At 49.0% G+C, this 47,595-nt stretch carries 45 protein-coding genes and 1 tRNA gene; 20 read left to right on the top strand and 26 right to left on the bottom strand.

Features of this window, described 5'->3' with window-relative positions; genetic code table 11:
• Nucleotides 1-21: 21 nt before the first annotated feature.
• The 5 genes from ACSHWX_RS13865 to ACSHWX_RS13845 form a co-directional block, all read right to left on the bottom strand.
• The gene (locus ACSHWX_RS13865) at nucleotides 22-972 is read right to left on the bottom strand and encodes an oxidoreductase (protein WP_435668822.1); all 951 of its coding nucleotides are present in this window, start codon (nucleotides 970-972) and stop codon (nucleotides 22-24) included.
• Nucleotides 973-1,041: 69 nt separating this feature from the next.
• Nucleotides 1,042-1,656, bottom strand: coding sequence for a TetR/AcrR family transcriptional regulator (locus ACSHWX_RS13860; protein ID WP_435668821.1), 615 nt, complete (start codon nucleotides 1,654-1,656; stop codon nucleotides 1,042-1,044).
• A 334-nt stretch (nucleotides 1,657-1,990) separates the two neighbouring features.
• Complete coding sequence (locus ACSHWX_RS13855; protein ID WP_435668820.1) at nucleotides 1,991-2,182, bottom strand: DUF2783 domain-containing protein; 192 nt, start codon at nucleotides 2,180-2,182, stop codon at nucleotides 1,991-1,993.
• An 8-nt stretch (nucleotides 2,183-2,190) separates the two neighbouring features.
• Nucleotides 2,191-3,816, bottom strand: coding sequence for an FAD-dependent oxidoreductase (locus ACSHWX_RS13850; RefSeq protein WP_435668819.1), 1,626 nt, complete (start codon nucleotides 3,814-3,816; stop codon nucleotides 2,191-2,193).
• A gap of 50 nt (nucleotides 3,817-3,866) precedes the next feature.
• Nucleotides 3,867-4,817 (bottom strand): MBL fold metallo-hydrolase, encoded by a 951-nt coding sequence (locus ACSHWX_RS13845; protein WP_435668818.1) that lies wholly within the window; start codon nucleotides 4,815-4,817, stop codon nucleotides 3,867-3,869.
• 448 nt (nucleotides 4,818-5,265) lie between these two features.
• Between ACSHWX_RS13845 and ACSHWX_RS13840 the strand changes: the two genes are divergently transcribed.
• Nucleotides 5,266-7,278 (top strand): putative bifunctional diguanylate cyclase/phosphodiesterase, encoded by a 2,013-nt coding sequence (locus tag ACSHWX_RS13840; RefSeq protein ID WP_435668817.1) that lies wholly within the window; start codon nucleotides 5,266-5,268, stop codon nucleotides 7,276-7,278.
• Nucleotides 7,279-7,323: 45 nt separating this feature from the next.
• On the opposite strand, the gene ACSHWX_RS13835 is transcribed toward ACSHWX_RS13840, so the two are convergent.
• From ACSHWX_RS13835 to ACSHWX_RS13810, 6 genes are all read right to left on the bottom strand, one after another.
• On the bottom strand, nucleotides 7,324-8,253 hold the full coding sequence (locus ACSHWX_RS13835) for a carbohydrate kinase family protein (RefSeq protein ID WP_435668816.1): 930 nt from the start codon (nucleotides 8,251-8,253) through the stop codon (nucleotides 7,324-7,326).
• Nucleotides 8,253-9,308: an ABC transporter ATP-binding protein gene (locus ACSHWX_RS13830; protein ID WP_435668815.1), complete on the bottom strand. Its 1,056-nt coding sequence runs from the start codon at nucleotides 9,306-9,308 to the stop codon at nucleotides 8,253-8,255. Before ACSHWX_RS13830 ends, ACSHWX_RS13835 begins: the two co-directional genes overlap by 1 nt.
• A 1-nt stretch (nucleotide 9,309) precedes the next feature.
• Nucleotides 9,310-10,806 carry an argininosuccinate lyase gene (argH, locus tag ACSHWX_RS13825; RefSeq protein ID WP_435668814.1) on the bottom strand — a complete coding sequence of 499 codons (1,497 nt, stop codon included), beginning with the start codon at nucleotides 10,804-10,806 and terminating at the stop codon, nucleotides 9,310-9,312.
• Nucleotides 10,803-11,597 carry a carbohydrate ABC transporter permease gene (locus ACSHWX_RS13820; protein ID WP_435668823.1) on the bottom strand — a complete coding sequence of 265 codons (795 nt, stop codon included), beginning with the start codon at nucleotides 11,595-11,597 and terminating at the stop codon, nucleotides 10,803-10,805. Before ACSHWX_RS13820 ends, argH begins: the two co-directional genes overlap by 4 nt.
• Before the next feature lie 91 nt (nucleotides 11,598-11,688).
• Nucleotides 11,689-12,582, bottom strand: a complete 894-nt coding sequence (locus tag ACSHWX_RS13815) for a carbohydrate ABC transporter permease (RefSeq protein WP_435668813.1) — start codon at nucleotides 12,580-12,582, stop codon at nucleotides 11,689-11,691.
• Between the two features lie 70 nt (nucleotides 12,583-12,652).
• Nucleotides 12,653-13,906, bottom strand: coding sequence for an extracellular solute-binding protein (locus ACSHWX_RS13810; RefSeq protein WP_435668812.1), 1,254 nt, complete (start codon nucleotides 13,904-13,906; stop codon nucleotides 12,653-12,655).
• Nucleotides 13,907-14,097: 191 nt separating this feature from the next.
• Here ACSHWX_RS13810 and ACSHWX_RS13805 point away from each other — a divergent pair, with 191 nt between their 5' ends.
• Nucleotides 14,098-15,285, top strand: a complete 1,188-nt coding sequence (locus tag ACSHWX_RS13805) for an ROK family protein (RefSeq protein ID WP_435668811.1) — start codon at nucleotides 14,098-14,100, stop codon at nucleotides 15,283-15,285.
• 15 nt (nucleotides 15,286-15,300) lie between these two features.
• The gene (locus tag ACSHWX_RS13800) at nucleotides 15,301-17,685 is read left to right on the top strand and encodes a PIG-L family deacetylase (RefSeq protein ID WP_435668810.1); all 2,385 of its coding nucleotides are present in this window, start codon (nucleotides 15,301-15,303) and stop codon (nucleotides 17,683-17,685) included.
• Nucleotides 17,686-17,745: 60 nt separating this feature from the next.
• Here ACSHWX_RS13800 and hpaI read toward each other — a convergent pair whose 3' ends face one another.
• The 7 genes from hpaI to ACSHWX_RS13765 all read right to left on the bottom strand — a co-directional run bounded on the left by hpaI (nucleotide 17,746) and on the right by ACSHWX_RS13765 (nucleotide 24,470).
• On the bottom strand, nucleotides 17,746-18,522 hold the full coding sequence (gene hpaI / locus ACSHWX_RS13795; protein ID WP_435668809.1) for a 4-hydroxy-2-oxoheptanedioate aldolase: 777 nt from the start codon (nucleotides 18,520-18,522) through the stop codon (nucleotides 17,746-17,748).
• Between the two features lie 5 nt (nucleotides 18,523-18,527).
• A complete protein-coding gene (gene hpaH, locus ACSHWX_RS13790; protein ID WP_435668808.1) occupies nucleotides 18,528-19,328 on the bottom strand; it encodes a 2-oxo-hept-4-ene-1,7-dioate hydratase in 801 nt (266 codons plus the stop codon).
• Nucleotides 19,325-20,182 (bottom strand): fumarylacetoacetate hydrolase family protein, encoded by an 858-nt coding sequence (locus ACSHWX_RS13785; protein WP_435668807.1) that lies wholly within the window; start codon nucleotides 20,180-20,182, stop codon nucleotides 19,325-19,327. Before ACSHWX_RS13785 ends, hpaH begins: the two co-directional genes overlap by 4 nt.
• Nucleotides 20,179-21,576, bottom strand: coding sequence for a pyridoxal phosphate-dependent decarboxylase family protein (locus tag ACSHWX_RS13780; protein WP_435668806.1), 1,398 nt, complete (start codon nucleotides 21,574-21,576; stop codon nucleotides 20,179-20,181). The genes ACSHWX_RS13785 and ACSHWX_RS13780 overlap by 4 nt, the downstream gene beginning before the upstream one ends.
• 99 nt (nucleotides 21,577-21,675) lie before the next feature.
• Nucleotides 21,676-22,518: a 3,4-dihydroxyphenylacetate 2,3-dioxygenase gene (gene hpaD, locus ACSHWX_RS13775; RefSeq protein WP_435668805.1), complete on the bottom strand. Its 843-nt coding sequence runs from the start codon at nucleotides 22,516-22,518 to the stop codon at nucleotides 21,676-21,678.
• Nucleotides 22,519-22,572: 54 nt separating this feature from the next.
• Nucleotides 22,573-24,081, bottom strand: a complete 1,509-nt coding sequence (hpaE, locus tag ACSHWX_RS13770; RefSeq protein WP_435668804.1) for a 5-carboxymethyl-2-hydroxymuconate semialdehyde dehydrogenase — start codon at nucleotides 24,079-24,081, stop codon at nucleotides 22,573-22,575.
• Nucleotides 24,081-24,470 (bottom strand): 5-carboxymethyl-2-hydroxymuconate Delta-isomerase, encoded by a 390-nt coding sequence (locus ACSHWX_RS13765; protein WP_435668803.1) that lies wholly within the window; start codon nucleotides 24,468-24,470, stop codon nucleotides 24,081-24,083. The genes hpaE and ACSHWX_RS13765 overlap by 1 nt, the downstream gene beginning before the upstream one ends.
• A gap of 91 nt (nucleotides 24,471-24,561) precedes the next feature.
• Here ACSHWX_RS13765 and hpaR point away from each other — a divergent pair, with 91 nt between their 5' ends.
• Entirely contained in the window at nucleotides 24,562-25,014 is a 453-nt protein-coding gene (gene hpaR, locus ACSHWX_RS13760; protein WP_435668802.1) for a homoprotocatechuate degradation operon regulator HpaR, read from the top strand.
• A gap of 299 nt (nucleotides 25,015-25,313) precedes the next feature.
• Here the strand turns inward: hpaR and ACSHWX_RS13755 are convergent, their stop codons facing one another.
• Both ACSHWX_RS13755 and ACSHWX_RS13750 read right to left on the bottom strand, forming a co-directional pair.
• On the bottom strand, nucleotides 25,314-26,666 hold the full coding sequence (locus ACSHWX_RS13755; protein ID WP_435668801.1) for an aminotransferase class III-fold pyridoxal phosphate-dependent enzyme: 1,353 nt from the start codon (nucleotides 26,664-26,666) through the stop codon (nucleotides 25,314-25,316).
• On the bottom strand, nucleotides 26,666-27,493 hold the full coding sequence (locus tag ACSHWX_RS13750; protein ID WP_435668800.1) for an IclR family transcriptional regulator: 828 nt from the start codon (nucleotides 27,491-27,493) through the stop codon (nucleotides 26,666-26,668). Before ACSHWX_RS13750 ends, ACSHWX_RS13755 begins: the two co-directional genes overlap by 1 nt.
• 107 nt (nucleotides 27,494-27,600) lie before the next feature.
• Between ACSHWX_RS13750 and ACSHWX_RS13745 the strand changes: the two genes are divergently transcribed.
• From ACSHWX_RS13745 to ACSHWX_RS13725, 5 genes are read left to right on the top strand one after another with little or no spacing between them, the layout of a single operon-like run.
• Nucleotides 27,601-28,533, top strand: coding sequence for a tripartite tricarboxylate transporter substrate-binding protein (locus ACSHWX_RS13745; RefSeq protein WP_435668799.1), 933 nt, complete (start codon nucleotides 27,601-27,603; stop codon nucleotides 28,531-28,533).
• Nucleotides 28,534-28,591: 58 nt separating this feature from the next.
• Nucleotides 28,592-29,128 (top strand): tripartite tricarboxylate transporter TctB family protein, encoded by a 537-nt coding sequence (locus ACSHWX_RS13740; RefSeq protein ID WP_435668798.1) that lies wholly within the window; start codon nucleotides 28,592-28,594, stop codon nucleotides 29,126-29,128.
• 10 nt (nucleotides 29,129-29,138) lie between these two features.
• Nucleotides 29,139-30,671 (top strand): tripartite tricarboxylate transporter permease, encoded by a 1,533-nt coding sequence (locus tag ACSHWX_RS13735; RefSeq protein WP_435668797.1) that lies wholly within the window; start codon nucleotides 29,139-29,141, stop codon nucleotides 30,669-30,671.
• Between the two features lie 4 nt (nucleotides 30,672-30,675).
• Nucleotides 30,676-32,160 (top strand): aldehyde dehydrogenase, encoded by a 1,485-nt coding sequence (locus ACSHWX_RS13730; protein ID WP_435668796.1) that lies wholly within the window; start codon nucleotides 30,676-30,678, stop codon nucleotides 32,158-32,160.
• Nucleotides 32,157-33,422 carry a Tm-1-like ATP-binding domain-containing protein gene (locus tag ACSHWX_RS13725; protein ID WP_435668795.1) on the top strand — a complete coding sequence of 422 codons (1,266 nt, stop codon included), beginning with the start codon at nucleotides 32,157-32,159 and terminating at the stop codon, nucleotides 33,420-33,422. Before ACSHWX_RS13730 ends, ACSHWX_RS13725 begins: the two co-directional genes overlap by 4 nt.
• 128 nt (nucleotides 33,423-33,550) lie before the next feature.
• Here the strand turns inward: ACSHWX_RS13725 and ACSHWX_RS13720 are convergent.
• Nucleotides 33,551-33,627, bottom strand: a tRNA-Met gene (locus ACSHWX_RS13720).
• Between the two features lie 225 nt (nucleotides 33,628-33,852).
• Between ACSHWX_RS13720 and ACSHWX_RS13715 the strand changes: the two genes are divergently transcribed.
• Nucleotides 33,853-34,893 (top strand): aldo/keto reductase, encoded by a 1,041-nt coding sequence (locus ACSHWX_RS13715; protein WP_435668794.1) that lies wholly within the window; start codon nucleotides 33,853-33,855, stop codon nucleotides 34,891-34,893.
• Nucleotides 34,894-34,896: 3 nt separating this feature from the next.
• Here the strand turns inward: ACSHWX_RS13715 and ACSHWX_RS13710 are convergent, their stop codons facing one another.
• Nucleotides 34,897-35,937 carry an alpha/beta hydrolase family protein gene (locus ACSHWX_RS13710; RefSeq protein ID WP_435668793.1) on the bottom strand — a complete coding sequence of 347 codons (1,041 nt, stop codon included), beginning with the start codon at nucleotides 35,935-35,937 and terminating at the stop codon, nucleotides 34,897-34,899.
• 101 nt (nucleotides 35,938-36,038) lie between these two features.
• Here ACSHWX_RS13710 and ACSHWX_RS13705 point away from each other — a divergent pair, with 101 nt between their 5' ends.
• From ACSHWX_RS13705 to ACSHWX_RS13670, 8 genes are all read left to right on the top strand, one after another.
• Complete coding sequence (locus ACSHWX_RS13705) at nucleotides 36,039-36,632, top strand: TetR/AcrR family transcriptional regulator (protein WP_435668792.1); 594 nt, start codon at nucleotides 36,039-36,041, stop codon at nucleotides 36,630-36,632.
• 295 nt (nucleotides 36,633-36,927) lie between these two features.
• The gene (locus ACSHWX_RS13700; protein WP_435668791.1) at nucleotides 36,928-37,539 is read left to right on the top strand and encodes a TetR/AcrR family transcriptional regulator; all 612 of its coding nucleotides are present in this window, start codon (nucleotides 36,928-36,930) and stop codon (nucleotides 37,537-37,539) included.
• A gap of 2 nt (nucleotides 37,540-37,541) precedes the next feature.
• Complete coding sequence (locus ACSHWX_RS13695; protein WP_435668790.1) at nucleotides 37,542-38,387, top strand: ATP-binding cassette domain-containing protein; 846 nt, start codon at nucleotides 37,542-37,544, stop codon at nucleotides 38,385-38,387.
• Nucleotides 38,384-39,085, top strand: coding sequence for a fluoroquinolone export ABC transporter permease subunit (locus tag ACSHWX_RS13690; RefSeq protein WP_435668789.1), 702 nt, complete (start codon nucleotides 38,384-38,386; stop codon nucleotides 39,083-39,085). Before ACSHWX_RS13695 ends, ACSHWX_RS13690 begins: the two co-directional genes overlap by 4 nt.
• Nucleotides 39,082-39,825, top strand: a complete 744-nt coding sequence (locus ACSHWX_RS13685; protein WP_435668788.1) for a hypothetical protein — start codon at nucleotides 39,082-39,084, stop codon at nucleotides 39,823-39,825. Before ACSHWX_RS13690 ends, ACSHWX_RS13685 begins: the two co-directional genes overlap by 4 nt.
• A 70-nt stretch (nucleotides 39,826-39,895) precedes the next feature.
• Nucleotides 39,896-40,564 (top strand): DUF599 domain-containing protein, encoded by a 669-nt coding sequence (locus ACSHWX_RS13680; protein ID WP_435668787.1) that lies wholly within the window; start codon nucleotides 39,896-39,898, stop codon nucleotides 40,562-40,564.
• Nucleotides 40,565-40,575: 11 nt separating this feature from the next.
• Nucleotides 40,576-41,073 (top strand): lysozyme inhibitor LprI family protein, encoded by a 498-nt coding sequence (locus ACSHWX_RS13675; protein ID WP_435668786.1) that lies wholly within the window; start codon nucleotides 40,576-40,578, stop codon nucleotides 41,071-41,073.
• Nucleotides 41,074-41,077: 4 nt separating this feature from the next.
• Nucleotides 41,078-42,205 (top strand): DNA alkylation repair protein, encoded by a 1,128-nt coding sequence (locus ACSHWX_RS13670; RefSeq protein ID WP_435668785.1) that lies wholly within the window; start codon nucleotides 41,078-41,080, stop codon nucleotides 42,203-42,205.
• Here the strand turns inward: ACSHWX_RS13670 and ACSHWX_RS13665 are convergent.
• The 3 genes from ACSHWX_RS13665 to ACSHWX_RS13655 form a co-directional block, all read right to left on the bottom strand.
• On the bottom strand, nucleotides 42,173-42,817 hold the full coding sequence (locus ACSHWX_RS13665; RefSeq protein WP_435668784.1) for a nucleotidyltransferase family protein: 645 nt from the start codon (nucleotides 42,815-42,817) through the stop codon (nucleotides 42,173-42,175). The two genes, ACSHWX_RS13670 and ACSHWX_RS13665, sit on opposite strands and share 33 nt — an antisense overlap.
• A gap of 165 nt (nucleotides 42,818-42,982) precedes the next feature.
• Nucleotides 42,983-43,909 carry a pirin family protein gene (locus tag ACSHWX_RS13660; protein WP_435668783.1) on the bottom strand — a complete coding sequence of 309 codons (927 nt, stop codon included), beginning with the start codon at nucleotides 43,907-43,909 and terminating at the stop codon, nucleotides 42,983-42,985.
• Nucleotides 43,910-44,051: 142 nt separating this feature from the next.
• Entirely contained in the window at nucleotides 44,052-44,456 is a 405-nt protein-coding gene (locus ACSHWX_RS13655; RefSeq protein WP_435668782.1) for a DUF427 domain-containing protein, read from the bottom strand.
• A 281-nt stretch (nucleotides 44,457-44,737) separates the two neighbouring features.
• Here ACSHWX_RS13655 and ACSHWX_RS13650 point away from each other — a divergent pair, with 281 nt between their 5' ends.
• Nucleotides 44,738-45,892: an MFS transporter gene (locus ACSHWX_RS13650; protein ID WP_435668781.1), complete on the top strand. Its 1,155-nt coding sequence runs from the start codon at nucleotides 44,738-44,740 to the stop codon at nucleotides 45,890-45,892.
• A gap of 4 nt (nucleotides 45,893-45,896) precedes the next feature.
• On the opposite strand, the gene ACSHWX_RS13645 is transcribed toward ACSHWX_RS13650, so the two are convergent.
• Nucleotides 45,897-46,712 carry a hypothetical protein gene (locus ACSHWX_RS13645; RefSeq protein WP_435668780.1) on the bottom strand — a complete coding sequence of 272 codons (816 nt, stop codon included), beginning with the start codon at nucleotides 46,710-46,712 and terminating at the stop codon, nucleotides 45,897-45,899.
• Nucleotides 46,713-47,036: 324 nt separating this feature from the next.
• Between ACSHWX_RS13645 and ACSHWX_RS13640 the strand changes: the two genes are divergently transcribed.
• Complete coding sequence (locus ACSHWX_RS13640; RefSeq protein WP_435668779.1) at nucleotides 47,037-47,537, top strand: DinB family protein; 501 nt, start codon at nucleotides 47,037-47,039, stop codon at nucleotides 47,535-47,537.
• Nucleotides 47,538-47,595 lie beyond the last annotated feature (58 nt).

Genomic DNA, 47,595 nt, shown 5'->3' with positions numbered 1-47,595 from the left:
CATCAACGCCGCGCGGCTTCACTAGACTGACCATTTAACGTTGGTCAATTCCTCTGAGATATCCCACAATTTTTCAGCCGCTTGCATGTCCTTGCCCTGCGGTGCGACAGGCGAAATTCCAACTGGACCGCCAAGTCCACCACGCTTTACCGGACCATAAAATGTCGCAGGTTTGGCTTCAGGATCAGTGGAGGCCAGCACCAAGGACTTGGCGCCATGAACGGGTGGATGCGAGAAGAAACGTCCAAAAACGACCATCATCCATTTTTCAATGCCGCCCGGGCCCGTGCGCTGCAAATTCGTATCCGCATAGCCAGGATGCACAACATAGGCATTTACTTTGCTGTTGGCGGCTTTCAATCGGCGTTGAAGCTCCTGAATGAACAACATGTTGGCCAATTTACTTTGCCCATAACTGTTCGTTGATGAGTAATCTTCATCAAAATTCAAATCGTCAAACTTGATCCGTTTCAACCCCCAATTGTGGGCAATTGAAGATACTGCAATAATGCGTCCAGCTGCTTTTTCAACTAATGGAAACAGCATTTGAGCAAAGACAAAATGGCCGAGATGGTTCACGCCGAATTGAGTTTCAAACCCATCTTTGGTCAAGGTGCGCGTGGGGATCATCATCAATCCCGCATTATTGAGCAAAATATCCAGCTTTTCATGTCGGGCCATATAGTGCTCAGCCGCTGCCCGCACACTCGCTAAATCAGAAAGATCCATCAATATATAGTCGACTTTGCCCTCAGGCCCTGCCTCTTTTGCAATGTCCGCAACTGCTGCTTTCGCTTTTTCTTCATTGCGGCAAAAGATGGTGACGTGCGCATTTTTAGACACAAACTTTTTCGCGGATTCAAAGCCGATACCCGAGTTTCCACCCGTCACAATGGCTGTTTTGCCGGTCAAGTCCGGCATCCGGTTATAATCCCAACCACTTGAGCCGAAAGGTAATTCATAATCTGGCATATTTATCTCCAATTGATTGATTAGTCAGTCAGCATCAAAGCCCAAAAGGATCAATTGATGCTTCAATTTTCATTCTGTTGCTAAACTGATGCCACGCCAGAAAACCATAAACCCTGTTTCAAGATGTGCATCGATTTCCACGTCACTTAGTAGATTATTTGACAGCAGGTACTCGACGATCGCCTGCCCCTGCCTAGTCATCATTTCTGCGATCAATTCCGGCGCGATAGGCTGCAATTGGCCGCTATCCACCCCAGCTTTCAACAAAGCCATCATTTCAGCGTAGGTATTTCCAGCGGCTTCAGGGTCGTGTTTTGAAATACGTTCTGAAACCTTAATTTGCTCCATAAGATGGAACCGTTCGCAATGGATCAGCACCCAACGCCACCCATTGTGCCAAAACGATCTCAACTGCTCACGAAGCTCAGCTTGTGGATCAAACCCAACCGACGCAGCGCTAAGCATTTCGCGTTTTAGATAAAACATGATCTGTGAAATCAAGTCTTCTTTCGATTTGAAATGATTGAACAATGTCCCAGTGGCAACACCTGCATGTTTAGCAACCGACGCCGTCGACGTATTCCAAAAACCCTGCCGTCCAAAAAGATCAATCGCCGCCTCAATCAACAGATCGCGCTTTGTTGGCTCTACTTTTTCTACATCGGTCGTTTGCTTATTCGTCACAGCTATTTCCAACATCCGAAGATTACAGCCTAAGCTCAGGCATCTTCGCACCCCTGCAGATTACCTTCCAAGTTTGGCATTACAACCCTCACATAGGACCAAATGACTGATCAGTCAATCAAAAACAATATACATCATCCAAATCGGGTTTACCCAATGGGTGCATGGAATGATAAACGGACCTATGTCCAATTCGATTGCACAGATCTTACTTAAAAAAGAACAAGCGCTGCTAGTGCCAGAAAATCGCGCCCCAAGAACGTCAATTTGGCAGTTCGGGAATGAAGATTGGATGATGAGATTTCATCAAGGTACGATTGAAGCCAGCTAAAGCCTATTTACTCGGATCGCTTGCTATCGCTATTGCTTCACGCAGAATTTCTCTATCGCCAATGTGGTTGGCGAGCAGCAAGATCAACCGCGCGTTGATGTCGGCGCTTTGTTCTGTGGTTTTACCATCATGCAGTGCCAACAATTCAGCGTAGAAATCATCTGCGCCAGAAATGTTCGGTTTTGTGTTGAGCATTTGTTTTCTCACCCTCGCCCGATTGTGTTCAGCAATGCGGCTTTAACTTTTCCTTCGTCAAAATCCGTCCAACGCGCGGCGACATGTTGATCTGGCCGCATCAGATAAATCGCCGACTTAGCATCGCCCAAATACCGATCCTTAAATGCGTCACTTGCCAGTTTTGAAGTGTCGATTGAAAGTATTTCAACCTCAACCCCCTCGACCAATTCCAAGGGTGCTACATCGATATTGATCGCCAAAAGCTGGAACTTGTTGCCCAACTTGTCGCCAAGCCATTCATCGCCAATCGGCGCATCAATGAACGGGGCGCCAGGGCGGGTCCGAATTGGCAAACCGGCATCATCCGCGCCATTCAATGGAGAACCGTCATAGACAGCAGGCACCGACAAGCGACCCGAATTCACCAATGGACGTGCAAATTCGAAATGCTCAGCTAAATCTAAAACCGCGTTACGGAAGGCGCGGCTAGCATCAGATTTTGGGGTGATGAAGTCAGTCGAGCGCGTGGAATTTAAAATATTCTCTTCCGCCCCTAGAACACGTTCCCAATCATAACTATCCAGCAAACTGTCTGGTGCGACACCATCAATAACAAGTTTGAGTTTCCAACATAGATTGTCAGTATCTTGCAATCCTGAGTTCGCCCCACGCGCGCCAAACGGCGAAACTTGGTGTGCAGCATCGCCAGCAAATATCACATGGCCATGCCGGAATTTTTCCATCCGCCGACATTGAAATGTATAGATAGACACCCACTCGAGTTCGAACTTTGCGTCTTCGCCCAACATCGCTTTGAGCCGGGGAATAACGTTTTCAGGTTTCTTTTCTACTTCCTTGTCGATATCCCAACCGAGCTGTAAATCAATGCGCCAAACATTGTCTGGCTGCGAATGCAACAATGCCGACTGCCCACGATTAAACGGGGGATCAAACCAGAACCAACGCTCTACGGGAAAGTCTGCTTCCATAATCACATCAGCGATTAGAAAATTATCTTCAAAGATCCGCCCATCAAAATCAAGATTAAGCATTTGGCGAACGGGTGAACTGGCCCCGTCACAAACAATCAACCAGTCTGTATCGAGCTGATAAGGACCATCCGGCGTTTTTATTGAAACCCTTGCGCCGTCGTTTTTTTGATCGACATCAGTGACCTTATTCATGCCACGTATTTCAATCGGTTTGCCTTGGCGTTGCAGTTCAAATGCACGTTCAACCAGATATTGCTCGAAATAGTATTGCTGCAAATTGATAAAGGCCGGCCGCTTGTGTCCATCCTCAGGCAACAAATCGAAATCATAAACTTGGCGCTCATCAAAAAAGACTTTGCCCAAATTCCAAATGACGCCCTTGTCGACGAACTCGTCGCCACACCCCAAGCGATCCAAGATTTCTAAGGGCCGCTTGGCGTAACACACCGCACGCGACCCCCAACTCACTTTGTCATTATCGTCAATCACAACAACCGGCACATCTTGCATCGCAAGATCAATCGCAGCACCCAACCCAATAGGACCAGCGCCAATCACAATCACTGGATGCCGAACAATTTGCTCAGCATCCTGATCCGGTGATCGTTTATACGGATAAAGTGGTGTTTCAAAAATCTTGGTTTGAAGAACCTTGGTCATTCTTACTCCTCAAAGAATGATTGCGTTTCAGCAAATGAAAGTGTTTTGGCCTAGCCTTGCAGCTGGTTCCACATATCTATGTCGCGCTCTGCGGTCCAAATACGTGGCGTATCCATGCCCAGCGCTTCGTCATATGCACGCGCAACGTTGAACGGCAGACAATGTTCGTAAATTGCATATTCGCCAAACTTTGGATCACATTCTGCCCGAACAGCGTCCCATGCTTCTTTCAACGTGCCACCGCGTGCGGCAACCGCAGCAGCTGGGCGGTAAGTTGACAAAACAAAGTCCCGTGTGTTCTCAATCGCAGCGTTCACCATTTCAGCTCCCACCAACGCGTCCCCACGACCCGGCGCAATGGATGTGGGTTGATATGCTTTGATGCGATCTAGTGTTGCAGACCAGTCATTAAAGTGACCATCACCGCAATAACATGCTGAGTGATATTCAACGATATCTCCGGTAAACATCACCTCTTCATCACCCACCCAAGCAACAATGTCGCCAGCCGTGTGAGCGCGACCCAGATGCATTAAGTCCACCCGGCGTTTGCCAAGATAAACAGTCATCTTGTCTTTAAAGGTCATTGTTGGCCACGTCAGACCGGGGATAGATTCATGACCTTGAAACAGCCGAGGGAAACGTCCGAACTCGCTATCCCAATCTTCTTGTCCGCGCTCTGCAACCATTGAACGACATTTTTCGGAGCCGATAATCTGTTCAGCGCCGTAGGCTTGAGCACCGAGCACGCGAACAGCATGATAATGCGTCAACACCACATATTTGATGGGTTTATCGGTGACCGTACGCACTTTTTCCACCACCATATCCGCCAACCGAGGTGTGGCCTGCGCGTCAACAATCATCACACTATCATCACCGATAATAACGCCCGTATTTGGATCGCCTTCGGCGGTAAAAGCGTAAAGATCTTTACCCACTTCGGTAAAAGAAATCTTTTTGTCTGCCATATCACCAGTGGACGCAAATGCCTTTGCCATGGGTGGCCATCCTTTTCGTATAATTGAGCAAAACAGCTTCAAAGCTGCGCACCTTTTCGGCACGTCAAATTTGCAACCGTCAAGCAATCAAGTGTTGTTTGTTCGTTCCGTTTCCCTTTTTTGCAGATTAGTTTCATATGCAACTATGTCAAGCGCAACTTATTCAAATGTGTTAATGGCCAAGGGGAATTTAACGCGCTGCAACCAGTTTCAAGCCTAACGAACAAGATTTTTCAAACTTATTCAAAAACATAGGTAATAAACAATTAATTTGTGATACATCAATAGGTTAGGTGAAATATTTGATTAATTCATAAGTCTATATATGGGAGAATCTCGAGCTTACTTTCAAAATTACGCAAACGTCACCAGAATAAATAAAATTACAAATATTGAGCTTTATCATCCAGTTAAAGAATGATGGTTTTCTACAATAATTGGGGATGTTATGTTCAAGAAGTCAGGTCTGTTCGCTGTTGCTATATTGACGCTGTCAGTCTTGATGTGGAGTACAAATGCACTAATTGGAGCAGCCGTAAACAATTATGTGTCAACTGACGCCAAACGCAAAGCCGAAATATGGGCAGACTTTTTCGCCGTAAACATGGTGGGGCTTCCACAACTGATCACAGATGGGCGCCCAACTGAAAAGCAATTGGAACATATCCAAATAGCGGCGAGCGTTGGTGGAGTTTTTCGTTTCAAACTTTTTAATGAGCAGGGCAATCTTGTTTTGATCTCAGACGAATTGGCACCCAACCTCGCACCCGGTTCAACCTATAACGATTACATTGCGGCAACTTATGAAAAAAACATCGACGCCGCTGACGTTATTCGTACAAAAACCGCCAACATTTCCCTAAATGACGGGACATTAAAAGATGATCGCCCCGACCTATATGTTGAAGCATATGTGCCGGTATTAAACCAAAACAACGAGATAATTGGCGTTGTAGAGGTGTATCTGGATCAATCTTTCGCCGCTACTGCCCTTCATGGTGCTTTTAATCTGGTGTTAGCAGCACTCGCAGCGGTCTTTGCGCTCGCATTCGGCGGGCCTTACGTCGCGTTCATCTTTAAATCAGGGCAAGCCAGTCTAGCCAATAAACGTGCCGACTATTTGTCAAAATACGACACCACCACTGGTTTGATGACCCGGACAAGTCTGCTGAAAAGCTTAGAAGACAGAATAGCAAATGATGATATCGAATTGGGTCAATTGGGCGTTGCGTTCATCGATATCGATAATTTCAAGCTGATCAATGATTCATTTGGGCACAAGGCAGGAGATGCCTACCTAAAGCATGTCGGCAAGGCCATCGAAGCTGAAATCGGCCAGCATGGCATGGTCGGGCGCATTGGCGGCGACGAGTTTGTGGCGATCGCGGAAAGAATAGGTAGCTCGGCGATGAGCGATATTGCGGAGAAAATGAGACTGCAAACAAGCACGCCAATCGTCATTGATGGAGCCACGATAAAGGGCAGCATCTCAATCGGCATACATCATGATGTTACCCATCCTAAACTCAGCTTTGAAGAGCGGATGCAAAAAGCCGATATTGCGCTTTACCAATCCAAATTGGATGGCCGCGATACCTGCACATTTTACGAAAAATCACTCGAAAACCACATTAAACGCCGGCGCAAGATCGAAGTCGCCATCACCAACGCGATTGATGAGGGCCGGATGCAGGTTCACTTCCAGCCTCTCTTGCGCCGTGATGACGAGAAGATCGCAGGATTTGAAGCCCTGTTGCGCCTAAAAGACCATGAAGGCGACAATATTCCGCCGCTAGATTTCATTCCGGTGGCAGAAAAAATGGGGGCCATCAAAAACATCGGAAAATGGGTTATTGAGCAGGCGGCACTTGCAGCCAGCCAATGGCCAGAGGGTCTCTTTGTTGCTGTAAATCTCTCAGCTCGTCAATTTGATGATGGTACGCTGGTTGATCAAATCAAAGACATTCTTAACCGCACCGGTGTGGATCCATCTCGCCTAGAGCTGGAAATTACCGAAGGCTTGTTGATCGAAAATACCGAGTCTGTTTCCAAGCAACTCGCACAAATCGGCCAAATGGGCATTTCGCTCGCGATGGATGATTTCGGCACTGGATATTCCAGCCTTGCCTATCTTTGGCAGTTCGGGTTCAACAAAATCAAAATCGATAAATCCTTTATCGCAGGTCTGGATGCAGACCCCAAAAAGGTTCATGAAATACTTGATACGATTATTATGCTTGGCCACAAGCTCGATATGACAGTCACCGCTGAAGGCATTGAGACAACAGCCCAAGCAACCGCCTTGGCGAACTTAAAATGCGACCATTTCCAGGGCTATTTATATGGGCGACCAATGCCAGTCGATGAGCTTGCATCATTCGTGATGAAAAACTTCGCGCAACAAATTACTGTCGCCTCCAATGATCAAAGTAAAAATACAACAAAGGTGCAAAACGGCTAATACGAACTAGTATGCCATGCTTGATATTCCAATGAATGGCTGGCTTTAGTTTGCTTGAGCTTTAAGATCAAAATGATCGTTTGATTGCGCGATATTGAGTGCGCCACCAACTTGAGAGATGGCCATAAGTGCCTGAGCGTGCCCGGCTCGCAGACAAAGTTCGGCGTCGTCATTTCTTAGCCAAGCGGCAAGATACCCCGCATTAAATGCATCACCAGCGCCGGTTGCGTCCACTACTGTGGCGGGCGTGGATGGCACATTAAGCCTATCGCCATTGCTGAATTGGATGGCCCCGTCCGCTCCACATTTCACGACGACCGAGCATGCGCCAAATTTTTGTGAAATAATGTCTGGTTCGCCCTCATACTTGCCCTTCATCACAAATTGAAACTCAGCAAGGTTCGGCAAAAATACATCGCACTGCGCGATCAAACCGAGCGCATCGCGATGGTTCATTGCGTCAACATCCCATGAACAATCCAACGATATGCTCATGTTCGCGGCGCGCGCCCAACCGATAAGCTGCGGGCATTCTAACAAGGTCGCCAATTCTGCAATATGCAAATGTTGATATTGGCCTGACCGAATAATTGCCTCACAATTGTGGGGGACGGCATCCCCGCCCCGCTTCGTTAAAAAAGCACGATCATCATCATGGGCCATCGCTACGGTCAGCTGATGCCCCCAACTTTCGTCGGCTTTAACGCTGGGCGAAAGATCAACCCCAGAATTTGCGAACGGGTCATTTAACAACTCACCAAACGCACCGGACGGCAAAACAGCGCACAAGGCTGCGTTCATGCCGATAAAGCGAAAATGCGATGCTGTAATGAACGCACCGCCGCCGGCATGGGCGCTGAAATCTTGCGCATAGACCTCTTCTCCCAAAACCGGCATTTTGGGGATTTGCGCGAATACGAGGTCACAATATACGCGGCCTACTGAAAGCACATTGCAGCCAGGTTCAAGCGTCACTAAATGGCCTCTTCAGTCGCTGTATCAAACAGATGAATTTCATCTGTTGAAGCCGTCAGTTTCACTTTATCTCCCGGGCTTGCCTCGTGACGTCCCGACGCGCTCGCAATAACTTCGTGGTCACCGACTTGCACATAAAGCAATGTCTCTGTGCCAAGTGGCTCGACGATCGTGACAGCGCCTTCCATGAGGACTGCTTGTCCGTCTTGGGCTAAGTGCAGATCACTTGGGCGAATGCCAACCGTGATTTTTGCCGCCTCATTTTGCGCCACCACCGGCAGCAGTGGCCCGCCATCAATTTGAACGCCGCCTTTAACCTGTGTTCCGGGCAGCATGTTCATAGAAGGCGCACCGATAAACTGCGCGACGAACATATTTTTAGGGCGTTGGAACACTTCTGAAGGGGTGCCCACCTGTTGAATATGCCCATCTTTCATAATCACGATCCGGTCGGCCAAGGTCATGGCTTCAACCTGGTCATGGGTCACAAAAATGATGGTGGTGCCAACACGCTGGTGAAGCTTTTTGATTTCCAGACGCATTTGCGTACGCAATTGCGCATCCAAATTTGAAAGCGGTTCATCAAACAAAAACACCGCTGGATTGCGAACCATCGCGCGACCGATGGCCACCCGTTGGCGTTGACCACCAGACAGTTGAGACGGTTTACGATCAAGAAGTTCTGTCATGCTCAAAATCTGAGCCACTTCTTCTATCCGTTTTTCTTTATCTGGTTTGGAAAGCCCTGATGTGTGCAGCCCAAACCCAATATTTTTGCGCACCGTCATGTGCGGGTAAATCGCGTAGTTTTGGAAGACCATTGCGATGTCACGGTCTTTTGGTTCCAAATTATTGACGTACTTATCGCCAATCAACACGTCTCCGTCCGTCACTTCTTCCAAGCCAGCGAGCATGCGCAAGGTGGTTGATTTACCGCAACCCGATGGGCCTACAAAAACAACAAACTCGCCGTCTTCAACATCGAGATTGATGCCGTGCAAAACTTCGACCTTGCCATAAACCTTTGTCAGGTTTTTGAGTGAGACAGTTGCCACCTCAATTCTCCCTATGTTTTGTAAGCTGAGCGAATGCCGAATTCCGGCTCTTCGTCGCATTTGATGTTCGTTCAATATTTTGATTATGGGGAACCAATATTTGGTCCAATTGTTCTTGATAGCCAGAAAGTGCCGCGTTGAGCGCACGGGGTGCAGGACCACCAAAGCGGTCTCGAACTGCAACGAACTGCTCTGGTGAAACAGCTTTCAGATAAGCTTTCTTGTCAAGCTTTGAAGCATGGCCAACATCGCCTTCAAATGCAGCCTGAAACGCATCATACCCACTAGCAAGACCTGCCCCTTGGGCGATAACAGCTTTTGCTGTTAGGGCCGCAACTTCATGGGCTTGGCGAAATGACAATCCATCTTCACGCACCAGCGTATCTGCCAACTCGGTAATTGTAATGCAAGATGCATCCGTGTTTTGGCGAACGCGGTCTGAATTGATTTTCAACGCTGGAATAAATGCACCAAGCAGCTCTAATACCCGCGATCCGCTCTGAAAAGCCGCGTAACCAGCCTGCTGTACTTCGCCTTCACTGTCATTCATGTCCGTGAAGGGCGTGTTGTGCATATTATTGACCATCATGTCACAGCGACCCACCGTAAGCGACGATAGAAGCCGCAAATGCTCAATAGGAACTGGATTGCGCTTTTGTGGCATGATGGAACTGATTTGGACAAAGCTGTTGGGCACATATAGCTGGCCAACCTCGAAGGCGCTCCAAAACTGAAAGTCTTGGACCAATCGGCCTAAATGCAAAAATGTCAGTTTGATCGCCGAATAGAGACCCGTGACATAATCAACCGACGCGATGCACCCGTAGCTATTTTCAAGCGGCGCTTCAAAACCCAAAGATTTTGCAACAGCGTGCCGATCGATTTCAAACCCACTTGTCGTAATCGCTGCGGCACCCATCGGGCATTTATTCAGCGCCGTCCGGGCACGGGTTAAACGGTCAAGATCGCGCAGCAACACTTCAATGGCGGCCGCTAAATAGTGCCCAAAAGTGCTGGGTTGAGCTGGCTGGCCATGGGTATAGGCGACAATCAGCGTGTCACTCTCACGCTTAGCCGTTTCAATCATCGCGGAACACAAGTTTGTGCCAAGCTTGATCAAATCATTGCATCGCTGCTGCAAAACCAACTTGAACACTGTGTGGTCCATGTCGTTACGACTGCGCGCCGTGTGCAAAGCACCCGCGACATCCGGCCCAACGCGCTTTTTAAGTTCTGCTTCGACCAAAAAGAAATAGTCTTCGTATTCGCCAGTATAGGTGAGTGCATTCACATCGACGTTTTTATCAATATCGACAAGCGCATTGGCAATGTCAGATGCAACATCCTGATCCAAAATGCCTGTCTCAACCAGCATCAGCAAATGCGCCTGATTGATCGCCCGAATGGGTTCCACAAAATGTGCTTTGGCCCCTTCAAACAACGGCGCAAGCACCGTTGTCTTATAATGCGGGTCCGGAAAAACCGTATTGTCCGTCATCCTTTTAGGCCCGCCATAACCACACCACGAATGATATAACGTTGGAACACCAGGAACACGACCAAAGTTGGGATGGTCGCCAACGCGGCCCCAGTCATGATCAATTCCCACTCCACGGATTGTTCAACACTGAATGTCGTAAGGCCAACGGGCAGCGTGTAAAGCTCAGGGCTGTTCGTCACAATCAATGGCCAGATAAAGGCAGTCCAATTGCCCAAGAAGACAAAGATCGCAAGCGCGGCGAGCGCCGGGGTAACCATGGGCATGGCCACGCGCCACCAGATCTCTAGTTCATTGAGCCCGTCAATACGTGCAGCTTCCAAGAAATCATCAGGTACACTCTCAAAAAACTGTTTCATCAAGAACGTGCCGAATGCAGTCATCATACCGGGGAACATGATGCCCCAATAACTGTCCAGCCAGCCAAAGTTTTTGGCCATCAAATACCAAGGAATGATCAACATTTCGGTCGGGATCATCAATGTCGATAAGATCGCCACAAACACAATCATGCGGCCGCGAAACTCAAACTTGCACAACACATATCCAACCAGCGCATCGAACAAAACGGCCGAAACCGTGGTGGCTACAGCGATGACCAGCGAGTTGAGGAACCAAGTATAAAACCGCCCGTCCTCCAAAACATAGATGTAATTTTCAAGGGTCGGCTCATCCGGAATAATCGACAGGTTGTAGATTTCATGCGGCCATTTTAGGGACGTCGAAAGCATGTAGATGATGGGCAACACCATCAACACGCCACCAGCCATCAGCAATATCCATCGGGCCATTTGCCCAACATCACCGCTTTTGCGTCGGTGGGATGTTCTAGCAGCGTCAAGGGAACTTGAAGTGGCTTTAATCTCAGCGGTATCGGCCATATTATTTGTCCCTCATAATGTAAAGTTGAGTTAGGCTGACAACCAGCAATACAGCGAACAACACCACCGTTTGAGCCGCCGCGTAGCCCATATCAAACGCGTTAAATGCTGTTTCATAAATCATCAACACGAGGGGTTTGGTTGAATTGAGCGGACCGCCCGGATTGTTCGAGGTCATGTTAAAGACCTGATCAAAAATTCTTAAAAATCCGATTGAAGAAAGCACAACCAAAAAGACGATAGTCGGCTTCAATAGCGGCAATGTAATCCGCCACAAAGTGGTCCATGCACCAACACCATCAATGCGCGCTGCTTCATAGTAGGTTTGCGGGATGGCCCTTAGTCCGGCCATAAAGATAATGATTTGAAACCCTAGACCGGCCCAAACAGCTGGTGCCAAAATCGACGGCAGCGCCCAAGTGGTTGATCCTAAAAACGGGAATTGGGGAATACCAATGCTCGCAAGCGCGTTGTTAAACAAGCCAATGGGAACAGGTTGATAGAACCAGCGCCAAAGCCATGCCATCGCTACAGTTGAGGTCATAAAGGGCAAGAAATACAGCGCTCTGATCGTGCCATGCATAAAGCGGACTTTGTCCAAATTGTACGCAATGATGAACGAAATGAGCAAGCTAATCGGCGTGCCAAGCAGCAGGTAAACGAAGGTGTTTTTAAACACTTTCCAAAATACCGGGTCCGCAAACAGCTTATAATAATTGTCTAAACCCGCCCAGTTTCGCGAGCCTAAAAGGTTCCACTCTTGAAACGACAAGGTGATCGCGTTGAGCGTGGGGTAAAACCGTATGACTGAATAAAATACGACGGGGAGGGAAAGAAATGCCCAAGCCCAAACCACTTGCTTTTGCTTAATTGTGAGGGACTGATACCAACCCATTTGCAACTCCCCTTTGCGTCATTTGGCGCAAAAAAAGCGGCCCCACAATAGGGGCCGCTCCGTTCAAATTTTAGTTGTAGTACTCATCAAGGATCTTCTGCTCTTCTTCAGCAGCAACACCAATCGCTTCTTCAGCTGATTGATTTTCCAAGAACACCCGCTGAGTTGCATCCATCAATACCTGGCGCTGACCAGACTCATTGGCAAAGATTGTTGTCTTCGCGTAGGCTAGACCACTAATGAATGGTCCAAACACTGGATCAGCTTTGTTGGCATCAGTTAACGCAGCAGATGGTTTCGCAGGCAATTCGCCCACTGTATCCAACCATATTTGCATGGCTTCGTCAGACGTGATGTAGGCGAGGAACTTTTTGGAAGCCTCGGCTTTTTCACCCGTCGCTTTCGAAGTAACCGCATTTACCCAATAGCTTGAATAGTTAGACTTCGTGCCATCAGGACCGGCAGGCAATTCAGCAACGCCCCATTTAAGGCCGCGTGTTTTTTCCAAAGCACCAATACGGAACGATCCATCAATGTGCATACCAGCGCGACCCGCTTTAAATGCAGCTTGTGGCTCATCCATAAATCCGGCTTGGGTAACTTCATGCACATTTTGCAAATCAGTGTACCACTTCAACGCCGCAGCGCCTGAACCGTCAGTATAAGTCACGTTCTTATATTCAGCATCATATGGGCTGCCACCGAATTGACGAGACAACACTTCGCGCCACCAATGGTGATCCTGCGCGTTCATGCCAGTTGTAATACCAACTTGAGTGATGTTGCCTGAAGCATCTTTCTTGGTGAGCTTTTTAGCGACTTCAATGAACTCGTCCAAAGTTGCTGGTGGGTTTTCAATACCAGCTTCATCAAACAAACGCGTGTTGTAGAACAATGCGAGTGAGCGCACTGCAGTTGGCAACGCCATATATTGGCCGTCGCGCTTCATGGCTTGAACCATTGGGAAAAATTCAGCTTCGATTTTTTCCGGTGGGAACATATCAGTTGGCAGCGGCGTAATAAGCTCCGCATCAACATAATCGTTCAACCAACCATAAAACAGCTGCACAACATCCGGACCCTCGCCCGCTGGAATAGCCGCAGCTACCTTGGTGCGATAATCAGCATAAGGGAACGTAGTTTGCTTAACAGTAATACCAGGATTTGCCGCTTCAAACTTTTCAATCAGCGTATCAATTGCATTTACCCGTGCTTCAAAAAAGTACTGCCAGTACTCGATTTCCACAGCCCAAGATGCACTGCTGGACAGCGCAAATACCGCGCCGGCAGTGAAGCTTAGTAACTTTTTCTTCCATGACATCATTTCAGTTTCCTCCTCATTATATCATTTTCATCTATAAAAAGATGTTTGTTTTTAATTGGTTAGCACAAATAACCAATTAGAATTCTGGATAATTCAAATTCGATAATGACAAAGTGTTGACCATTTCGAAAAACAAATCAATACTTAACTCAAGTTAATTGAGTAAAGTATTTCAGTTTGGAACGCACCCCATGCCCATTGGCGCAATTGGTGGCAATGCAGAACGCAATCGAGATCACAATCAAAAGGTTGTGCTTGAATATGTGCGTGCAAACGAGCCCGCTGGTCGCGCCGAAATTGCTAAAAGCTGCAGCCTGAGCATTCAAGCCGTTTCCAACATCACTGCAGTATTAGAAGAACAGGGTCTGCTCAAACCAGATGGCCACCGCACCGGTGTGCGGGGTAAACCGGCATTGCAATATCGGTTTAATCCCGATGGCGCATGCGCTGTCGGCGTTGAACTACGTCCAGATGCGATTGTTGCAACATTGATGAACCTTTCCGGTGAAGTCGCATTTTCAAAACACCAATTTATCGATAGCGCACATCCAGAAATCGCGGTGCCATTGATCGTTGATTTGGTTGAAGAAGCCATCGCGGTGACCAAACGCCCGAAGTCTACCTTATTGGGCGTCGGCATTGTGATGCCTGGCCCGTTCGGGGAAACCGCCCTCACCAGCGCCGGTGAAGCCGTGCTGCCCGGTTGGTCAGAAATCAACACGCAACAGGTTTTTCAAGACGCGCTTGGCTACCCTGTGCTCATCGAAAATGACGCGACAGCCGCAGCGGTTTCAGAACGTGTTGCAGGCATCGCAAAAGGCCTAAACAATTTTTGTTTCATCTATTTTGGAACAGGGATTGGACTGGGCGTTGTATCCAAGGGCCACGCTCAACGCGGTGCCTTCGGCAACGCAGGTGAAATCGGCCATATCATCACCCAAGCCGGGGGCAATTTATGCGCTTGTGGCAACAAAGGGTGCCTTGAAACCTATGCCAGCCGGTTCGCTGCGAAACAGCATATGAAACAGTTCGGCATAAATTTGGAAACCGGTCGCGACTTTGCACAAGTCTTAAAAGACCAAGATCCCAATATGCTAAACTGGATGCAGAACGCTAGCGCACATCTTTCCCAAGTAATCGGTATTGTGGAAAATCTATATGATCCGCAAACCGTAATTTTGGGCGGCGCTTTGCCCGATATTCTGATCGACTCGTTGATTGAACATTTGGAATTGCCCGTCGGTTCGGTTTCAAACCGAGACGACCGAGAAATCGCTCGCGTCATCCGGGGGTTCTCGGGTCGCGAAACCGCTGCGATTGGCGCCGCCGCAATGATTATTCATCAAACCATCACGCCTTCTAACCTCACCCTTGCCTAAGGGACGGAGCATCTCATGATCACAACACAAATCGCTCGCCTACTTGAACGCCAATCTAAACCCCACGCGACCGAACTTTGGAAGGCACTTTTACCGCTTAAGTCGGTCACTTCCTTTATGAACACAGGCGCGCACCCAGACGACGAGACGTCAGAAATGATTGCCGCCATTGGTTTTCGCGATGGGGTAAAACTTTCCCATGCTTGCTCGACCCGAGGCGAAGGCGGGCAAAACGCCATCGGCACCCAAACCGGCGTCGAGTTGGGCGTTATCCGCACAAGGGAAATGGAACGTTCAGCACAAGTGTTGGATATGAAGCAATATTGGTTATGCCAATATCCCGGCGATCCGCTAGCCGATTTCGGCTTTTCCAAAAGCGGCGAAGAGACATTGGAAAATTGGGGTAAAACCCGCACGCTTGAGCGCTTTGTATCCGTTATCCGCACGGAACGCCCAGATATGATCGCACCGACATTTTTGGATGTGCCCGGTCAACATGGCCATCACCGCGCTATGACACAAAGTGCATTTGAAGTGGTTAAGCTGGCCGCTGATCCAAAAGCCTTCCCGGAACAAAATCTGGCCCCGTGGCAAGTCAAAAAAGTCTATCTTCCCGCATGGTCGGGCGCAGGCGATGCTTATGACGATGATTTGCCACCGCCCCCTGCAACTGTGCACATAAAAGGAAGTGGCGCGGACCCAGTTTTGGGCCTTGATTACACCCAGTGGGGACAGGTCTCGCGCAGTTTCCATAAAACACAAGGCATGGGCCATTGGGTTGAGCCTGGAAAAACCGCGAATTGGCCGCTCAATTTAGCATGGGCTGCAAAGGGCTTTGAGGGTGACGAAAATTCAATTTTTGACCGGCTGCCCAAAACCCTTGCAGACTTAGCGTCTTTCGCTAACGCGCCAGACCTTGAGGCTTTACTAGGTTACGCCCAATCTGAAATAGATGCGACGATCAATGCGTGGCCGAACAGTGAGCTTGTTCTTAAACATAGCGCAGCGGCGCTAAACCTCGTCCGACAGGCCATTAATACCTGTCCAACCGCTAGCGCTGATGAGGTATTGCATCGCCTAGTTGCAAAACAAGATCAATTGCAACGCGCCGTTTTCATCGCGAGCAAAATCTATGCACGTTTTGAACTGTCCGACGATGAAGCACGACCCGGCCAAGTGATTGAAGCGAACATTTTCACGTCCAGCGACTTACCGCTCAAAACCACAATATGCACGCCAAATAGCTGGGAAGTTCAGTCGCCAAACGCGAAAACCACATCTATTCAAATACCGTTAGACGCAGAACCAAGCGACCCCCTGCCCGATATTTGGTCACCATACGAAGCCAATTCAGACATTTTCGCTAAACTTGAATTCAGCATTCACGGCGAAAACATCAAGGTTGAAATCGCGCCCGAACAACGTTTCAACATTGCCCCAAGCGCCGAAATCGAGCTTGATCGGCAGGCGCTTATTTTCAACTTGACCGCACCTGCCACTCAAGAAATTGAAATCGCGCATACGTACCCCAACGGCGCGAAGGTGGATATTGCTTGCCCAAGCGAGTTTACCGCCGACATAAATGCCAAGGCGGTTGCGTTTTCCCTATCAGCGCAAACCCAGCCCGGTCGGTATTCCGCATCAATCAACTTAAACGACATTTCAGCATCGACCGTGCAACGTATGGACTTCCCACATACCGGCAAGATGCTTTTTGCGTCGCCCGCAGACATTGATCTGCTTGCACTTGAGGTGAATTTGCCAACTGGCAAAATCGGCTATATTGGCGGGGGAAGCGACAAAAGTGACTTTTGGCTTCGTCAAGTTGGCATAGATATCCATGCCATATCCGACGATCAAATCGCAAAGTCCGCATTCGACAGTTATGACAGCATCCTTGTTGGCGTATTTGCCCTCCGCACCCGTCCCGAACTCGCTGCCAACCTTAAAGCCCTTCATCAATGGGTTCAAAACGGCGGCAATCTAGTGACGCTCTATCACCGGCCTTGGGACAATTGGGACGAGAAAGGCACAGCGCTTGCACCCATCACGATCGGAAAACCATCTTTACGATGGCGCGTGACCAATCAAAATGCGCCCGTCACCGTTTTGCAGCCAGAACACACGCTGATCGACGGGTTGAACAAAATCAGCGAAGCCGACTGGTCAAACTGGCATAAAGAACGCGGCCTATATTTCGCTTCGTCTTGGGACGACGCCTACACCCCAATATTGTCAATGTCAGATGAAGGCGAATATCCGTTATTGGGCTCATTGCTCAGCGGCAACTTTGGTAAAGGCCGCCATACCCACACCAGCCTCATCCTGCACCATCAGCTCGACAAATTGGTTCCCGGCGCCTACCGCCTAATGGCCAACTTGTTACAGCCTGTTCGCTAACATCAATTGTCGGCGTGGCACAATCCACGCCGATAACTTCATTAGAATACGCGAAATAAACTAGCGACGCTTTGCCTTGCTAGCTTTCGCCAATTGTCTCATGCCATTGGCAAAAAGCGTGACATCAATACCTGTGGCTAAAAAGGTCACGCCAATGTCTAAGCAGCGTTCTTGCATCTTCTCGTCCAATGTCAGAATACCGGCTGCTTTTCCGGACGCCACGATTTTTGTCAGCGCTTCTGTTACAGCCTCCACAACATCGGGATGCCCCGCATCACCGATATGACCCAAATCAGCGGCCAAATCAGCCGGACCGATAAACACGCCGTCTACATCGTCCAAAGCAAGAATGTCGTCCAGCGCCGCAAGCCCGGCGCGGTTTTCGACCTGTAGCAATAAACAAATCTGGTCATCTGCAGTTTTTAGGTAATCTGAAATCCCTGCAAACTTTGAAGCACGCGCCAAAGACGATCCGACCCCACGCATCCCGCGAGGTGGGTATTGAACCGCACGAACCAGTTCTTGCGCTTGGGCTGCACTTTCAACCATCGGGATAAGAATAGATTGCGCACCAGCGTCCAAGACTTGTTTGATCATCCATGTTTCACCAATTGGCAGGCGTACAACCGGATGAGAAGCAGAGGCTTCAACAACCTGAAGCTGCGCAAGGGTTGACCGTAAATCATTCGGCGCGTGTTCGCCATCGATCAAAAGCCAGTCGAACCCTGCGGTGCCAGAAATCTCTGCGGCATAGGGGTCAGCTAGGCCAAGCCAACATCCAATTTGGGGTCGGCCATCTTTAAGGGCTTGTTTGAAGGTGTTTATTGGTGCGGGCATATTTACTACTCAAAGTTGACAGATACGGAGCCAAATGGGCCGAAATCTGCTTGAATTTCACTTCCGGATGGACATTCGACAGGGCGGATAAAACTGCCCGACAAAATGATCTGACCTGGCTCAATACTTTGACCATATTGTGCCATACGTTTAGCCAGCCAAACAACACTTTCGACCGGGTCATTTAAAACCCCAGCGCCAAGCCCTGTTTCTTCAATTTCACCATTGCGAAATGTCATCGCCCCAACCCAGCGTAAATCAAACGCATCAATGCCATGACGCTGTTTGCCAAGCACAAGACCAGCATTGGCCGCATTATCGCTTATCGTATCAAAGATAGTCCGGGCTTTGCCTGTGTCAGGATCGACCCGTTGAACACGGGTGTCCAGAATTTCAATGGATGGAGCAACATAATCCGTTGCTGTGACAATATCTTCGCGAGTTACATTTTCACCACCGATTGCCGACTTCATCACAAATGCGATTTCGGCCTCGATGCGCGGTTGAATGAATCGCCCTTTTGGGACCGTGGCGCCATCCTCAAACAGCATATCGTCGAACAGAATACCGCTATCCGGGATATCGATATTCAAAGCATATTGCATGGCTTTGGACGTCAAACCGATTTTCCAGCCTATAACATTGCGTCCAGTTGTCAGTTTCTGACGATAAATAGCTTTTTGAATTTCATACGCATCATCCATCCCCATTTCGGGATGGCGCAAAGATAGTAAACCAATCTGGGTTCGCGCGCGTTCAGCGTTCAATAAATCCGTAGCGGCAATGGCGTGATCTTCAGGCGTCATTTAACCACCTCATCTGCAACACCATTTCGCAATGTGCCGATGCCCTCAACTTCGATTTCAACCACGTCGCCGGGCTTTAAATATCTTGGCGGATCAAATCGCGCACCTGCCCCGGTCGGTGTGCCAGTGATGATGATATCGCCGGGCTGCAGCGTCATGAAGGTCGAAATGTATTCAATCTCACGACGAATGGGAAACATCATGCGTCTAAGAACGTCGTCTTGGCGCACTTCACCATTTACACGGGTAATGATGCGAGCGTCGTCAAGCTGGGCAGCGTCGACAAAGGGCACGAGCCAAGGTCCAATTGAACCGGAATTGTCCCAATTTTTGCCTTGGGTTACGTTGAACTTTGCGTGGCGCACCCAATCGCGGATGGTGCCTTCATTGCACAAAGTCAGCGCCGCGATATGATCATAAGCATCGTCCTGGCTAATCCGGCGACCTGTTTTGCCAATGACAATTGCAACCTCGCCTTCATAATCGAGCGTATGGTTTTCCGGTGGGCGCACAAGATTGCGCTCATGCCCCGTGAACCCGCTCGCAAAGCGTGGAAACAGCGACATGTATTTTGGCTGCTCGCTGCCGTCTTTATATTCAGCGTTACGGTCCGGGAAATTGACGCCAACGCAAAGGATGCGCGGGGCATTAGGGAGGACCATTTCAAATTGAAAATCACGATGGGTCACAGATTTACCAGCCCCAGCATCGCTGAGCGAAGAAAGCCCTCCAGCGCGAACAACATCTAACAAAGTTGGCCATTGCGGGAAATCAGGACTTAGAGCAATCATGCCCTTGTCAGTGGCCGCGCCATAAAAATGTTCATCGCCAACGGCGTATGTTGAAAACTTCATCGTGTTTTCTCCCAAACATCTTTGATGACATCTGCCGCCAACAACACCTGTTCTTGTGTTGTGTCGAATTGACCAACTTGAAGCCGAATTACTTTTTGCCCCTGATGCAAGGTAAGCGTTAGATAAATGCGTCCGTCCTCATTTATGGCATCGGTTAGTTTTTGCTGAGCATCATCATCACCCGGACAACGAAATGAGAAAAGACTGAGGATTGGATCAGTAGTGATTTCAAACCCATCGATTTCTCGGATTTTTTCGCAAGCCTCTTTGGCCCAAAGGACGTGGTTGCGAATACGTGTCCGCAGACCATCAAGTCCATAAGAGCGAATTAAAAACCAAATCTTTAATGCCCGAAAACGTCGACCGAGCGGTATCGTCCATTCCGAATAATTGGTCACAGCCTCACCAGAAGTTTTTAAATATTCTGGCTCAATCTTGAGTGTATTCAATTGGGCGGTCGGATCGGCCAAGAACTGAACAGAGCAATCAAACTGCGCGCCCATCCACTTGTGTGGATTAAAGACAATACTGTCAAAGCCTCCAACACCATCCCAAAATTCCTGCCGGAACTCTGGGCAAATCATAGCCGAACCAGCCCATGCGGCATCAAGATGGGTGTAAAGGTCTTCGTCCTTCGCGACCTGCAAAACCGGTGCGAGTTCATCACACGCACCAATGCTTGTGCCACCAGTGATCGCGACAATCCCTGCGGGCACATGCCCATTGGCACGGTCGTTTGCGATAGCTTGTTTCAGCGCTTCCACATCAATGCTGAAATTTGGCCCCACCGTCGGAATTTTGATCAGGTTCTCTTGCCCAATGCCTGCAATCCAGCAAGCACGATCAATGGATGAATGTACTTGGTCCGAACAATAGATGCGCAGGTTCCCCTTGCCCGACAAACCATCGCGGTTGCCGGTAAAACCAACGCTTCTTTCACGCATGGTCAGCACTGCAGATAGCGTCGCCGAGGACGCACTATCTTGAATAACGCCGGTAAAATGATCTGGTAAATCGAGCGCCTGACGAAGCCAGTCGATCATCACGCCTTCAACTTCAGTTGCAGCGGGTGAGGTTTGCCAAAGCATACATTGCGCGGCCACAGTATTGACCAGCATCTCAGCAATCATCGACGGAGGGGACGCGTTTGCAGGAAAATAGGCAAAGAACCTTGGGTGTTGCCAATGGGTCATGCCGGGCATCACGATATTTTCAAAATCCGCCATTATGGCCGTCATCTCTTCGCCGTTGTTGGGCGGGGTATCAGGCAATTGAGCCGCAATTTCGCCGGGCTTTGTTTGCGCTCTTACGGGTCGGTCGGCCAATGTTTTATGATAGGTTGCAGACCAGTCGGCAACATATTTGCCCCAATCGGAAAATTCGTCCCAATCCATACAATATCTTCCTTTTCTAGCGTAATGTCCGCCAAAGTAACGTCAGCATGGGACCCCCGATTAGTTCAATAAGGGGAACCAGTTTTTGGGGTGATCTGATTAAACTGACAGGCTAATATTTGCCTGCCCGGTTCCCGAACTGCCAAAATACTCGGTGTAAATGTCAATTTCGCCTTTATAGTCTTTCCAGCCTAAAGCGCCGAAAAGTAAGGCCGTGTCATTCATCGCACACTCGCCTGCGCACTTTGCTGCATAGTCGGGCAACAAGTCCAAAAATGCGCTCCATTCTCCGGCCTTCCACATGTCAAGAACACGAAGATCCATTTGCTTGTTGAACTCGCCATTCACTGAATTCAAACCTTCTGCCGAGCGGGTGTTTGGCGTAAAATCATGGCTGAAAGAGCCTGAAGCCAAAACCGAAACATTGCGCTCAGAGCGGCGTATGCCTTCAGCAATTGCTTCACCCCAAACACGGTTTTCTTCGATTGAGGAAAATTGGTTCACAGCGATGGGCAATACCCGGATGTTCAAACCTTCATTGATGAAATGCATGGGCAGTAATGTTCCATATTCCATACCCAGATCAGGCTGTGCATGACCTAATGCACGCTCTCCGCGCTCGCGCATCACATCAAGGATCGAGTGCGCCAATTCGCTATCACCACGATAATCAAACTCCATATCAGCCAACATGTGCGGCAATTCATGACTGATGAAACGGCCCTTATGATGGTCTTTGGCGTTGAGGTGGAAGCCCTGATTGGTGATCCAATGGGTATCAAAAATAAGAAAAGTCTCGACCTCACGATCAATCGCGTCCTGACGAAGGCGTGTATATCCATCAATCGCGAATTGCCGAATGCCCTTATGTTCGGGCATGGTGTGAGACATCCAGATGCTAGGTACATGCGTAATTTTTGCAGCTTGTACGATCTTTCCCATAACATTACCTTTCTTCGTGTAGCGAAACGTTTGCTTACAGACCAGCGTGAGGCTCTATTTTCCCAATTGCATGATTTTATGCTGCCCTAGAGCAAAACCAACATGCTTTTGTTCCATATAGAAATCAAACGACCAATCGCCGCCATCGCGCCCAATACCTGACGCCTTAACCCCGCCAAACGGGGTGGGGAGATGGCGTACATTTTCCGAGTTCACCCAGATCATCCCAGCTTCTAGCTTATCTGAAAAGCGCATTGCCCGCGTAAGATCATTGGTCCAAATATAACCGGTTAGGCCATAATCCGTATCATTGGCCATCGACAGGGCATCCTCTTCATCGGAAAAAGGAATGGAAGTTAGAACGGGGCCGAAGATTTCTTCACGCGCAATACGCATATTGTTGTTCGCGTTGGTGAACAGTGTTGGGCGCACGAAATACCCCTCATCACCAACCTTGACACCACCCGCAGCAACCGTCGCGCCGTCTTCCTTCGCGATATCAAAATAGCTGGTTACTTTATTATAGTGCTCTTGGGTGACGATCGGGCCAATTTCAGTTGCGGGGTCGAGCGGATGACCAACCTTGATGTTGTTCACGCGCTCAATCAGCCGCGCTTCAAACTCATCTTTGATGGTATCTTGAATGAACAAGCGAGAAGATGACGTACAACGCTCTCCATTGATGGAATAAATCATAAAGATCACCGCATCCAGCGCACGATCCAAGTCAGCGTCATCAAACACAATGACCGGGTTTTTACCCCCCAGTTCCAAATGCATACGTTTAAGCGTGTCCGCGCCTTGCTTGGTGATCATCGACCCGGTGCGGCTTTCACCAACAAAGGCTATGGCTTTGATGGCAGGATGTTCGGTTAAACGTTTGCCAGCATCATGGCCATAACCGTTCACGGTATTCAGAACGCCCTTGGGCAGACCAGCTTCTTCGGCAATCTCAACAAGCAGACGTGCGGTGAGAGGAGAATCTTCGGCCGGTTTATGAACCACTGTACAACCGGCAGCTAAAGCAGGTGCAATTTTCCAGGTGGACAGCATAAATGGTGTGTTCCAAGGCGTAATCACCCCAACTGGCCCCATCGGCACCCGGCTGGTTACGTTCATCAAGGTAGGCGATCTTAAATGCTTGCCATCGCGCGCCTGAACAATTTGATCAGCAAAATAGCGGAAATTTTCAGCACCCCGCAATGCCGCCTTAGACATAAACCGGATGGTTTGGCCGGTGTCCCAACATTCACAAAGCGCGATTTCTTCGGCGCGTGCCTCGATGGCATTAGCGACGTTGATCAAGATTTTTTTGCGCTCTATTGCTGGCATATCGCGCCAGGCAGGAAAGGCATCGGCTGCCGCTTTCGCAGCAGCGTCTATGTCTTTTTCTGTACCGCGCGCGACCTGACAAATCTCAGATTTATCAACCGGAGAGGTGGAGGTAAACGTGCCGCCAGACCCTAAACGATCTTCACCAGCAATACGGTTTTGAATGCCCGTTTGACGAAACCGCGCCAAGTAGCCATTGAGTTTTTCAATATTGTTCTGCAGGTCAGACATTAGCCTTCTCCAGATATAAAATTTCGGATTGAACTAAGCTTTGGGCTAAGCTCGGGGTCGATATCGCGCATTTCCATCGACAAGGCGATGGGGTGTTTGGCCATCGCATCCGCCAGAAAATCTTCTGCGGCTTTAAAAATTGCCTGCGTCGCGGTTTTTCGCACCTCGAGCGACCGGCCGCCGCGAAGTCTAACGGACAAATCGATAAAGCCACGATCAGCTTTGCCGTCGGCAATCGAATAATGGTCGCAAGCAAAAGCTCTCACGCGCATCCCCGCCATCGGAAAAACGCCCGTTTCAATGCCAGCAACGCGCAAAGCATCGCACAGATCGGAGATGTTGATAATCTCGTCCAAATTGCTGGAATACTCGAGGCTGAAATGCGGCATGTCTATCTCCATTTAGTACACTTGTTAAGTAAAATGGACTATTTGTCAACTACTTGTGTTGTTAAATGACCAAATCAGCCTATAAATCGGTATGGATCAATCATCTGATGTAAAGCTAAGAGCCCGAAGCACGTCGCGCACGCTACCCATCGCACTTTTGCGAGCGCGGGAAACAGTGATGTCTCCCATCCGAGAAATTTTGCAGGAAATCAATCTAACCGAGCAAAAATGGCGGATTTTGCGCACCTTGGATGAATTAGGTGAGGTGGAGCAAAGCACCATTTCTAAAGAAGCATGTTTGCTTTTGCCCAGCCTAACGCGCACCCTTCGCGCCATGGAGGCCGAAAAGCTCATTGCTCGACGACAGGACGCAGATGACAAACGGCGCACTCTGGTGGAAATTTCTGATAAAGGACGTCTGCTGCTTGCAAATAATATTTCCCAAGCAACAGAGGTTTATGCCGCGATTGAAGATCAACTCGGACGACAAAAAGTGACCCAACTTCTGGATCTGTTAGAAGAGCTACGCCACGTCAAAATTTGACGTTCAACCCTACCCGAATGCCGAGCAGGGTCCAAGTTGAACTAGGGTGTGAACCCAATTATGAAATGATCTGCACAGCAGATCAATTTTGATCAGATTTAGGCGAAATTGGTCGAATTGACTGACGTCAATGAGCTGATTTCAACGACAAGCTGGCAAAATTGAATGCTGCCCTTCGGGTTGGACACAAAACAACTTGCTTCAGCGTCCAAAAGCCTCACCGATATCGATTTCGTTTTTGTCCTCAAATCAAGTTGTTTTGTGTCCAATGCAGACCGTTTCATAATTGAGTCCACACCCTAGATGCTGCCCAATCCTGTGTCCAAGGCGGAGAGAATTTTCTCAACATCGTTTGCGGTGATAATCAACGGCGGGGACAGAATAATATTGTTGCCCGAAACACGAACCATCACACCATCATCATAGGTCGCCTTCTGAAGGGCCACAGGTAAATGTTTGGCAATAGGCGCTTTGGTTGCCGCATCTGAAACCAATTCCAGCGCACACATCAAACCTTCGCCACCACGAACATCTCCGACCATATCGTATTTGTCTTTTAGCTTTTTCACGCCAGCGTAAAGTTCATCGCCCCGCGCGCCAGCATTCTGCCAAACTTTCAAACGATTGATTTCAGAAAGCGCTGCCAGCGCAGCGGCAGCGCCAACCGGATGTCCTGAATAGGTATATCCCTGATCAACAGAACCAAGCCCGCTCGTGTCTTGTTCAAACACTTCCGCTACATGCCCCGCAATCATGGCGGCACCAAAGGGGAAGTACCCGTTGGTGATCGCTTTTGCGGTGGTCATGATATCGACCTGAACGCCCCAGTGACGCGCGCCACTTTGTGTACCCGTACGACCAAACGCGGTAATCACCTCATCTGAGATCAGCAGAATGCCATGTTTTGTACAAACATCGCGAACCATTGGCATAAAGCTCTTATGCGGTGGAATAACCCCGCCTGCCCCTAAAACAGGCTCCATGATAAACGCGGCAATGGTGTTTGCCCCTTGAAAGGCAATCTCAGCCTCAAGCGCTTTGACACAAAGCTGCGCGAGACGCTCTGGATCGCTTTCATCGAAGGGGTTTCTGTAAGTATAGGGCGCAGGGATGTGAAAACATCCCGGCAAAAGCGGCTCATATGCATTGCGGAATTTGGCATTGCCATTAACAGATGCACCACCAAAATGCGTCCCGTGATAACCCTGCTTCAAACTGATGAACTTTGAGCGTCCCGCTTCCCCTCGAATACGATGATATTGACGGGATAGCTTGAGCGCGACTTCAACCGAATCTGACCCGCCCGATGTAAAGAAAGCCCGCGTTAGCCCGTCTGCGGCAAAAAACTGCGCAAGTTCGTAGGATAGCTCAATAGCTTTGTCGTTGGTTGTGCCCCGAAAAGTAGAATAATAGGGCAACGCGCTGAGTTGGTCCGCAATCGCGTCTTTGACGGGTTGGCACGAATATCCAAGATTGACGTTCCACAACCCACCAACAGCATCAATTGTTTTGTGGCCATCCACATCAGTGATGCAAATCCCCTCGCCGCCCGTCAGGATCGTTGGCGGATTTTTCTGGCTGTCTGCAGGGTGCGCCATTGGATGCCAAAAGTGGCGCGCATTGTTTTCTTTAAGAAAGTTGGAGTCTTTCATTATTGGGTCTCCATTTCATGGTCCGCAGGTCCGGGCACCATATTTAGCGTTTCATTGAAATCTGTAGGGAAGGTAGCGGGGGTCAATCCGCCAAAAATAGTTGTAATATCTTGGGACGCTGCTCGAATGGACGACAGAATCGCGCCTCTTAGCGTGGGGGTAATCCGGTTTTGAGGGATGACACAGGCAATCGCGCCAATAGCGATTTGATCCGGTCCAAAAATCGGCGCGGAAAACCCGTGAACATCTGCTTCACGTGCCCCAGCGCTTTCCGCCCATCCTGCGCTTTTTACATGGCTAGCATATTTCAAAACTTGATCAGGGTTCGTAATTGTTGTGCTCGTATAGGCCTGCAATTTCTTACCTTTTAGATGATCTTTTAAAAACTCAGGTCCAAAGGCCAACATAATTGCGCCTGACGCCGTGGCATGGAGCGGCAAAAGTTCTGCACGCGAAAAATTGACACGGACACTATGAAATTGGCTTTCTTCAACAGCGACATTTCGCAGTTCTTCGCCATCCATCAAAGAAAGATGCATCGACTCTCGAACAATTTCGATCTGCTTTTTCATCACTTGTCGCGCGGCAACTAAAGTGGGTTTGGTTGCCTCGCGTACACCCGCCAACCTTAAACATGCAGGACCAATCGAATAAAGTTTTGTCGCCGGGTCCTGTTCTAACAGCCCGTACTCACACAGCTCTTTTAAGTGCCGCAATGCAGTCGCCTTATTTAAATCTGCGCGGCGAACGATTTGAGACAACCCAAACTCTGGTGTTGAGATCGTAAAATTATCTAACAATTTCAAAGAATTAAGTGTTGTCCCCATCGGGCGCCTCCTGATTTCGCAATTAGAACTTGACAGAAATCGATTAACACCGCAACAATAAATATGCAATCATGGTTCATTATTTGAACCAACGGAGGAGAGAATTTATGCATAAACTGTTATTTTCGGCAGCGGCGTTGTTGTTATCAGCATCTGTCGCATTTGCTGACTATCCCGAAAAACCGGTATCATTTGTCGTGCCGTGGCCTCCCGGAGATCTTGAGGATGTTCTAACCCGGTTGATCGCCGATGAATTCCAATCGATGTATGGCGTTCCCGCAGCAGTGGTGAACAAACCTGGCGGTGGCGGCGGCCCATTCCCTGGTGCTGTCGAAGTCGCAACCGCACCAGCAGATGGGTACACAATCGGCTCATTTGTGACAGACGTGCCCGTTGTTGGCCCTCAAATCGGTATTCCTGAGCTCGCGCCAAACCCGTTTGAGCCAATCGGCATCTTTATGACCTACCCGTTCGTCATTGCCACCAGCAAAGACGCGCCCTATTCCACATGGGAAGAGTTGGGCACCTATGCCAAAGACAATGATGTCGCGCTTGGACATTTCGGCTCGTTCTTGCCGCCCACACAGGTAACCTTTGCCGCCGCGATCCAAAGTGGTTTTGATTTCAGCAGCGAAGCGGCTTTTGATGCGCTAGACTGCAACACATTGGCATCGGGCGATGTTGATGTGATGAACACCACATTACAGCTAATCCTTCCCTGTTTGGATAAAGTAAATGTGCTCGCCAGTATTGGCAATGAACGCATTAGCCTAACCCCAGACAGCCCGACCGTAAGTGAACTGATCCCAGAATTGTCAGTTGCTTTGTGGAATGGATTGTTCGTCCACAAAGACGTGCCAGCCGACGCGCGCGAAAAGATTGCAGCAGCAGCAAAAGCGGCGCTACAATCTGAGGCAGCCCAGAATTTGATCGCTGAAACTGGCGTGCTCATTTACTGGCAGGACGCCGCAGAAGCCAAAGCGCAAATCGAATCTGATGCTAAGGTTTTGGAAAAAGTTGCTGAAATTCTAGGCGAGTAAAATATTTGCACCGCGCACATGTTTGTGCGGTGCAATCACGGATGGGGGGGATAATACAGTGCTGGCCAAGACACTCCAGGACATGTTCAAGCGATACAGGCGGCCCGGCGACATTGTGTTCGCGCTGGCCTTTCTCGCTTTTTCACTATTTCTTTGGACGCAGTTGGGCGACCAAACCCAAATCGTCAAACGAACGAAATGGTTTTCACAGCCCTCATTATGGCCCGCCATTGCCATCTACGCCATGGTCGGTTTTTCCACATTACATATGATCAGCTCACTTGTTTCTCCGCGTATTCCGGGGCGGTGGCCAGAGGTTTTATTTTGGCTGCGCTCATTAGAATATATCGTTTACTTCCTGATCTATGTGGCCGTTGTCCCTTGGCTTGGCTATCTGCCAACCACAGTTTTGTTTGCCCTATTTTTGGCATTTCGCGCTGGATTCAAGCGGCCAGCCGCATTCGGTGCCGCAGCGGCTTTTGGCATTATAGTGCCTATAATTTTCCGAGCGGGACTGCAGGTTAAAATACCAGCCGGGGCGGTTTATGAATATCTGCCCGGGGCCATGCGCGTCTTTTTCCTGACTTACCTTTGAGGCTGTTTCCATGGACGACTTAGTTTCCGGACTGGCAATCCTTGCCCAATGGGAAGTTCTTGTTGCGCTTCTTATCGGCTCAATCGGCGGTGTGATTATTGGCGCTTTGCCCGGTGTGGGTGCTGCGGTTGCCATCGCAATTTTGCTGCCTGCCACTTTCTCTTTTGAGCCAATTGTTGGGCTCACACTCTTATTGGGCATTTATGGTTCGTCAATGTATGGCGGCGCCATTCCAGCTATTCTCATAAACACCCCCGGCACCGCGGTTAATGCACTGACCACTTATGATGGCTACCCAATGACAAAGCGTGGCGAGGGCCATCGAGCTTTATCACTGGCTTATTCTGCATCATTTTTTGGCGGCATATTCTCAATTGTGTGCTTGATGATCCTTTCCCCCGTCCTCGCACTTATCGCCCCACATTTTGGCAGCCGAGAAATCTTTCTAGCAGCCTTTATGGGTATTTTGCTGGTTGTGCTGGCCCATCGCGGGCAGACATTCGCCGCAGCAATGTTGGCAGCCTTTGGTCTGTTTTTGAACACCGTCGGGCTGGAGCCTGTAAAATATACCCGCCGCTTCACTTTTGAGCAGAGCTGGTTGTCGTCTGGCATTGATCTGATTGTCGTGGTCTTAGGGCTGTTCGCGATTTCACAAGCTTTGCTTTTGTTGCTTGAACGCGATCATGCCCCTGAAAAAGTCAGCGTCAATGGCAACTTAACTTCTGGCTTAAAGGAATTGTTCGGCCTTAAACGTGTCGCCACAGCGTCGTCATCCATCGGGGTTCTCATGGGCATGATACCGGGCGTTGGCGAATTCACCTCGCAATTTCTCTCCTATACATACGCGCAGAAAACATCAAAGACGCCCAAAAAATTTGGTGACGGTTCCCCCGAAGGTCTTGTGGCATCTGAAGCTGCCAATAATGCGGTGCCCGGTGCCGCAATGATCCCATTACTCGCCCTTGGCATTCCCGGCGAAGCCCTGACCGCAATGATGTTGTCGGTGTTTTATGTTCACAACGTCATCCCTGGCCCCCAATTGTTTGAAAACCAGATGGACTTCGTCATGGCGCTTTATATGGCGCTGATCCTTTTGAACGTCATCGTGCTGGTATTTCTGCTGTTCTCGACAAACCTCTTGCTCAAGATCATCCAAATCCCCACGCGCTTCTTAGGCATCATGATCCTCACGCTGGCGTTTGTCGGCGTGTACTCGTTGCGCAATTCCATCACAGATTGTGCCATCGCTGCTGGGTTTGGTGTATTTGGACTAATACTGAAAAGACTAGATTTGCCGGTCGTTCCCATCATACTCGGCATGGTGCTGGGCGGTATTATGGAAGTTAAATTGCGCAGTGCGATGGCAAGGGTCAAAACGCCTTGGGATTTCATCGATCGCCCAATTGCGATGATGCTATTCGTTCTGATTTTGCTGATTATCGCCGCCCACATCCGCACATTGATTTTTGAGCAAAAAAACAAAATTCGCCCTCAACCAGCGCAACCGCCAGTGGATGCAGATCATCCCAATCAACAAGGGTAACCCCATGCAACAAAGTGATATCGACGTTCTAAGAGCGCAACCATTGGCGGCACGCGGGCATTTCATAAATGGTCAAAGCCACGACGCAACAGATGGCGCAACGTTAGATGTAATCTCGCCAATTGACGGTAAAAAAATTACGCAAATCGCAGCAGGTACACCAGCCGATGTCGATAAAGCCGTCGCCTCAGCACGAGCAGCATTTGAAGATGGACGCTGGTCAAAAGCGGCCCCGTCCGCACGCAAAAAAGTGCTGCTTAAATTGGCCGACCTAATCGAGCAACGCGCATTGGAAATCGCCGTTTTAGGGGTGATGGACAATGGCACCGAAATCAACATGGCCTTTAAAGCAGAAGCAATGTCAGCCGCCGCGACATTTCGATATTATGGCGAAGCAATTGACAAGATCTATGGCGAAATTGCCCCAACAGCACCCAATATATTAGGCCTGGTCCATCACTCACCTGTTGGCGTTGTAGGTGCTATCGTGCCATGGAACTTCCCGCTCATGATCGGCTCCTGGAAAATCGCACCCGCGCTTGCAGCGGGTAATTCGATTGTTTTAAAACCCGCTGAATCAGCTTCCCTAAGCCTACTCAAAATCGCGGAGCTCGCCATTGAAGCTGGATTGCCCGAAGGCGTCTTTAACGTCGTCACAGGCAGTGGCAGTGTGGTAGGCGAAGCACTTGCCCTTTCAATGGACGTGGACATTTTGGTGTTCACCGGATCCGGCGCCACAGGACGCAAATTACTGGAATATTCAGCGCGCTCCAACCTCAAACGGTGCTATCTGGAACTGGGCGGCAAGTCACCCAACATCGTCTTTGCTGATGCGCCTGACTTGGCCAATGCAGCCAAAATATCAGCTGCCGGGATTTTTAGAAATTCAGGCCAAGTTTGTGTCGCCGGGTCACGCTTGTTGGTCCACGAAGATATTCACGACGAGTTCGTTACTGAAATTTGCCGTCATGCTGAAAACTACAAGGTTGGTGATCCACTCGACCTCAACTCGCAAATCGGGGCCGTCCATAGCCAGCACGAGCTTGAGGCCAATCTAGATTTCGTGATCAAAGCCGAAGCCGAAGGGGCACAGCGTCGCACAGGCGGTGAGCGCATACTTCAAGAAACAGGCGGCTACTACATGCCCCCAACTGTGATGTCTGGGGTTAAACCGAAGGATCAACTGTTTCAAAATGAAGTGTTTGGGCCAGTACTCGCCGTAACATCGTTCAAGGACGAGAACGAGGCCATTCAGCTGGCCAATTCAACTTCTTATGGCCTAGCAGCAGGTGTTTGGACGTCAAATTTAAGCCGCGCGCATCGAATGGTTTCCAACATTCGCGCAGGTGTCGTACACGTCAACACCTATGGCGGCGCAGACTTAACAGTGCCCCTTGGTGGCGTCAAACAATCTGGAAACGGCCATGATAAGTCACTTCATGCCATGGATAAATATTTCGACCTAAAGACCGCGTGGATTCAATTATGACAAACACCAAGACAGCAGACAAAACCATTCTATTGGTCGGCACATACGACACCAAAGAGCCCGAGATGCGGTTCATCGAAGAATGCATCAAAGCTCAAGGCGCTGCGGTTCTTACGATGGATGTATCCGTACTTGGCGATCCCAAAACCCCCACAGACATAAGCAAACATGATGTTGCGGCCAGTGGAGGCATGACCATTGACCAAGTCATCGCCCAAGGCGACGAAAACAAAGCGTTTCGGGTCATGTCAGCAGGTGCGGCCAAATTAGTGGCCAATGCGTATGCTGAAGGGCGTTTTGATGCGATGTTGGCGACGGGTGGCACAATGGGAACTGACCTGGCGCTAGACTGCGCGCAAGTGTTGCCGATGGGTGTACCCAAATACATCGTTTCCACCGTCAGTTTTTCTCCCCTTATCCCGCCACATCGGCTTGCGCCTGATATCCAGATGATCCTTTGGGCTGGCGGGCTCTACGGCATGAATTCGATCTGCAAATCGTCCCTTAGCCAAGCAGCGGGCGCTGTTGTCGGCGCTGCAAGGGCGGCAATTATGCCAGATCAATCCAAGCCCATGATTGGCATAACGTCACTTGGATCATCTTGCCTAAGCTACATGAAAACCCTGAAACCAGCGCTTGAAGATCGCGGGTTTGAAGTCGCAATTTTCCATTCCACCGGGATGGGCGGCATGGCATTTGAAAAACTAGCAGCAGAAGGCGCATTTGTGTGCGTTATGGACTTTTGCATGCAAGAGTTTGGCAACCTTATGGCAGGCTCGCTTGTGTCTAGCGGCGAAGATCGTCTCCGCAACGCCGGAAAACGCGGCACACCGCAAATGGTAGCGCCTGGCGCTTTGGACTTGCTTGACTTTGCCGGCTGGCAAACAATTCCAGAACAATATGCCGACCGCCCATTTCATGAGCATAACCGATTGATCAAAAGCTCAGTTTTCAACGGTGATGAACGCCGCGCATGGATTCGCGAAATGGCAAACCGCCTCGGGACGGCAAACGGGCCAACCCATTTTTTCCTACCAACAGGCGGCGTTGAAGCTTGGGATCAAGAAGGCGGGGAAGCATATGCCCCAGAAGCTCTAGCCGACATGGTCGACGAAGCGCGCAAGGTTATGCCGAACGCCACAGATATGACCGAAGTTCCCGCCCACATAAACGATCCAGAGTTCTGTGATGCCGTTCTGTCATTGTTCGATCAATGGGTCGAAGCTGGCATAGTTAAGCAAGCCCAATCAACCCGTTCTTGAACATCAGAATTTCGCATTCCGAGATCAGCACACACTAAAAACCAACTATGCGGCGGCGTGGAAAAGGCGAACGCAGAAACGCCTTCGTTTGGATAATATATTCAGTTTGTCAAAGGAATTTGGATTATTGGTTGCGGGGGTAGGATTTGAACCTACGACCTTCAGGTTATGAGCCTGACGAGCTACCGGGCTGCTCCACCCCGCGCCAATAAAAAAGACAGTTTCTGTCTTTGAAGGGAACGGCGTTGAAGCCGCTTCGTTGTCTGATGAACATCAAGACAGCGCCTATATAGGGTGCTTTGATCACAATGTGAAGGCTTAATGACACAATTACTCAAAAAACTTTTTCATCGGGTTTGAGCGGGTCCAATCTTGCCTGATATGGGGTCGATAGGCTAAGTTCAGTTTCCCTCCAAACGCGAGAAATACGATGAAATTCAATAAACTTGGACGCACTGATTTAGACGTCAGTGAGATTTGCCTTGGTACGATGACTTGGGGTCGTCAAAATACTGAAGCCGATGCACATCAACAAATGGACTATGCATTGGAGCGCGAGGTCAATTTCTTTGACACCGCTGAAATTTACGCCGTGCCGACCAACGCTGAAACCCAAGGGTTGACCGAAAAGTACATTGGCACCTGGTTCAAAAAATCAGGAAATCGCGACAAAGTGGTTTTGGCTACGAAGGTCGCGGGCAAGGGCGTGCCATGGGTTCGAGATGGCGGCGAGATCACCGGTGCCTCAGTTCGGGAAGCCATCGAGGGCAATCTTTCGCGCTTACAAACAGACTATATCGATCTGTATCAGCTGCACTGGCCCAACCGTGGGCACTATCATTTCAACAATGCCTATGACTATCACCCTGAAACCCAAGACACCAATAAAGTGCAAGACAACATGCTTGAGGTTTTGGAAACGCTTGGCGCGTTGGTCAGCGACGGAAAAATTCGCCATATTGGCCTATCAAACGAAACCGTTTGGGGCACAACTCAATATTTGAGCCTCGCGGAAAAGCATGATCTGCCGCGCATCGCCTCCATTCAAAATGAGTATGGTTTGCTGCGCCGCTATTTTGATCATGATTTTGCTGAACTGGCCCACCATGAAAATGTCGGTCTGCTTGCTTATTCCGCTTTGGCTGCGGGCGCGCTTTCGGGTAAATATCTTGACGGCAAAATTCCTGCAGGCACGCGGGGCGAGCTTTCTGTCAGCGCAACTTATCGCAACAGCCCACAGTCCGAACCAGCAATTCGCGCCTATATGGAAATTGCTAAAAAACATGGTTTGGATGTGTGTCAAATGGCGCTAAAGTTCGCGCTTGATCGTCCCTTTATGACATCTGTTATCATCGGCGCGACCAACATGGATCAGCTTAAAACCGATATCGACGCGAAAGATATTGAACTGAGCAAAGATGTGTTGGCAGATATTCACGAAATCTATCAGCAATATCCGCGCCCGATCTAGCGCTTAGTTTGCAAATTGGGCGGCAATGAACTTTTCCATTGTCGCCCAATAGCCCTCAACAAATGCATCGCTGCCGCCAAAAACCACCTTTGTCAAAAGAACAATCCCATCCCAATCTGTCATCGGTCGGCGTTCGTCTACCTCAACCATGCTATGCCCAGCACTTGCATATGTTTGAACTTGCAACTGGTCGCCACCTAAAACGTGACGAAAAGTTTCAACGCTTTGCTCCGCATCAACCTGCCCGTCCCGGCCACCCGCAAACAGCAAAACCGGATGATTTGTCAAATTAGCCAAATCCTCCGTTAAGTCTGCATTGGCATTTCGCACAGCAAATTGCCAGCGATCCTTTGTGAAAGCAGATGGGTCTAGCGAGTCATGCTTGGCAGCGAGTTTTTCAAAATCTTCAAAAGGCTTTCCTTCCAACAATAACATATCCAACTGATCACTTACCGCTTTTACGGCCAGTTCAATGGGCGTTTCAAGATGGCGAAGGCTGGTCATATAGGCAGATTGCTGCATCCAATTAACCGCCGGTGAAACGAATATGTAAAATGAAATATCGGCGGCATCAGCTGATATTTTCGGCATTACCCATCCGGCTTGAGAAAAACCGATCAGGCCAATTTTGCCAATCTCAACATTTGGGTTAGCGCGCAAAGCATCAAGTCCGGCCATCACCATATCTGCGCGATCTTGCATGTTGAAGTCCAACCAGTTCCCCTCAGACGCACCAACGCCCGGCTTGTCCCACGAAAAACTGCACCAGCCTTGCTCCGCAAACTGGCTAAAATAGGGATCAAAATATCCCAACCCATCATAAGGCATCGCGCCATCACCATGGACAAACACGAGGCAGTTTATGGGTTCGGTCTGCGCTTTTAGCGGCAACATCATTTTGCCAACCACACGTTTTCCCTCAAATTCAAACGAAATTTCTTGTGCTCTAGTGCGCGTATCGGGAACCAAAAACCAGATCGTCAACGCCAGTAAAACCAAGCCAACAAGCGCTCCAGCGCCAAATGAAATATGTCGCAACTTCATGAAATTCGCCCAATATGAGAATAATCATTCTCTTAATATCACACCTTGAGATTGCGTCAATTACATTCTAAGAATGAGCATTCAAATTTTGATGGAAAACCATGGCCCGCACCCGCAACGACCAACTTCATGTAACGCGCAAACGGCAGATCTTATCTGCGGCCCGTCGGTGTTTTGTAAAAAGCGGCATTCATAGTGCCTCCATGCAAGACATCTGCAGAACCGGCAAAATCAGCCCCGGGGCGCTTTACAGATATTTCCCATCCAAACAATCCATCATCGAAGCCATTGCAGAAGAGGAACACCAGCAAAACGCCGAGTTGATTGACTATTTGCGGACAGCTCAACATCCAGCCAAAGGGCTGTGCGATGCGGTCCCCGATGTTTTAGACACGATTCTTGATCGCGACTTCGCCAAGCTGATGATCGAAATTTCAACGGAAGCAAACCATAATTCCCAAGTTCACGCCATCATCCAAAAAACTGACACCCAGTTCAAAGCTGACCTTGTTGCCATATTCTCAGCCGCACAAAAGGACAATCGTATTGGCAAACATGTTGATGTTGAAACAGCAATTTTTGTGTTTCTTTCTATGATTGATGGCATTACGGCACGTGCTGCTACATCTTCGACACCGGCCAAAAAACAACTGGTCGCTGCAACACAAAAAGCCGTCATCGCACTGTTCGAATAAACCACCGCCTGCATTTTAAGAACGACTAATACGTTCTTGAGCACCACGACTCGCACTCTCTATAGAGAGATTTTCTAAGGCCACCAATCAGCCAAAACCCCAGATTTACACCGAGTGCAACTCACCTCCAATCAATGACCAAAAAAATCATTTAGTCATTGCACATTTCACATCACTCGTTTATGTAAACGGTGAAACAGAACTGTTAGGCGCATTTGCCTGTTTGATCATGCTCCAAAGGGGCGGTCGAATGAGAAACATAATGCTAGAGTGAACACCAAGTACCAGGGCGAATATGGCAAAGCATTTTTCGACGCAGGAAAAGAAAAAAATCACGGCTCAACTCTGTGAGGTTGGCCATGAGGAATTCACCCAGCGCGGGCTGCGCGCCGCGCGCGTGGAAGATATCTGCCGGTCAGTTGGAATTTCAAAAGGCGCTTTTTACAGTTTCTTCCCAAGCAAGGAGGAACTGTTTCTAGCGATTATGATGCGCCGCGAGGTGGTGCATCATGCAGCGGTGGAGAAACTACTCAACAATCATGACGGCACTGAGCGTGAGCTCATCATTCAATTGTTTGACGCCCTATTGGCCGCGATAAAAACCGATCCTTTTCTGGCCATCATGATGCGACCGGGGGAACTGGAATTGCTGGCCCGCAAATTAGGGCCGGAGCAAATGGCACAACATCAAGAAAACGACATGGTGTTTTTCGCCCAAGTGACCAAAAAACTTCAAGCGATGGGCTATAGCACCAACACGAAGCCGACCACGTTTGGTGAAATCTCAACGCTGTTATTTTGCACGCTCATGCAGGCCAATTTGCTAACTCCAGATTTACTAGACGCCGCAATTGCTCAGTTGCGCGATCTCTTTTTATTCAAACTGACTTCCCCCGGAAAGCTGTGAACATGTTGAACGTAACAAACCTAAGCTTTACCTATCCCAACAGCAAAACCCCGATCTTAAAAGACGTGAACTTGCACATGGAGGATGGCGAAGTATTTGGCCTTCTGGGGCCGTCAGGCTCTGGTAAAAGTACAACACAACGTATTCTGATGCGGCTTTTACGCGGCTTTGGTGGCACAGTTGAAATGTTTGGCACCTCGATTGCAGATATAGACCGCTCCTTTTACGATCGCATTGGGGTTAGCTTTGAACTGCCAGCGCTCTATATGCGCCTGACAGCAAGGGAAAACCTGAAATTGTTCGGCGCACTTTACAACAAACCAATCATGGATATTGAAGAGTGCCTGTCGCTCGTTGACCTGGTTGAAGATGCTGACAAACGGGTTGAAAGCTTCTCCAAAGGCATGAAAATGCGCCTCAACCTTTGCCGAGCATTAATCCACGACCCCGAGTTTTTATTTCTAGACGAGCCAACAACGGGGCAAGATCCAGCCCGAGCACGCCTTACCCGCGACCTGATCAAAAATCTAAAACAGCAAGGTAAAACCATATTCCTGACCACCCACAATATGGCTGAAGCGGACGAAGTGTGCGACCGGATCGGATTTTTACATAAAGGCACAATTCCCCTTATCGGCGCGCCCGAAGCCTTAAAGCAGCAATTTGGCAGCTCCATTTTGGAAGTAAAAACCGACACGCAGTCTGCCAAAACGCCCCACGAATTCCCAATGGAGAATATCGGGCGCAATCAGGACTTCTTGGAACTGATGCACAACGACCAAATCCTCAGCCTGCATACCAAAGAAGCAAGCTTGGATGACGTCTTCATCAAGGTGACGGCCAAATGAATATTGCGCTCGCTCACCTCACCCTGAACGACCTCACCTTGCAGTGGCGCTATCGCATCATCGCCGCCTATATCGTAGTGATTGGCATTTACTGCGCTATTCTAATCGCTGCGGGCGCGTTGGTGCCCGGCTGGGTTGTCGCGGCGCTGGTTTATTCTGACCCTGCCGTTCTGGGATACTTTTTCTTGGGCGGTCTAATGATGCTGGAAAAAAGCGAGAATGTACGCGCCGCCCTGTCGATGTCACCCATGTCACCGGCTCAATATTTGGCCGCCAAAAGCGCCAGCCTGACATTCATAGCCCTCATCGCTGTTGTGGTGTTGTCTCTCGTTTCGCGCACCCATCTTGGCAATATCTGGCTGGTTCTTTTCGTCACGGCTTCCACGTCAATAATGTATATCGCCTTGGGTGCGGTTATGGCGTTGCGGTTCAAAACCGTGAACGCATATCTGATTGGTGCCGTGCCCATTCTGATCCCGCTCAACGCACCACTTTTACTTATGCTGGTGAACCCACTGCCCGACATTGCCTATCTCATCCCCCCGCTGGCACAGTTCAAACTTTTGCTGGTTGGTTTTAATGCAAGTGTAATCACGCCTGCTGGTTTCCTCATGGCGCTTGTCAGCACCTTCGGGGGGGCCGTCTTGTCATTCTGGGCCGCCGCGCGATATTTACAACGGGAGTTTGGCGCAAAATGACCACAACAGTATCCAGCTTTTTAAACCGCTTTTGGCTTCTCTTAAAAAGTGATGGGCAAAATATAAGCCGCGATCCAATTCTGCTGTTTGCAATAGTGTTGAGCGTTGCCCCACCGCCACTATTTGTCGCCTTCAAAACTGACATCAATAGTTTGGGCAACACCTATTTCGGCATCGAACAAGTCGCCACTTTCATCGCGCCAATTGTTTTGCTCATCCCCGTATTTTTGATCGGATGGGTTGTCGGATTTTTGCTGTTGGAAGACCGTGACGATCATATGCTATTGGCGATTGAAACCACGTCAATGGGCAAGCTTGGCTTTTTCACCTATCGCCTCACCGTCGCCGTGATACTCGGCGCTGCCTCAACACTGCTCGCAAGTTTGCAAATTTTTCCAAACCAACCCATCGAACTCACATTGATAATCACTTTATTGATTGCTTTGGAAACCGCCATCGTTGCGCTGACCCTACTTTCTATTGCATCAAATAAAGTCGAAGGCCTTGCGCTTACAAAATTGCTGAACATCGGCACACTGGTGCCACTGGTCGCCCTCATTCCCTCAACTTGGCGGTTTGTTGGTGGCATCGTTCCTAGTTTTTGGATCGGTGAATTTTACTTCTCCTCGGGGGGCACTCCCCTTACGACGCCAAGCATTATCCTACTCGCCATTACCTGCCATTTGGTTTGGCTATTTTTGGTCTTCAGGCGCGCGATTTCGCGCTACGAGCAACTCTAATTTACGCCTCGCAAATTGCAGCTTTTGCTTTATGATCGGCCCAATTGATGCCCTGTGAGTAAAGCCCGATATGACCCTGATTTCTACATTGTTGCCGCTGATTTTTTGGGCATTTTATGGCTATTTAAGCAAGGCGATTGAAACCCAACGCCCTTCAATGTCCAAGCTAATGGCGATCCAACGCCTTCGTTGGATCAAAAATGCAGTAACGCGCGACACCCCACTGGATGGTATCCTAACCGGCAATATCATGAGTGCGGTGTCCTTTTTCGCCTCCACTTCCGTGTTGCTTATTCTTGCCATGTTCGCCGTTATCGGCCAGCTCAATGACTTATTGCCCACCCTACGCTCGCTAAGTTGGGTCGATGCCTATAGCGATTTTGATTATCAAATTCATTTCGTGATTATGCTTGTCATGACCGTAATGGCGTTTCTGTCCTTCACACTGTCCCTGCGGCACTTCAATCATTTCTGCATTCTGCTGGGCGCAGCCAACCATGATGGTGACGCCGAGCAAAACGAAGTGCGGGCCATGGCCAATTTGAACGCCCACGGTGCGCAGCATTTCAATAGCGGCATTCGGGCCTACTATTTTTCAATCGCCAATGTGGGTTGGTTTTTATCCAGCACTATCGGCGTTATGATGGCGGTCGCAACTATCGGCTTCATTATTTACCGCGAATATTTTTCTGCGGCCCGTCGCGCCATTTTGCAATTGCCAACATCAACAAAATTTTAGGGGGAAACAGAATGAACAAATATCATTTACCGCTTGCCGCAGCGCTTGCCATAAGCAGCATGACAGCAGCCAACGCGCAAGAATTTACACCCGACGACGAAGCACAGTTGCAGCAATGTGTGGAAACCGTGCACGAAATTCAAAGGGCCGGCGAAGAAATTAGCATGCGCGAGTGCATCGGCGCGGCGTCCCGAGTTTGCATGGAAGCACCCGGCGGTGACACAACCGTTGGCATAATGCAATGTACCCTGCGCGAAAACGCCTGGTGGGATAGCTATTTGAACTTTCTCTATCAAGATTTAAAAGCCAATCTTTCAACTGAACAATTCGCAAGCCTTCGCAATGCCCAACGCGCATGGATTACCTATCGTGATGCGAAATGCGGCTTTGAATATGAATACTGGAAAGAGGGCACCATCAGAACCACATTCCATTCGAGTTGCCTTTTAGATGCCACAGCAACACGCGCCATTGATCTGGCGGGCTACCTAGACTGGACGAGCATGTAAACCTATGCCTGAGCCGTTCAAGAATTTCTTCAATCTCGCATTGATCACCAACATGGCGGAGCTGCTAGATAAAGCAGCTTCAACATTCGAGCGCGAAAAATTCTTGGTGCTCGCCAGCAACAATCTGGATGCGCTCGAGTTAAAAGAACGCTCCAACCAAATTCGTGACGCTCTAATTGCCACGCTGCCCAATGACATAGTGCAGGCAGGGCCAATTCTTATCGCGACCCTTGGATCGGAAGCACCAATTGATGGCGGCGTAACAAAGGAACGCGAAGACGGATTGAGCGGTTTTGCCATTATGCCCATGGCCGACTTTGTTGCTGCCATCGGCCTTAACGACATCAAGACAAGTTTTGGCGTGCTTGAAGAACTCACCAAACGGTTTAGCGCAGAGTTTGCAGTGCGCCCTTTCATTATTGCTGATCAAGAAAGAGCCATGATGCACTTCGCCAAATGGTCAACCAGCGAAAACGCACACGTCCGTCGGCTCGCATCAGAAGGGTGTCGCCCTCTGTTGCCATGGGGATTGCGGTTGCAGGAATTTGTCAAAGATCCGGCGCCTATTATGCCCATCCTTGAAACATTAAAAGATGACCCCGCAGAATATGTGCGACGGTCCGTCGCCAACAACATCAATGATATCGCTAAAAACCAACCCGACTTGGTCGCCCAAATCGCCACGGATTGGCTTGTTGATGCCAACAAAAATCGGGAACGAATGGTCCGGCACGCATGCCGCACCTTGATCAAACAAGGGCACCAACCAACGCTTCAAGCGTTGGGATATTCAAACCTGGATGCTCAGTTTTCAAACTTTGAAATCACCACACCAAATGTAAAAATGGGTTCGCCGCTTGAATTTAAGTTTACACTGAAATCAACAAGCACAACACCCCAACCCCTCATTTTGGATTATGCAATACATTTCAAAAAAGCCAACGGCGACGTATTGCCAAAAGTGTTCAAGCTAAAAACAGGTCGGCTTAAACCTAGCGAGAAGATGGATATCGTTAAATCGCAAATGATCAAACCGATCACAACCCGCACTTTTTATGCGGGTGAACACAAGGTTGAAATTTTGGCGAACGGAAAGTCTTTAGGAAGCTTGGCGTTTGAGCTGACGATCTAACGCATCCGACGCCCAAGGCACAAGACTAACCTCTGGCCAATTTCTCTGCGCACGCGCCCCTTTTTCATGATGCGTGTCTTTATTGTTCAGCACATAGTTTGGCGTTATCCGAAATGAAAATATCTCGTTTAAACCATAAGGCGCATAAACCTCAAGCTGGTCATTCTCATCCAGCCGCATACCAACCGCGTGGGTGATCGAAGCAAACCGGTCGATGCCTTCTTCAGACGACATCAACGGCGAATAGTCTTCGCCAAAATGATCTTTATACCATAAGTGAACGCGCGCTTGGTTGCGCACTTCAACCGGTGGCACACAATCTGAAAACACTTCGTCTGCCCGTTTGATCACAGCGTCTTCAGCTTCGTAGCTCAAATCGCTGGGATCAAAGTAAAATATATCGACGTCTTTGACCCCATGCATATAGGGGCGCTCTGTCAGATAATTCCAAACATTATTGTAAATCGCACCTGAAACGATCCAATAGTTCGCCAGTTTCAATTCCCGCGCGCGCGCCAAAATATCCATCAACTCTGGGTAAGAGCGGACAATTTCTTTCAGCGCACAGCGCTGTTCTGCAAACGGCAAATCACTAAATCGTAAATGTTTCATGGGGCGTATATGCCACAAATCGACCAGAACATATAGAGAACTTATTTCAATAAATCATCAATTTCGATCTTGAAAGTGCTAACTATATTGATTCTAAACGAATTTCCCGGTGGGTGCGATACGGCTTCAAATATTGAAATATTCGACTATTTGAAGCCGTAGCCGTTAGTTTTTCCAGTCCGTGCCACTTTCTTTAATGAAAGTTCCCGCGTTCAACTCTTTAACCGCATCCATAAGTTCTTGGCGCGTGTTCATAACAATCGGCCCATGCCAAGCCACCGGTTCCTGTATCGGTTTGCCTGATATCAGCAAAAACCGAATACCCTCTTCACCGGCCTGCACAACGATCTCGTCACCACTATCAAAATAAACAAGGGTCCGATCCCCGCTCATATCTCGGATATGGATTTCTTCGCCGTTCACTTCCTTTTCAGTCAAAATTCCAACCGGTTTTGAGGCATCTCGAAAGCTTCCAGCCCCGGCGAAAACATAAGCAAAACTGTTGCGATAGGTGTCGACTTTAAACACTTTGCGTCCCCCCGCAGGTACAGAAATATCTAAATATTGGGGGTCAGCCGCAATGCCATCCACCGGCCCTTTTTTGCCCCAAAACTCGCCAACAACTACCCGAACCGAAGTACCGTCATCATCAACTATCGTTGGCACATCGTTGCTTTCAACGTCTTGGTAGCGCGGTGAGGTCATTTTCATGGATGCAGGTAGGTTGGCCCAAAGTTGGAACCCATGCATCTGACCGTTCTCGTTACCTTGGGGCATTTCTTGGTGCATAATGCCGGAGCCAGCTGTCATCCACTGCACGTCACCAGCGTTCAGCTCACCTTTATTGCCAAGGCTGTCTTTATGTTCAACCGAACCAGACAAAACATAAGTGATGGTTTCGATGCCGCGATGCGGGTGCCAGGGAAAGCCTTGAATGTAGTCTTCTTCTTTTTCATTCCGAAAATCATCGAACAACAAAAACGGATCAAGCTCACGCGGATCGTGAAAACCAAAGGCACGGTGCAGTTTCACACCGGCACCTTCCATGGTGGGTTGAGCAGCAACAGTTTTTTTCACAGGGCGAATAGACATTATGTACTCCGAAAAACAATATCAACGATCACATCATGATCGCGTTCATCGTTCAATATAGGTGTACAAAGAAACTGATTAACCCGTCGAATTGCAACAGTTAGTTCCTTAATCGGACAAAATGAAACCAGCCATGTTTCCATTAAACGCCGATTTCGATCCGCACTTTGTCCGGCCAAAACGCAACAAGCTCGCCTAGTTCTTCAGCGAAATCCAAATGCTGCTCATATCCCCACGCGATCTCATTACCCATAAACGAATAGTAACTCGCATCACCCTTTAGCGGGCAATGGGTTGTTTTATCCGTCTTCAATAGACTTTGTCGGATATCGTTCTTGGGTACATATAGTCTTGGTGGATACATTGATTTACCCACTTCAAGCACCCAAACGGCGTCCTTTGAAGTCGCGACTAACTCATCGACAACAAATATTTTAACCAAGCTGCCGACCGGTTGAATGCTCATGAAGTGATGAGGGTTAGCCGGATTTGGGATAACCCCGTCAATTTGGGCGTAATCAATCTCTTGTTTTGTGATCTGGCTCACGAATATTCCCCCTCCAAACGAGTTTAAATTCAGACAAAAGTTTAGCCGGGCTTCTACCCGCACTCACACGCCCAAAACCTGAATGCTTCATTTGGCCCTAGCTAAAACCACCAATCCAATCTTGTAAATCAAAAATAATCCAGACATACTCGATCTCGCTGATGTTCGCAGCACCCACCTTGGCCGTTCAAGCCAACCCCATCTAACCCATTGTTAAAACTGGAACGCCAGCCTTGTTTGCAGCTATTCGTCAATTCAATAAAACCATTTGGCTTGTCATCATGGCCACGTTTGCCAGCCGGTTTGTGCTTTTTATGGTTTGGCCCTTTTTGGCCATTCTGTTGCATCAAAAATTCGGCCTAAACGAATTTCAAATTGGCGCATTCCTTTCCGGTTCCGCGACGGTTGGTGTCGTATTCGGATTTTATGTCGGCTTTTTATCCGACAAAATTGGCCGCCGAAAAATAATTCTTGTTGGACTTGCCCTCAACATTGTCGCCATGATCGTGCTTGGCACATCAAACGATCTTTGGTGGCTGTTTGCGGGCACCTTGGTGCAAAGTTTTGGTCGCGGCATGGTCGAAAATCCCAGCAAAGCCCTAATGACGGATATGGTCGAGAACCGTGCGGTCAAAGACATGGCACTGCATGTGCGATATTTTGCCCTAAATGTTGGTGCCGCCACAGGCCCATTATTGGGCATTTTCGCCGGTGCCACCGGTGAGCAATCAACCTTCTTTTTTGTCGCTGGCGTCTACGTTATATACCTCACCGCTGGCGCGTTGATTTTTCGACTTGAACGCCCCATTAAAAAAACAAAAGCTGGTGATCCGTTACGTTTTGGCGATGCCGTTAGCGTTTTGCGGAAAGACACGGCATTCCTCATCTTTGTCGCCGCGACACTGATCGCTGACATCGCCTATGGACAAATTGATGCGGGCCTCATCCAATATCTTCGTCAAGAAGATGTTATGCAACTCGCTCAATTCTATGCCACGCTGATTTTCATCAATGGCACAACCATAGTGTTGCTGCAATTCGCGCTGCTCAAGCTGCTCGAAAACATGCGTCCCCTCAATCGCGCTACCCTTGGCGTTGTGCTGTTCGCGGCAGGCTTTTTAGGCTTTGCCATCGTTCCCACTCATCCCACTTATTGGATTATGGGCGCGATGTTTGTTTTAAGCGTCGGGGAAGCCATTTTGTTCCCAACCCTGAACATCATCATTGATCGAATGGCCCCAGACCATCTAAAGGGCAGCTATTTCGGCGCGGCGTCATTGGCCTCCTTGGGCATTGTAATGGCACCGATTGTTGGCGGGTTCTTACTCCACCAATTTGGCGGCTTTACCATGTGGATGGTGATGACAACTCTTGCCGTTTCTGTAGCCGTGTTCTACCGACTTGCCGCCAATATGCGCAAGGAACTGCTGAACTAGTCACTCAGGAATTTAAAGCATCAGGCGTAAGACACTTCCACTCCCGATCCGCCCCACTTACCTCAACAACAAAGTCAAAATGTGCATAATTCTCGATCATATGTTGGCTGATGCGCTGGTAATACTGAATAAAGTCTTCGATCTCATCAATCCTAAACGCAGGCATGGTTTTGCCTTGCGCCGCATAGTTTGAACGCTCCTGTTCAATACGCCAGCCACGGACCGATCGAAAGCTGTCCGGTTTCAAAAACATGGTCGCATCAAACAACACGCTTAATTTCCGGTGCATCTCGTCCAATTGCGCGTTCACAAAAGTGCGCCAGGCGCCATCCGGGTCAAGTTGCTGTTCCAGCCCATTAACAGGTGCCGCCAAGTCACTTGCAGGTTGCGGCGCAGCACCAACGCACCATCCCTCAACAATGATCAGTGGTGGCGACAAATTCTGCAATGCTTCATACCCGACACGATCATCCAAGAGTTTATCAAACCGTGGCACCTCAATTTTATCGCCATTGCCAGCCCTCAGCTTAGAAATATGGGCAATCAACAGATCAAGATCATGCGTTCCAGGCACACCACGCGTCGCCAACATAGGATGAATTCGTGCGGCTAAGCCTTCTCGATCAGCCTTCGGCAAATAATAGTCGTCCAACGAAAGAACCACGCAGTGAGGAAAATTCTCCTTGAGCAGCCCATGTGTCAGATAACTCTTGCCAACACCCTGCCCACCAGCCACACCCAGAACAATCGGCCGGCCAACCTCGGCAAGCCGTTCGGAAATCCAGTTCAACAACTTTTGTTGAATTTGTTGATTTGACACGTCGTCACCCTACACTCGTTTACCCGCACATTATTGCGGTGGACCAATGCCGACAAGGTGAGCAATCTCAAATTGGTCTTCGAACAGATTCTAGCAAGATCACCACAGTTATGGCAACATATAGCCGCCCGTCAGCTTTATAGAAATATAGGTACCATAAGGTATGGGTGAGGCGTTTGGAGCTTAACCAGGCGATACTGGTTTTTCTGGCCGAACTACGTTAGGCTTAATCGGTCCAAAAAACACCTGCGCATACGAAGCAATCGTCACCTGTGCAAATTAGACCAAACAATTTCCCCTGACATTAAAAGAAGGACGTACATCGTGATTACGCTGGACTATTGCCGACTTATGGCACGTTACAACATTTGGCAAAACAACTCATTGTTAACCGCTGCTGATGCACTCGAGCATCATGACCGCTGGAAAGATAGAGGGGCATTCTTCCATTCAATTGCAGAAACACTAAACCACATTTATTTGGCTGATACCTTACAGTTAGGACGCTTAATGGGAAACGAGCGTCCGCATGAAGGCCTAGACTTATCTCATTCAAATCTCTCGGATTGGCACACTTTTAAAGTGAGCCGTTCGCAACGCGATGAAGAAATCAAAAACTGGGCGGCAAATTTACAAGCCTCCGACCTCAACACAATGATTGTTTGGTATTCGCCCAACAATTCGGAGCGCTTTGAAAAACCAACAGATTTCTGCGCTGTTCAACTATTTAACCACCAAACGCACCACCGAGGTCAGGTTCACGCGATGTTAACCGCAGCAGGAGCAAAGCCTGAGGCTACTGACCTTTCGTCGCCATCATTCTAGCCCCCCCTTCTTTTCGCGCGCACAGCAAAACGCCCCCAGCGTTTTCACACTGGGGGCG

The organism is Maritalea sp. (genome assembly GCF_051251695.1).
Taxonomy (GTDB): domain Bacteria; phylum Pseudomonadota; class Alphaproteobacteria; order Rhizobiales; family Devosiaceae; genus Maritalea.
This window is presented reverse-complemented; position numbering and strand designations above follow the sequence as displayed.

Bases quoted from the DNA above. Each gene is read 5' to 3' on its own strand.
- ACSHWX_RS13865 (WP_435668822.1), bottom strand. From the start codon at position 972: ATGCCAGATTATGAATTACCTTTCGGCTCAAGTGGTTGGGATTATAAC.
- ACSHWX_RS13855 (WP_435668820.1), bottom strand. From the start codon at position 2,182: ATGCTCAACACAAAACCGAACATTTCTGGCGCAGATGATTTCTACGCT.
- ACSHWX_RS13850 (WP_435668819.1), bottom strand. From the start codon at position 3,816: ATGACCAAGGTTCTTCAAACCAAGATTTTTGAAACACCACTTTATCCG.
- ACSHWX_RS13845 (WP_435668818.1), bottom strand. From the start codon at position 4,817: ATGGCAAAGGCATTTGCGTCCACTGGTGATATGGCAGACAAAAAGATT.
- ACSHWX_RS13840 (WP_435668817.1), top strand. From the start codon at position 5,266: ATGTTCAAGAAGTCAGGTCTGTTCGCTGTTGCTATATTGACGCTGTCA.
- argH (WP_435668814.1), bottom strand. From the start codon at position 10,806: ATGACGGACAATACGGTTTTTCCGGACCCGCATTATAAGACAACGGTG.
- ACSHWX_RS13820 (WP_435668823.1), bottom strand. From the start codon at position 11,597: ATGGCCCGATGGATATTGCTGATGGCTGGTGGCGTGTTGATGGTGTTG.
- ACSHWX_RS13815 (WP_435668813.1), bottom strand. From the start codon at position 12,582: ATGGGTTGGTATCAGTCCCTCACAATTAAGCAAAAGCAAGTGGTTTGG.
- ACSHWX_RS13810 (WP_435668812.1), bottom strand. From the start codon at position 13,906: ATGATGTCATGGAAGAAAAAGTTACTAAGCTTCACTGCCGGCGCGGTA.
- ACSHWX_RS13805 (WP_435668811.1), top strand. From the start codon at position 14,098: ATGCCCATTGGCGCAATTGGTGGCAATGCAGAACGCAATCGAGATCAC.
- ACSHWX_RS13800 (WP_435668810.1), top strand. From the start codon at position 15,301: ATGATCACAACACAAATCGCTCGCCTACTTGAACGCCAATCTAAACCC.
- hpaI (WP_435668809.1), bottom strand. From the start codon at position 18,522: ATGCCCGCACCAATAAACACCTTCAAACAAGCCCTTAAAGATGGCCGA.
- hpaH (WP_435668808.1), bottom strand. From the start codon at position 19,328: ATGACGCCTGAAGATCACGCCATTGCCGCTACGGATTTATTGAACGCT.
- ACSHWX_RS13785 (WP_435668807.1), bottom strand. From the start codon at position 20,182: ATGAAGTTTTCAACATACGCCGTTGGCGATGAACATTTTTATGGCGCG.
- ACSHWX_RS13780 (WP_435668806.1), bottom strand. From the start codon at position 21,576: ATGGATTGGGACGAATTTTCCGATTGGGGCAAATATGTTGCCGACTGG.
- hpaD (WP_435668805.1), bottom strand. From the start codon at position 22,518: ATGGGAAAGATCGTACAAGCTGCAAAAATTACGCATGTACCTAGCATC.
- hpaE (WP_435668804.1), bottom strand. From the start codon at position 24,081: ATGTCTGACCTGCAGAACAATATTGAAAAACTCAATGGCTACTTGGCG.
- ACSHWX_RS13765 (WP_435668803.1), bottom strand. From the start codon at position 24,470: ATGCCGCATTTCAGCCTCGAGTATTCCAGCAATTTGGACGAGATTATC.
- hpaR (WP_435668802.1), top strand. From the start codon at position 24,562: ATGGATCAATCATCTGATGTAAAGCTAAGAGCCCGAAGCACGTCGCGC.
- ACSHWX_RS13755 (WP_435668801.1), bottom strand. From the start codon at position 26,666: ATGAAAGACTCCAACTTTCTTAAAGAAAACAATGCGCGCCACTTTTGG.
- ACSHWX_RS13750 (WP_435668800.1), bottom strand. From the start codon at position 27,493: ATGGGGACAACACTTAATTCTTTGAAATTGTTAGATAATTTTACGATC.
- ACSHWX_RS13745 (WP_435668799.1), top strand. From the start codon at position 27,601: ATGCATAAACTGTTATTTTCGGCAGCGGCGTTGTTGTTATCAGCATCT.
- ACSHWX_RS13735 (WP_435668797.1), top strand. From the start codon at position 29,139: ATGGACGACTTAGTTTCCGGACTGGCAATCCTTGCCCAATGGGAAGTT.
- ACSHWX_RS13730 (WP_435668796.1), top strand. From the start codon at position 30,676: ATGCAACAAAGTGATATCGACGTTCTAAGAGCGCAACCATTGGCGGCA.
- ACSHWX_RS13725 (WP_435668795.1), top strand. From the start codon at position 32,157: ATGACAAACACCAAGACAGCAGACAAAACCATTCTATTGGTCGGCACA.
- ACSHWX_RS13715 (WP_435668794.1), top strand. From the start codon at position 33,853: ATGAAATTCAATAAACTTGGACGCACTGATTTAGACGTCAGTGAGATT.
- ACSHWX_RS13710 (WP_435668793.1), bottom strand. From the start codon at position 35,937: ATGAAGTTGCGACATATTTCATTTGGCGCTGGAGCGCTTGTTGGCTTG.
- ACSHWX_RS13705 (WP_435668792.1), top strand. From the start codon at position 36,039: ATGGCCCGCACCCGCAACGACCAACTTCATGTAACGCGCAAACGGCAG.
- ACSHWX_RS13700 (WP_435668791.1), top strand. From the start codon at position 36,928: ATGGCAAAGCATTTTTCGACGCAGGAAAAGAAAAAAATCACGGCTCAA.
- ACSHWX_RS13695 (WP_435668790.1), top strand. From the start codon at position 37,542: ATGTTGAACGTAACAAACCTAAGCTTTACCTATCCCAACAGCAAAACC.
- ACSHWX_RS13690 (WP_435668789.1), top strand. From the start codon at position 38,384: ATGAATATTGCGCTCGCTCACCTCACCCTGAACGACCTCACCTTGCAG.
- ACSHWX_RS13685 (WP_435668788.1), top strand. From the start codon at position 39,082: ATGACCACAACAGTATCCAGCTTTTTAAACCGCTTTTGGCTTCTCTTA.
- ACSHWX_RS13680 (WP_435668787.1), top strand. From the start codon at position 39,896: ATGACCCTGATTTCTACATTGTTGCCGCTGATTTTTTGGGCATTTTAT.
- ACSHWX_RS13675 (WP_435668786.1), top strand. From the start codon at position 40,576: ATGAACAAATATCATTTACCGCTTGCCGCAGCGCTTGCCATAAGCAGC.
- ACSHWX_RS13670 (WP_435668785.1), top strand. From the start codon at position 41,078: ATGCCTGAGCCGTTCAAGAATTTCTTCAATCTCGCATTGATCACCAAC.
- ACSHWX_RS13665 (WP_435668784.1), bottom strand. From the start codon at position 42,817: ATGAAACATTTACGATTTAGTGATTTGCCGTTTGCAGAACAGCGCTGT.
- ACSHWX_RS13660 (WP_435668783.1), bottom strand. From the start codon at position 43,909: ATGTCTATTCGCCCTGTGAAAAAAACTGTTGCTGCTCAACCCACCATG.
- ACSHWX_RS13650 (WP_435668781.1), top strand. From the start codon at position 44,738: ATGGCCACGTTTGCCAGCCGGTTTGTGCTTTTTATGGTTTGGCCCTTT.